This window comes from Bacillus cereus group sp. MYBK108-1 (genome assembly GCF_051917185.1).
In the GTDB taxonomy this organism is placed as follows: Bacteria; Bacillota; Bacilli; order Bacillales; family Bacillaceae_G; genus Bacillus_A; species Bacillus_A cereus.
In genome coordinates this window covers 57,672-109,851 of the sequence record NZ_JBQAHZ010000019.1, presented here as the reverse complement: position 1 = coordinate 109,851, position 52,180 = coordinate 57,672, and the positions used below count along the sequence as shown (strand labels likewise).

Below are 52,180 nucleotides of genomic sequence, written 5' to 3'. Positions count from 1 at the left end.
TACAATTGTGTGCGAATTCAAGAAAAATTAAACCACCTATCCCCTAAAGAATTTAGGGAACAAGTGGTTTAGGTGTTTTGATTGGTGTCCCGTTTTCGGGGTTCACTTCATTTCAGAGAGTTTTTTTCCTTATCCATCTTTTCTAAATATGTTAACGCATCATCCAGCGTATCCACTGGTACAATTTTCATTTTTGTTTTAATATCCTTTGCAGTCTCAAGTGCATCTTTATAGTTCGATTTCTCCGCACCTTTTTCATTTGGCGCAAAGAACACTTCAGCCCCAGCATCGCTAGCAGCCACCACTTTTTGATTTATACCACCAATCGGGCCCACTTCTCCTTTTTCATTAATTGTACCTGTTCCAGCTATTTCATGTCCTTTCGTTAAGTCTTCTTCCACAAGTTGATTATATATTTCTAATGTGAACATTAAACCTGCGGATGGTCCACCAATTTCATTAGAATTAATTTTCACTTTCGGATCGACCACTAGTTCTCTTTCCGTAACAATAGAAACACCTATACCGACACGTCCATTCCCATTAGGAATCGTCTTTACATTTAAATTCTCTTTCAATTGTTTTCCATTTCTCATGTACTCAATACTTACAGCATCATTTTCTTTTTTCCCTGTCATATATTCAATAAATTGCTCCGTCTTTTCAAATGTTTTTCCGTCAACAGCTATAATAACATCACCAAGCTTAAGCTTTCCTTCTGACGGCATTCCTTTTGCCACACCAGCAACTAATACACCTTTATTTTCAAAAGATACTGAGCGATTTGCACGTTTATATGCATTATAAATCGCTGCATTTTGTGAATCTTTCATCGCATAATTTTGGCGAAATTGATATTCTTCATCACTCTCACCTTTTTGCAATATTTCTTCCGCTTTCGAAATATGTGTATATTTATTAAACTGTGCCGCTATTAAATTCACCACATTTGCTGGTCCCATTGAAACCGTAACAAGCATAAAATCACCAGATTCTTTCGTTCCACCCTCAACTTGAACATAAGGCTCTAATTTGGCAGCCATTCCTGGTTTTGTTATATAATACGGTAAACGTACGTAAACAAGTAACATCGCCAATATAACCCCTATTAAGATTGCATATATAAACCGAAAACGCTTAAACATTATGTTTCTCCTTCCACTGCTCAATTAATAAATAAATATTTGAAATATGTTTTTCTGCTTCTACTTCTCCAACTCGAATAATGTCTTCAATGTTTGTAAAAGCACGTGAACTAAATTGCTCTACAGCTGGTCGCATCATTAAATCCGATGCAATTTGCCGATTCATTACAAGCTCATGCTGCATAATTTCAATACTTTGCATGATTACGTCATAAATGGACGTAACATCGCCATTTACCTTAATTGGAGATACATCAACAGCGATAACAATATCGGCCCCTAACTCTTTCACAACCGATACTGGGATGCGATCAATGACTCCACCATCCACTAATAATCTTCCATCTATTTTTTCTGGTACAAACACTCCAGGAACAGATATGCTAGCCCTCACCGCATCTGCAACTGGCCCACTTGTAAAAACCACTTTTTCCCCCTTCAATATGTCAGTAGCCACAACAGCCGTCGGGATATCTAACTCTTCTAAATTTTTATTATATGTAAACATTTTAATCATATCTTTGACACGTTTTCCAGCAATAAATCCCATTTTCGGTACCGTGAAATCTAAATAATACTTCCGCTTAAAAACAGATGCCAATTTATACAATCTTTCAACGTTACTACTTGCCGCATAAAACGTACCTATTAGCGCCCCCATACTACTTCCTGCAATCATGTGAATAGGGATACCCGCTTCCCTTAATACCTTTATTACACCAATATGAGCAAACCCTTTCGCTCCTCCAGACCCAAGTGCTAAACCAATCTTTGGTTCTTTCATTTTTCTCACCCTTTAATTTTTTTCATTCCTTTTTCATACTTATGGTCTAAATTCACTACGTATCCACGTATACTGAAATGAACGTTTTTTGGGACAAAGGGGGATTTACTTACATGTATGAAAAATGGAAAACCGCTTTCCTTACCATATCAACGCTATTTTTAACCTTTTCTCTTGTACTCCACCCCCAAGCCGCTTTGCAAGCTTCTATTCGCGGGTTAAATATATGGTGGGAAGTTGTATTCCCTTCACTACTACCGTTTTTCATCATTGCGGAACTTCTAATTAGTATCGGTGTTGTAAAATTTATTGGCGTTATATTAGAACCACTCATGCGCCCACTTTTTCGCGTTCCAGGGATAGGCGGATTTGTTTGGGCGATGGGAATGGCTTCTGGTTTCCCTGCAGGCGCCAAATTAAGCGCTAGACTACGAAAAAGCAATCTTTTAACTCAGATTGAAGCGGAGCGCCTCGTTTCTTTCACAAATTCTTCTAATCCACTTTTTATTTTCGGTGCTGTGTCTATCGGTTTTTTTAATAATCCGAAATTAGGAATTATATTAGCCGCTGCCCATTATTTCAGTAACTTTGCTGTCGGATTAATTATGCGTTTTTACGGCGATAATACCGCTTACAAAATTAATACACACACTACAAAAAAACGTCGCTTTCAAAACCCTTTTTTAATCCTTCACGAGACACGCTTACAAGAAAAAAGACCAATTGGTAAATTACTTGGGGATGCCATTGTTTCTTCTATTCAAACATTACTTATGATTGGCGGATTTATTATTTTATTCTCTGTGTTAAATAAAATGATTACTGTATTTCACATTACAGCAGCTCTTTCTTTTATTATGCAACATATTTTATCATTCTTCCAACTAAGTACAGATTTTAGTATACCTATATTATCAGGTATTTTCGAAATGACACTCGGAAGCCAAATGATTAGTCAAATAAATGAAACACCGCTCTTACAACAAGCTATGGTAACAAGCTTCATTTTAGCATTTAGTGGTCTTTCTATTCAGGCACAAGTTGCTAGCATATTAGCTGAAACAGATATCCGATTTAAACCCTATTTTTTCGCACGAATTATTCAAAGTATTCTTGCCCCTATTTTTACATTTGTATTTTGGACACCATTTTATGAGAAAGTGAGTTCTTTCTCGCCTATGCCAAAAGATATTCCTGTATTTTTATCCGAACATCCTTCTATACTACATGAAATTTGGACATCTTTTATACATTATGGACCAATTTTCACATTATTTTGTCTATACTTATATGTTATTTTATTATTTTTGCGCACATATAAAGAAAAACCCCGTTCACTTTAACGGGGTTTGAAACTTTTCTTTTAAAGCACGTTCTACAATAGGAGGTACAAGATCTACTACACTTCCTCCATACCTCGCAACTTCTTTTACAATACTCGAGCTTAAAAATGAATATTGATTGTTTGTCATAATAAAAAATGTTTCAATATTTTCATCTAATTTTCGATTCATAGAAGTAATTTGCATCTCATATTCAAAATCAGAAACTGCTCGTAAACCACGTAATATTGCATTTGCATTACGCATTTTTGCATACTCTACTAATAGCCCACTATGTGAATCTACTTTTACATTCGGGATATCCTTTGTCGCTTCTCGAATTAATTCTAATCGCTCTTCAACTGAAAAGAATGGTTTTTTTGATGAATTGTTTAAAACGACTACGTACACCTCATCAAATACTTTTGCTCCCCTTTTAATAATATCCAGATGCCCAAGGGTAATTGGATCAAAACTTCCTGAAGAAATAGCTATACTTGTCATTCTGTCCCCTCACCTTCATACTTATAAATCGATATTGCAGTAATCCCATAATTCTCAGCTCGTACTTTTACAAGCCTTCCTATTGAATTAGGTAAAACTACATCATTACCATGCTCTGCCATAATTAATCCATCACTATGTAGCAATCCATGTTGATCCATTATACTAATTAAAGATACAATTTTTTGCTCTTTATATGGAGGATCTATCAATATAAGATCGAATGACATTTCACGTTTTATTAGCGCCTTTACTGCACGTTCAGCATCATTTCGATATACTTCAGCTTGTTCCTGTACTCTACAACTTTCTAAATTTTGATGAATTACTTTTATCGCTTTACTATCCCGATCAACAAAAATTGCTTTATCAATCCCTCTGCTCAAAGCCTCAATTCCAAGACCACCACTACCACCAAATAAATCAAGGGCGATACCACCATCAAAATAAGGACCTATCATATTAAAAATAGATTCTTTTACTTTATCTGTCGTTGGACGTGTTGTATTACCAGGAACCGCTTTAAGTGGGTGTCCTTTACATTTTCCTGAAACTACTCTCATCTGTTGTCACTACCTTTATTTCAATCTATCGAGCGATTATAGAAAGCCATTCCCACTTCGGTAACCGTTAACAAACCACATTCACCTAACTATAGGAAAACTCTGCCTCAAATAACCTCTCGTTATTTTTATGTATTCATCTCATCATTCACTAATATGAACCCAATATGTATATTAGTTCCACTTTATCTTTTTTATCCTATCACAAAATAAAAAAAAGAAAAATAAAAAGCCCAACATAAAATTTAATTTCATTATGTATATCTTCATTTAGATTGGACATAAATAATTATAACAACATCACCTTCGATGTTGTTGCCAACCGCGGAGAAGACTTACGTTTCCCCATAAGTTCTTCCTCCGGTTTCTCCTCTCCCTTTGCCTTCTTACTAGTACATGCTAGTATAAGAAGGGCCCTGCTATGCAGGGTTTTTTTTCTTTGTGTGCTTTTCATTTAAAAAGTGAAATGGTACAGTAAAAGAAAGAGGAGGAAAAGATATGATTCAACGCTTTATAGAACTTGGAGAAGGCTACTCTGATTTATATGAATTACTTGAAATTGCCAAAACAAATCAAGAACGTATAGCACATATGTTACAATTTGAAACGATAAAAAACGATAAAAAAGTATGTTCGCTTGTTGTAATATTAAAACCAACTACTACTGGTGATTTCCAACCATTATACATATGTCGTGAAGGCATTCCTGTATTTGAAAATAAAAAAAGTAAACGTGTCATTTTATTTGAAGAAACGGCAGAACAACTCGGAAAAAAAGTGGCTACCTTTACTGTAAAACCATCTACAACTTTCCCAGAAAAAGAACTATTTTTTAATCATTTAATTGGTATTTTACGAATGAACAATTTCATTCCTCCGATGAAATAACACGTTATTTCAAGTGAAAAATCCCCGGCTAAATTTAGCCGGGGATTTTTTCTATTAGCTATAATCGTATTCTTTTGCTCGATCAGGACGGGAATTTTCAAATTCCGTTTTTAAATACGGGCGATACGACTGTTCTATCTTTTTCACAAAAGGAAGTTTGTTCAACTTATGCATCATATGCTCAATTTGTTCCATATCACAATATACTACAGCATATTTTAATCGTTTTGATATGTAATGTATGTTACCATATTTCCTTAAAATCTTGGCATGTTTCAATGAATGTAAATAAACAATCATACTTTGTCGTTGCCCGAACATAATCTTCTCCATCTTCTCCTTTTAAAAACATATATTTTATATTCTATGAAAACCAATCAGAAATTTATAACATTACAGGACAAACTCTGTATACGTTTTCTTCCAACTTCTAAAAAACGGGGTACATCACCCCGTTTTTTTACAACCACAACCTCCGCCAGTACCACAACCTCCACCACAGCCACCAGCATCAAAGAATGGATTTCCTGTTGGCACTTTAATGGAAGAAGACACTTCCGAACCGATTGCTACACTAACTTCGTCTAATAACTTCTGCAAAGCAGTTTCTGCTCTTTTAAAAGCTGCAACCTTATCATGTAAGTCCACAGAACGCTTTAATTCTCTCATTTTCATTGACACGGTAGTATAGTCAGGATGGTATTTTCCAAAACGCTGTACTTCCTCATACCGTTCTTTCATCGCTGTAAATTGCTGAATGAGCGTCTGAAGTTCCATATCTTCATGTAATTCTCTATAATACTCACGATAATCTTCTGCTATATCTGAACAGATAATCGCTTTTGCAAGCTGCTCTGCCTTATCTAATATTAATACGCTTTCTAGCGTCGCTACAATCATGAGAGACACCTCCGAGTATCCATCATACCACATTTAGATTAGAACTACTAATTGAAGTGACTTACTCAAAAGAAAGATATAATGAAACTATTTTTACACTATATCCGTACACACTTATACATTAATATGTTCCGCTATATTATATTTAAGAACATCCCACTTTCCACTATTTTGTTTCACATAACTAATACACGCATTTTTTAATGGTGTCTTAAATGTAATTTCATCTGGTTCAATGGCATGTAAAATCGCTTTTATCGCGTGTGAGTGAGCAACAATAATAATACGTTTGCCAAAATGAGTTGTCGCAACATCTTCTAAAGCAGCAAAGCAACGAGCTACAATCTCTTCATCTCGCTCCATACCTTCTACTTTACCTTCAGCAATCAACTCTCTAACAGCCGCAACCGGCTTCCCTGAAGCTTCTCCAAAATTCCGTTCAACAAATCGCTCATCTAATAAAATCGATTGTAATCCAACTGTCTTTGCAATTTCATTAGCCGTTTCTTGCGCTCTAATTAACGGGCTACTTATAATGATATCCCACGTTTCTTCTTGTAAAGCAGCTGCACTCTGACTCGCTTGCTTCTTACCAACTTCATTAAGCGGAATATCTTCTCGCCCCTGAATAATTTCTTGAAAATTCCAATCAGTTTGTCCATGTCGTACTAAACAAATTTCCGTCATGCTGCAACTCCTTTTTAAATAATCAACCTCTATTGTAACAAAAGTTCTGCATGACGGACATATTTTTCACTTCCAATTAGGTTGCATTTTGTTGCTTCATATACTGAAACATATCAATCATGATCGAAGCAACGGCCAATTGATTTTGAAACTTTTCCACTTTATCTGGTATTGTTTTTTTGAAATGTTGCATCGCCGCTAACTCAAAAGCCTCTTTTTCTTCAGGATTTCGTGTTAATTTTCTATACCAGTACGGTTGCTCTCTAATATAGCGAGATAAATCCTCATCAGCCTTTATAAACTCCATAATTTCTGCTCTCATCATCTTTCCCCCTAATCCTTTTGAAAGAAAAATGGGTTATTTTCTGAAGTACTTTGCTCTTGCTGCGTACGGTTACCTTGAAATTGCTGAATAACTTGTTGCACGCTCCCGATTGCACTCGTCACATTGGCTAAATGGTTCTGCATTTGTTCCACGTCCAACTTTTTAAAAAAAGAAAGCATTTGCCCCATCACATCAGCAGTTTTTTCCTCTTCAGTTCGATTATCTTTTTCTTTTTTATTTTCTTTTACCGAAGAAAACGCAGGCGCTCCATCCGGTCTATAAGTTGCCCATATTGGATCTTCTTCACCAAGTAAGTACCATTCTTCATAAAATTGTTGCCATGTTTTATGACCACTTCTAACCTCATGAACCATTTTAGGGTGATGGTTTACAAATTCTTTAAACTGTTGAACCGATGGATGTAACGGTCCTTTTGTTGTTGGCATAATCCTCACCTCTCCATGTATATCTACTATATAGTAAGAAAAAAAAGGCGCATGGTTCGCCTATTTTTAGACGATTCATGCACCTTTTTTTCTGCTATTTGCATACGGTCAGATTCCCACCTACAATTCAGTGAATACGAAGTAACTAATTTGGTGATGTTAACACCCCACCGCTTACAATTTCACTTTATTTTCGAATAAAGTTTTGTGTATAAAATTTATCGTATACACCAACACCTAATCCTGTAAATTGTTCATTTAATAAATTCTTTCTATGCCCCTCACTATTTAACCAACCTTGCACTGCCGCAATTCCATCACTATGTTGCGCCGCTATGTTCTCACCAGCAAGTTGAAATCCTACTTTCCCGCGCTGCAAACGATCTCCTAGTGTACCTAATGTAGGTGAGTCATGAGAAAAATAATTATTGTCTTTCATATCTTTACTGTGACCAACAGCAACATCTGCTGTTTCCTGATCCCATGTTAATAATGGTAATTTATGACGACTTCGAATGATATTTGTTAAATCAAAAATTTGTTGCATATTCCCATTTTCTACTTGTTTTATTTTTTCTGGAGTCAATGGTTGTTCTGCTATTAATTCACCTGAATAAACGAGCTGATACGGTCTTTGGCGTAATAAAGTTTCATCATCCATATAACGAACACCAATAAGCTCATGTGTAAATTGATCAAAATACAATTGCGCCCATCCATCTTCTACAGGTATTAACGGTTGTTCCATGACTTCGGTATCAGATAGCTCAAATTGATAACTATTTTTCCCTCTTTTTAATGAAATTTCATGCGAAAGCGGACTTTTTTTATATACTTCTTCATATTTTTCATTTATATAATAAGGTGGAACCTTAACTTGTTCACCAGCTGCGTATGCCGTTACAACTTTACGTTCAGAAACTCCAAATTGAACATACTGAGTTAAATCCTGGTTGTATACCCACCATTCATATCCGTATGCAGATGGCTCTATTCGAGAGGGTTCTCCCCACTTCGCTAATAAGTTTTCAGAGTCTTCACCAATCATATTTAAAACAGTGTCTGAGGAGTCTTCCTTAATTTGCTTTTTCTTTTTCACAATTTTATTTTCTTGCTTTGATTGAGATGGGGTTAATATATATTGTGAAACGAGTAATTTCCCGTATAAATCAACAGCTAAAATTAAAAATGTAATCATTACGATACGCAATAATTTCTTCAAACGATATACCTCCTGAACAAAACATAAAATTGAGATATACACAAATCCTTTTCTTTCTTTTTGTGTGTACCGTACTCTTTTCACTATATCATATTTTTGTGAAAAAAGTCTGGATTATCCCTTTTCTCTCAATATGAATTGCACTTTCTTATTATTCATACTATTATAAAAATAATGGTGTAACATTAAAAAAGGAGGTATTATATGCAATTTACAAATACGCAATTTAATGGAGCCGTCGTTGAATTAACTCTTTTAACTGAAATCATGGAAAACAACCACTTCGTACTTGCCGGACAGTGGGATTATGAGCGAGTTACATACGATTATAAATTTGAAATATTAAAGGATGTTTATTATTTACGAGTGCAAGGAGTTGCTGTTGAAGGTGACATTGGCAGTAGACACGCTGAAGTAAAACTACTTCCCCCCTTATTAGGAAAACATTATTATCCTCACGGCGTTGAATATGGTGATGATGAGACTTTCCCAACGAATGTACTTCAAAAAAGCGAACAACTCCTACAAAATGTCGAAAAAGAGTTAAAAGAATTTCAAATTATTGATTAACAAAAACAAGCGCATCAATATGATGCGCTTGTTTTATTTCCCTTCCCTAAGAATGAATCGTTTTTTTACTGGATATCCATAAATAGATCCATCTTTTACTTTAATCTCATCTTCCCAAGGAACCTTATATTTACCTTCAGCTAAATCTTTTACAAACGTATATGGATTTTCTTTCACCCCACCAGGAGTTGCTACATATCCTCTTGAACCTAGATTATATATATTATTTTCCAATCCCCATCCTAATCTAGCCTGATCTGCTAGTTCTGGATATACTTCAGCAGTAACAATCTCCCAAGGATTTCGATGTCCCTGTACTAAAGTAGTCCCATCAAAATTACATACTTGTCCTTCACCAAAGTAATAAAATACGCCATCATAACCCGCTAAGTTTACCGACAATGTATACATTAAATTCTGCCATGCATTTGAACGATTGGTTAGCATCCATTGTTCACTAACTTGTGTACTATATCCAGAAATACGAATTAAGACATTTGCACCTTTATAGGCCGCTTCACGAGCTACTTCAGGGAACATGCCATCATGACAAATACAAACAGCTAATTTACTTCCTCCAGGTCCATCACAAACAGGTAAGCCTAAATCTCCAGCTTTCCAAGGCTCGACTGGCACCCAAGGATTTAGCTTACGATACTTCAAAATCATTTCACCTTGTGGATCAATAATAACTGCTGTATTATATGGCTCTCCACCATCAGGATTTTTCTCCATTATTGAAAAAACACCATATACTTTAGATTCTTTACATGCCTCAGCAAATAAGTCTGTTTCTGGCCCAGGCACTGTGCATAAAAATTCTTCTGTAGTCCATTTTTTTGTATTGAGCCCTTGTGTACTATATTCAGGAAATACTATCAATTCTAAACCAGGGTAACCTGATTTGGTCGAATGAATTGTTTTTATGATTTGTTGAATTTGTTTATCAATGTCTGCACGCGATTCTACTACTGGTACTGGATATTGAATTAGTGCTGTCAAAAAACCACTAATCGGCTTTACCATACTTCCACTACTACCCATTTAAACTCCCCCTTAAAATAGTTCGTGTTTATTAAAGATAACAATATATATTTGTAACTCTCTAAAAAACTTGCACTACATATGGAATTATTACGCATGAAAGCTAGTAGTAAATTTTATCTCCACTTTTAGTACACGCCTACACTAACTTAACATAAAAAATTAGAAAATTCAATCTTTTTAAGGTAGCTAAAACTAAAAAGAAAAAGCGCATGGAATCCCATACACTTTTTTTACTTAGTCTGTAAATACGGCGGCAATTGTTGCAACTGCTCCTTATCCTTTTCACGTTCTCTACGTGCCCATCTAAAGAATACATAGCCTATAATTGTACCGTACACTATTTCCTGGACAATTTTCATTATGATACCACCAGTTTGCTGGTCTTGTACGACTGGCATCCAGTGCAAAAATTCTGGTCCCGTTATATTTAAATCTGATAAAGTGCCCGCTGGTACACATAGTTCCATCGCTTTCATCCAAGCAGCCGGATCCGTATACGTTGCAAATAACGGGGCTGTCGCAAAAATGATTAACGCACAAGCAGGCGTTAATAATATGCCATTAGCAAACATATAACCAAGTTTCTTTATATCACTTAATGTTTGATATTCTGGTAATGGATTTAACATCGGCCACCACATCATGATTGCTGTAAAAAACAATATAGCGAGACAAATAGGATGAGCTATTTGACTTTGTTTTACCGTATCAAAAACAACTGGTAAATGATAAAAAGAAAACAGGCCGTTAAATACAAATAACGCAATAAGTGGTTTAGCAAATGCCTTTAATATAATTTGAACAAACTTAAAAGAAGTAATGTAACGATATAACCAAATTGGTATACCAAGCAACAGTAACGGTGGAACTGCAATATACATGACTGCCATTTCAAACATATGAGCACTAAATATAATATGGCCAATTAAATCAATAGGCCCTCCCTTTACAAAATACAAAAGAACAATACCAGTCGTAAAATAAAAAATTTGCTTCTTACTTACCTTCGTCGCATTTTCAAATCGCATTCTATATGGCCCAATAATTAAGAAGTACCCAATAAGAATCGAAAGCATAAATAATAAAAAGATTGGACTCCATAAAGCCTGAAAACCAAATATCCACAAGTTACTCATTTTCACACCTACCTTCGTAAGGTTATCTCATAATATGAAGAGGGAGCTGTGACAACACAAGCTCCCTTATTTTTCACTTTTCAAATCCACACGATTGTCATAAAAGCTAAAATTGTAATTAACCCTATTAGCAGACCAGAGTAAAGAAAGAAACTTGCTGCTTCATGTCCTTTATGACTCATATGCATAAAATAATACAATTGAAAAATTACTTGTACCACTGCTAATAGTAAAATAAACGGTACAGAGAAAATCGGACTAAAAGTTTTTGGATACGCCACCGCTACAAATGCAACTAATGTTAAAAAAATCATTAATGCAAACGTAATAACTTGATGCCTCATTTCCTCCGCACTTTTTCTCTTCCGATAAACAAGATCAACTTTAGGATTATTCGTTTGCTTTATCGCCATTGTTTATCCCACCATTCCCATTAAATATACTACAGTGAAAATAAACACCCAAACTACGTCAATAAAGTGCCAATAAATCGATGCAACATAAAACTTCGGTGCATTGTATAAATTTAGACCTCTCTTCGCATTTCTAAAGATTAATGTTAGAATCCAACATAACCCAAACAATACGTGGAGTCCATGTGTACCAACAAGAGCATAAAACGCAGAGCCAAACGCACTACTTCTCATAGTATGCTTAAATTCATGTGTATAATGATAAAACTCATATATCTCAAACCCTAAAAACCCTAAACCTAGCAATACTGTTACTAGTAACCAAAGCTGCATTTTCTTAAAGTTAAAGTTTTTCATGTGATACATCGCATATACACTCGTTAAGCTACTCGTTAATAAAAGCATCGTCATAATGAAAACGAGTGGCATTTGGAACATCTCTTGAGATGTTGGTCCACCATTTGTAGAATTCTTTAACGCTAAATATGTTCCGAATAAGGAAGCGAACAACACTGTTTCGCCTCCAAGAAATAACCAAAAACCGACAAACTTATTTTTCCCTTCAAGGGTTGCTTTTTCAGGCTCTGCTGGAAATGTTTCATTCGTTAATTTTTCATCTACATGCATTATGCCTTGCCCCCCTTATCCTCTAAATCTTCTTTATGAATATGATACCCATGATCATCAATTACTGAACGTAGGAACATTGCGCCAAATGTAATGATTAAACCAATAATTGCTACTAATAACCAGAACTTATCTTTTCCGCCCTGCATATACATCGCACCAAATGCCGCTATAAACAATCCGAAAGAAATGACAAATGGTGAAAACGAAGGATTTGGCATATGAATATCACCAACTGGTTCCGCTGCTGTCATCTCTTTATTACCTTCACGTTTTTCAATCCAAAACGGATCTAATCCGCGAACAAATGGTAATTGTTTAAAGTTATATTCTGGTGTCGGTGCTGGCATTGTCCATTCTAATGTACGTGCATCCCACGGATCACGACCAGCTTTTTCTTTTGATACTGTCGTTTTAATTACATTGAATAGAAGAACAATCGTTCCAAGAGCCATAAACACCGCTCCGATGGAACTAATCATATTCCCCATTTCCAACCCTTGCCCTTCAAGATATGTGTAGTAACGGCGTGGCATACCAATCAAGCCAAGGAAATGCTGAATAAAGAACGTTAAATGGAAGCCGATAAAGAATAGCCAGAACGTTATCTTTCCTAATGTTTCATTTAATACTTTATTAAACATCAGTGGCCAATAATAATGAGCTCCTGCAAGTAAACCAAATACAACACCGCCAACGATTACATAATGAAAATGCGCTACTACGAAATAGTTATCATGAAATTGATAATCAGCTGGTGCAGATGCTAGCATAACCCCTGTAACTCCACCCATTACGAATGATGGAATGAAAGCTACTGCCCACATCATTGGTGTCGTAAAACGAATACTTCCGCCCCACATTGTAAAGAGCCAGTTGAATATTTTGATACCAGTTGGAACCGCAATCGCCATTGTTGCGACCGAGAAAATAGCATTAGCAACTGGACCAAGTCCAACAGTAAACATATGGTGCGCCCATACCATAAATCCTAAAAATCCAATTAATACAGTCGCAAACACCATCGATGAATAACCAAACAATCGTTTTTTCGAAAATGTCGCGAAGATTTCTGAGAATATTCCGAAAGCTGGGAGTATAAGAATGTATACTTCTGGATGACCGAAAATCCAGAATAAATGCTCCCATATAATTGTATTCCCGCCCAATGCCGGATTAAAGAAACTTGTTCCAAATAAACGATCTAACATTAAAAGTCCTAATCCTACAGTTAACGGCGGAAAAGCGAATAATATAAGCGAAGATGTTACAAATGTCGTCCATGTAAACATCGGCATACGCATGTACGTCATTCCTGGCGCCCGCATATTAATAATGGTTACAAGGAAGTTAATACCTCCAATTAATGTACCAATACCTGAGATTTGCAAGCCGAGTACATAGAAATCAACACCATGACCTTTAGAGGCTAAAGCTAAAGATGCATAAGATGTCCATCCTGCATCAGGTGCTCCACCTAAAAACCAACTTAAATTTAAAAATACTCCACCAAAGAAAAATAACCAAAATCCGAGTGAATTCAAAAACGGGAACGCTACATCACGTGCACCAATTTGAAGTGGTACAGCGGCGTTCATAAATGCAAACACGAGTGGCATAGCTGCGAGGAAAATCATTGTTGTACCGTGCATCGTTAATACTTGATTATAAGCATCCCCAACAAGAAAAGCGTTGTTAGGAATCGCTAATTGAAGGCGAATAAATAGAGCTTCTATTCCGCCTATTACAAAAAACAATCCACCTGCAATTAAATAGAGAATGGCAATCTTTTTATGGTCTACTGTCGTTAAATAATCCCATATGACAGCACCCATCCCCTGTTTTTTTGCTACAGAACTCACGTTTTCAACCTCCCCTTCGCGAATAATCCCTCTTTACTTTTCAACTTTTAACGTTTGTAAGTATGCATTTAATGCATCAATTTGATCATCCGTTAAGTTGCCATATTTGCCAGTCATTTTGTTTCCTGGCTTCATATTTTCAGGATCTTTCAGCCATTTTTTTAAGTTTTCTTCATTGTTTTCGGCAATACCGGCAACCATATCGCGATCCGCAAAGTTTGCTAAGTTTGGTGCGATACGAGCGGAAGGTGGTCTACTATCATTAGATCCAACTGCATGACAACCAATACAGCTTTTATTAAATATTTCTTGGCCCTCTTGCGCCTTTGTTGAAGCTACTTCTTTCTTCCCATCAATCTTCTTCATATCAGCAAGCCATTTTTTGTACTCGCTTTCATCTAAAGCTTTCACTTTAAATTGCATTAAAGAATGTGATGGGCCGCAAAATTCTGTACAAAAACCATTATAAGTGCCCGATTTATCTGCCTTTAACCACATTTTGTTCACATTGTCTGTATTTGTATCCATTTTCCCTGCTAAAGATGGAACCCAAAATGAGTGTTTAATATCGGCACCCTTCAAATTTAAATACACTTTCTTACCTGTGGGGATGACCAAATCTTGCGAAGTTACTATCTTTTCTGATTTATAAGAAAATTCCCACCAATAAAGATTCGCTGTTACATCAACAACGATAGTATCTTTATCAATATTCTTTTTCTCCATCGCACTTACATCAGCAAGTTTGAATGTATATGTAACTGTTGGAACAGCTAAGATTAGTAAAAGAATAATCGGAATAACTGTCCATATAATTTCTAGCTTGTGATTCCCTTCAACTTGCTCTGGAATATAATCTTCCTGACCTTTCTTTTGTCGGAAACGCACAATTACATATAAGAAAATAATAGTAACTACTAGTACTACTCCTACCATGATTGCACTCGCCAGTAGAAGTAAATCATATTGCATTTTTGCTACTTCTCCTTGCGGAATTAAAGTAGATTGAAAGGCTTTACCGCATCCCCCTAACAGTAAAGCCAGCAGTGAAACGAACGAAAGCAGTCGCCACTGTTTCTTCATACAAACAACCCCCACTTTCCTTGTGAATTAGATTGTACTTTATAGTTAAGTAAAGTAAATCTCAACGTAAAGAAATCCAATTATGTCGTTGTCTTAGAAGAATGTAACTACAATCATTGATACAAATAAGATTGTTAAATAATTTAGGGAATAAACAAACATTTGCACGGACCATTTGATGTCATCTTTCTTACGGAAGCCATAAAATCCTAAAACGATCCATCCGATGTTAAGCAGTGTTGCAATTACCATAAATGTTATCCCTAGTCCACTCATATAAAATGGTAGTGGTAATAAACATACTGTCCAAATCATAATTTGGCGTTTCGTAATTTCAAATCCATGAACTACAGGAAGCATTGGAATTCCTGCATTTCGATATTCATCAACACGTTTCATTGCTAATGCAAGGAAATGTGGGATTTGCCAAATAAACATAATTAAAAATAACATCCAAGCAATTGGATGGCCTAAAGATGGATCGATTGCTGCCCATCCAATTAAAGGAGGAACTGCACCAGATATACTACCTACAACAGTATTTAGTGTATACTTTCTCTTTGTCCATAAACTATATAGAACAACATATGTGAAAGCACCAATAAATCCCATTAAGACTGCCATTGGTGTTGTTAATAATAAAAATACAAAACCAAGAAGTAATATGACTAGTCCAAATGTAAGTGCAAATCCTGGTTTATACTTTCCAGTAACCGTTGGACGGGTCTTTGTTCTTTCCATTAATGGATCGATGTCTCGATCAATGTAGTTGTTTAAACAACATACCCCTGCCATAACTAATCCAGAACCAACGATTGTAAAGAATAACTTATCCAGATTGTCCATTACACTTAATCCATTAAAGTGTAATGCCAACCAAAATCCTGTAAATACAGTAAGTGTATTTGAGTTTACAATTCCCATTTTAACGAGTGCTTTTAAATCTTGTAACCGAGTTGTTTCCGGTACACTTGTAACAGCGGACTCATCATGCAGCTCACTTGTTGCATGGTTCATCACTCTAACCCCCTCTTAAAACTTTCATCTTTCTTTTTGCGCATATTTCAAATGAAATAATTCGCTTCTATATAGCAATATTATTACAGTAGAAACATTGTTAACCCATTCTACTACTAATCTACGCCCATACTCCAATATATTAAATCATATTTCCCGAACATTTTGTGAAGAAAACATGAACTTTTTGTGTCGAATATAAAAAACTTCATTCTGACTTGTCCTTATCATAACATGATGTTACCTTCTATAATAAACTATTTTGTCTTATTTAACACGTATTCTCCCCATTTCTTTTCAAAATAGCCTATTTTCCACCCAAAATTTTCCTTAGGAACCCTGTTTTTACACCTATTTTCTCCCCCTTTCCTTCCCCCTCCATTTCTTTGCTATTTTATTATTTTTTATATATCATAGGAACTAGCGCGTTTTATTCTATACATAATGGAATGAAAATATTTCGCAATAACTTCATAGCAGAAAGATGGTGAAAGAGATTGCAACGCTTTATTAAATGGTTAGCAGTCATTACAAGCCTTGATTTATTAATAGTTTTATTAGGAGGCGCTTTAGTTACAAAAACAGGTTCTGGTCAAGGTTGTGGTAAATCATGGCCACTTTGTAACGGTGAATTTGTTCCATCTAATTTATCAATGGAAACTATTATTGAACTTAGCCACCGATTAACATCAGGATCAGCTGGAATTCTTGTCACTCTCCTTTGTATTTTGTCCTGGAAATATTATAAACATGTGCGTGAAACAAAAACGTTAGCAATTTTATCCTTCGTATTTTTAGTTGCACAAGCATTAATGGGAGCAGCAGCAGTTGTTTGGGGCCAAATGCCAGCTGTACTTGCTATCCACTTCGGTATTTCCTTAATTTCATTTGCTTCTGTCATTTTATTAACGTGTCTTATCTTTGAAATTGACCAAAAATTTGATGCACGTTCACTTATTATGGACAAAAAAATGAAATTTCATATTTATGGTGTAACAATTTACAGTTATATCGTCGTCTACACAGGTGCTTTAGTACGTCACGAACGAGCTAGCTTAGCCTGTCCAGACTTTCCTTTATGTAGCAAAAACAGACCTATGCCAACTCAACTACATGAATGGGTTCAAATGGGCCATAGAGTTGCAGCGATGTTAATTTTCGCTTGGATACTATACGCGATGATTCTCGCTATTCGCCATTACAAACAGCAACCTGTCGTATATTGGGGATGGATCATTTCATTTATCCTTGTTACACTTCAAGCTGTAGTAGGAGTTTTAGTTGTATTTACAAACGCTAGTTTAGCAATGGCATTGTTACATTCTCTATTCATTTCTTGCTTGTTTGCCGTACTATGCTATTTAGTTATGTTAGGAACAAGAAGTAAAGTGAATGCAAAAGAAGCCGAATTAACTTCTAAACAAACAAAATAATTTAAAACTAAAATCCCTTGCCAATTCGGCAAGGGATTTTTTGCAATAAAAAAAGAGCTGTATTTTACACAGCTCTTTTTTTATTTTAGTGATCTAATTCAATAAGTAAATCACCCGTTTGAATCGCATCACCATCGTTAACATATACTTTCTTCACTTTACCATTGAACGGCGCTTGAACTGTCGTTTCCATTTTCATCGCTTCTGTAATTGCCATAGAATCGCCTTTTTTCACTTCATCGCCTTCTTTTACAACTACTTTAATTACCGTTCCTGGCATCGTTGCACTAATATGATTTGGATTCTCACGGTTTCCTTTCACACGTTGTGCAACTGTTGCTTTTACACTCTCGTCTTTCACGATAATTTCACGTGGTTGACCGTTAAATTCCAAGTAAAGGACACGATTTCCATCCGGCTGAGGTTCTCCAATTGATACTAGTTTAACCATCAATGTTTTACCCTGTTCAATTTCTACATCAATTTCTTCACCTAGTCTCATACCATAGAAGAACGTCGGTGTATCAAGTACAGATACATTTCCATAAAGCTCAGCAACTTTTTCATAATCCATAAATACTTTTGGATATAAAGCATATGCAACTACATCAAAAATCGTTACTTCGCGTCCAAGTTTATGGAATAATTCTTCTTTTAACGCTTCGAAATCTACTGGCTCTAGTAATTCACCTGGTCTTACTGTTAATGGCTCTTTCCCTTTTAAAATAATCTTTTGTAATTCTTTCGGGAAACCACCGTACGGTTGACCTAAATCACCAGAGAACATTTCAACAACAGATCCTGGGAAGTCCATAGCATGTCCACGCTCTAAAACATCTTGTTCTGTCAGATGGTTTTGAACCATAAATAATGCCATATCACCAACAACTTTTGATGATGGCGTTACTTTTACAATATCTCCAAACATGTCATTCACACGGCGGTACATTACTTTCACTTCATCGAAGCGATCTCCTAAACCAACCGCCTTCGCTTGTTGCTGAAGATTACTATACTGCCCACCCGGCATTTCATGCATATATACCTCTGTATGAGGCGCATTCATACCACTTTCAAACGGTGCATAGTATTTGCGTACATCTTCCCAATAATGAGATAGTTTTTCTAAAGAATCTATATTAACATCTGGTTGTCTTTCGTTTCCACCTAATGCATAGTATAGCGTGTTCGCACTTGGTTGTGACGTTTGACCAGCCATAGAACTCACTGCTACATCGACGATATCAACACCCGCTTCAATTGCCTTCGTATACGTTAATATACCATTTCCACTCGTATCGTGCGTATGCAGGTGAATCGGAATCGACACTGTCTCTTTTAATGCAGAAACTAAATCATATGCTGCATTTGGTTTTAATAAGCCCGCCATATCTTTAATACCTAAAATGTGAGCTCCTGATGCTTCTAACTCTTTTGCTAAATTTTTATAGTAATTTAAATCATATTTACTACGCAGTGGATCATGGATATCCCCTGTGTAGCACATTGTTGCTTCTGCAATTTTACCAGTGTCTCGTACAGCGTCAATTGCAACTCTCATGCCTTCCACCCAGTTTAAGCTATCAAAAATACGGAATACATCAATGCCTGCTTGAGCAGAACATTCCACAAATTTTTGAATTAAATTATCTGGATAGTTTTTGTATCCAACTGCGTTTGAAGAACGAAGTAACATTTGGAATAAAACGTTCGGCATTTTTTCACGAAGATCTAGTAATCGTTCCCATGGATCTTCTTTTAAGAAACGATACGCAACATCAAACGTTGCACCGCCCCACATTTCCGCTGAGAATAGGTTCGGTAACATTCTCGCTGTTGGCTCCGCAATTTGATGTAAATCTTTTGTACGAATACGAGTTGCAAGTAATGACTGGTGTGCATCACGGAATGTTGTATCCGTTAAAAGTACACGTTTTTGATCCTGTACCCATTTTACTAATCCGTCCGCTCCACGCTCGTCCAAAATTTGTTTCGTTCCATTTTGGATTGGCTCTGAATGTTTTAAACATGGAATACGAGCATCTGGGAATATTGGTTTTTCTTTTTTACCTACTCCTGGGAAACCATTTACTGTTACTGTACCAATGTAATTTAACATTTTCGTTCCACGGTCTTTACGTTTCGGGAACAAGAACAATTCAGGTGACGCATCGATAAATGAAGTATCATATTCTCCTGATAAGAAGTTTTTATGTTTTACTACATTCTCTAGGAATGGAATATTTGTTTTAATACCACGAATACGGAATTCTTTTAAGTTACGTTCCATTTTTGCAGCAGCTTGCTCAAAAGTAAGTGCCCAAGTTGTAACTTTTACAAGTAAAGAATCGTAGTACGGTGTAATAACTGCACCTTGGAAGCTATTTCCTGTATCAAGACGTACACCAAAACCACCGCCTGATCGATACGCCATAATTTTTCCTGTATCCGGCATAAAATTATTTAGCGGATCTTCAGTTGTTACACGAGATTGAATTGCAAATCCATGTACAACTACTTCCTCTTGCTTCGGAACACCTACCATTTTGCTATGTAATGAATGTCCATCAGCTATTAAAATTTGTGATTGAACAATATCTACTCCCGTAATCATTTCTGTAATCGTATGTTCTACTTGAACACGTGGATTTACTTCAATAAAGTAAAACTCATCATCTTTTACAAGGAATTCTACTGTTCCTGCATTTAAATAATTTACATTTTTCGTTAACTTCACAGCAGCATCACAAATACGCTGACGCAGATCATCTGAAAGTGATACACTCGGTGCAATTTCTACAACTTTTTGATGACGACGTTGTACAGAACAGTCACGCTCGTATAAATGAACAACATTGCCTTCTTCATCTGCTAAAATTTGTACTTCTATATGTTTAGGTTTTTCAACGAATTTTTCGACGTAAACTTCATCATTACCAAAGGCTGCTTTCGCTTCTGATTTCGCTCGATTATATGATTCTCCTAATTCCTCACTAGTACGCACAATACGCATACCACGACCGCCACCCCCAAGGGATGCTTTAATAATAATCGGGTAATCATACTTTTCAGCAAATTTTTCGACTTCTTCTAATGAATTTACTGGACCATCACTACCAGGTATAACTGGAATTTGTGCTAGCTGCGCTTGTGTTCTTGCTTTCACTTTATCTCCAAACATATCTAAATGCTTACTTTTCGGACCGATAAAGATAATTCCTTCTTCTTCACAACGTTTAGCGAATTGAATATTTTCTGACAAGAAACCATATCCAGGGTGGATTGCATCTACATGATTACTTTTTGCAATCTCAATAATGCCTTCAATATCTAGATAAGCATCAATTGGTTTTTTTCCTTCCCCAACTAAATAGGACTCATCGGCTTTATAGCGATGATAAGAACCACTATCCTCTTTAGAATAGATTGCAACTGTTTTTAATCCAAGTTCCGAACAAGCTCGAAACACACGAATTGCAATCTCTCCACGGTTAGCTACCAATACTTTTTGAATACGTTGCAGCTTTGTCATGATTTTCCCCCTCTACTTTCCTACCACTCTAGAGATAAAATATATACACACCTTAAAAAGCGTGAAGTTCTTCACTTTCCACATTATATTATACTTAGAAAGCTTCACTTTATTTTTATCCATCATACCTTATTTTTTAACAAATGATAAGTTTTCTGTGCAATTTGTTTCACAAAAATAGTATAGCATACCTCTTCCTTTTCTAACAACTTAATTGTATATCACATTAAACTAAATGTGATATATTGTTTAACCGGAAGATACATTAATACATCACATTTAAAACTACTTAAAAATAAAAACACATCATGCTCTAAAGCACAATGTGTTTTTATTTTACAACTACAAGATGTGGTCCATTTTGTTCTTTTTCTTTCATTAATCCATTCTGTTGTTTCTCTTGTCGTTTCACGTGACTAGCAATATTGAGTAGTATCCCCATCGCAAGTAGATTAGCTAATAAAGAACTACCACCGTAACTGACAAACGGTAATGGTACTCCGGTAAGTGGTATTACTCCAGACATACCACCAACATTAATAAACGTTTGAACTCCAAACAAGCTTGCAATTCCGATAGCTATTAAACTTCCAAATGGATCTGTACACTTTTGTGCGACTCTAAATGATCGAATAATTATAAGCAATAAACAAATCAAAATGATTGCTACGCCTATAAAACCAAGTTCTTCCGATATAATTGCCATAATAAAATCCGTTTGTGGTTCTGGTAAATAACCATACTTTTGCACACTATTTCCTAATCCCCTACCATTAAGCCCTCCAGAAGCAATTCCAATAAATGAATTCACCAATTGGAATCCATCCTTTTGAGGATCATTAAACGGATCAAGGAAAACAGAAAAACGTGCCTTTTGATATGGATTTAATGCATAATTGCCAAGAAGATATAGTGCCGGAATCCATACTATAGAAGTTAAAGCAATTCGTTTAATCCATAAGTTAACCTGTACTCCCGAACAAAGGAACATAATTCCTACTGTTCCTGCAATTAACAAATCAGTACCTAAATCATTTTGCTTTAATATTAAAAACATGATTATACCAACACCAATGAGTACTGGACCTGACCCTTTGAAAACAGGTGTATTCGTTTCTTGTCTTTTCGCAAAAAAATGAGCTAATATGAGTATAACCGTTATCTTTACAAATTCCGCAGGCTGTATTCCAAATATCCATCCGTTTGCACCGTTTACTGACTTAGTGAAAAAGGCAGCTGCAGCTAATAAAGCAACACTAGCACCGTAACTCCCCAACAAAAAAATTCGTTTTCTCCAAACTTTATATGGGATAGTAGCAATAATTATTAATACTATTGTCCCAACAACTAAAGTAATTAATTGTCTTTTAAAAAAGAAATTTGCTGGTTTATCAAATCGCGAAATCGCAACAATGGAACTAGAACTATATACCATTATTACTCCCAGCACACATAAGATAACAAGAGGAAGTAACAATGAATAATCCATTGATTTCCATACTTTTTTCATTTCATTTCCTCTTTCTGTTTCAATTTAATTATTGTTGTATTCCATATGTACATTGATTCTTCCTGCTTTATTATACAAATAAAAAGCTCAAACTAATTTAGTTTGAGCCCCCTTATTTGAACCCGTTATTGTTGTTTGTTTGTAAATGCTTCATGAAGTGCAGATAACTCACGTTCGAGCTCACCTAACATTGCTTTCCCTTGTTCTTCTGCAATAAGACCAAGGCGAACTGCAAAATCGACCTCGCGGGATAGTCCAAACATTTGTGTGTCTAACACTTCTTCATATAATGGACATTGCGGCATTGTAAGATGGTCCATTTGCACCTTAATAAGTCTTAAAATCTTCTCTGCATCCGCTTGTAGAAGGGCTAGTGCCTTTTCCTGATGATTTGCTACTGTCTCAGACGCCAAATTGATTCCCTCCGTTTCCGTCCTACTCTCCTCTATCCTATCTATTAATATTAGCGATAGTTTTAATAAATTGCAATAGAAACATTTTTTGTGACAACAGTGTCTAATACTATTATACTGAAAAGTGGGAGTATAACACAAATGGGGGAACAACAATGAGCGAAATTTTATTTATTAACGGAAAAGTACGTTTTCCAATCACTATTGATCCAACTGTTTGGATCTTTGATGATCGAAAAGTAGATTTGACAACTTACTTTGATGAAACTAGAGAAAACACGTCTGAACTAGAAACTTATTTAAAAAACACTTCAGAACATTGGGATCGCGAAATCCGTGATGGTGCCGCTTTTCCTCCAATACAACAAAGTGTGAAGAAATATAAAAAAGAACAGCTGATTACTGGAACATTTGGTATACCATTTCATCCATTCCTTGCTAACGCTGAAATTTTAGAGGACGCTACGCAAGTTGAAATTGAAACGGTAGATCATACAATGACACTTCCATTAGAAACTGTCAAAAATGCTATACTAGGCTTTTCAAAAGAAGGAAAACCATTAAAAGAAGACGGGCCTGTTCATCTCTATTTCAACGATGGATCTAATCAACAAAATCCAATCCGTAACATCCGTAAATTTACAATTATTTAAAGAAAAGGAGTGAGCTTAAGCTCACTCCTTTTTACAATAAATCTGCTGCTAGTTGAGCTAAATTAGATCGCTCCCCTTTAACAAACTTCACATGACCACTAATACGCTGTTCTTTAAACTTCTCTACAACATACGTTAAGCCATTATTATATTCATCTAAATATGGGTGATCAATTTGCTGAGGATCTCCCATCAATACAATCTTACTCTTTTCCCCTACCCTAGTTAATATCGTCTTCACTTCATGCTTTGTTAAATTTTGTGCTTCGTCAATGATAATGAACTGATCTGGAATACTTCTCCCGCGTATATAAGTAAGGGCTTCTACTTCAATCGAACCCATTCCAGCTAAAATAGCATCTAACTCTCCTGGCTTTTTCGTATTAAATAAATACTCTAGGTTATCAAAAATTGGCTGCATCCATGGTCTTAATTTTTCTTCTTTTTCTCCTGGTAAATAACCGATATCTTTTCCGACTGGAACAATTGGTCTTGCCACAAGTAATTTTTTATATAACCCTAAGTCTTCTGTTTGCATAAGTCCCGAAGCTAACGCAAGTAACGTTTTTCCTGTGCCGGCTTTCCCCGTTAACGTTACAAGCGGAATATCTTCACGAAGCAACAATTCTAATCCCATAATTTGCTGCACGTTTCTTGGTCGTATCCCCCACACTTGTTCATTGTGAAAAATAAGTTTCTTTACCTTCTTCCCTAAGTGATCCACAATGCCAAGCGCAGAACTAGAGCCCCCTAATGCATCTTTCATTACTACAAATTGATTTGGGTAAAAAGGATGATTCGCAATTTCAGATAGAGGCAATTCACCTTTCTCATAAAAATAATCCAATTGTTCTTTTGATATATATCCTTCTAAAAAACCAGAATATATATTTTCTACTTCAATTACGCGATCACTTAAATAATCTTCAGCCTTCAAACCAATTGCATCAGCTTTTACCCTTACGAGTACATCTTTACTTACTAAAATAACAGACTTCCCGTCCTCTTTTTCCTGTTCTTCTAAAGATAGATTTTTTGCTACAGCTAAAATTCGATTATCATTTGTTTTTTCTACAAAAATATCTTGTAGTTGCACAAATGAACGATGGTTCAATTCAATACGAAATGTTCCGCCGTTTTCTAGCGGGATACTTTCATGCAGCTTTCCTATTTCACGAAATTTATCTATTAACTTAGATACATAACGAGCGTTTCTTCCTACTTCATCCATATAACGTTTTTTCGAATCAACCTCTTCTAATACAACTGCTGGAATCACTACTTCATTGGTTTCAAATGAAAAAATAGATAAAGGATCCTGCAAAAGTACATTCGTATCTAACACATAAATTTTATCCAACCTGTTACCCCCTGACTCCACTTTTAAATTTGTAGAACAAGGGTTTCATCCATAAAATATGGACGAACCATTGTTATAATTATATGTACCGTGTAAACGAGGTAGAATCGAAAATCATAGTCATTAAACCTTTTATTTATTCTTTATTCATTTCTATTCAATATATTACTTTTTATTATAATTATTAACGTTAAATCACAATAACCGACTACAAAAGTGAATAAACGAATTTCTTATTTAGCATCTTTATAATTCTCTTATCCCTACTAACACTTCGTTATCCAGCTTTTTCGCTGCCCGAAGATCATATGTTTTTTCATATGTTGGTTCAATTGCAAGTTTCGCTCCATAAAACATAACATCACGCACTTCTTGCACCTTTACTTCTATTACAGTTAATTTTAGAGAAATACCTTCCATTCTATCTGTCAAAATTTCACCTGCACCACTTATAGAAAATACGGATTCATTCGCCATTATAGTCAATACCACACCTGTATTATGACGTATATTTTCCACAATACGTGAACGTTGATCTACTGCAAATCGAATACTAGTTTCACTCACTGCATACACCCAAGAAATAGCACTTACGTTAGGAACTTGTTTTTCGAAATCTGTCGTTGCTATCATAACAATACACTCTTTACGCAACGTTTGTACTAAATCCTCTGTTAAGGTAGGCTCTACTACATTCGCCATATTTTCACCTCCAAATATACTTGGTATATCCTTATCATAACTTATTTTTTGAATTGCGAAAATATTATTTTTTCCCACTATTATTCAAAAACATTATACTTCCATGATATACTTATACTGATAGAATTCGTATTGAGGTGACGAAATGAGAGTCAAATGTATGATTTGTGATAAAAAAGATATGTTAGATGATGAAAATCCTATGGCAAAAAAACTGCGTAATCGCCCTATTCATACATATATGTGCATGGAATGTTCGGAACGAATTGCAGAGCGTACAATGGAACGTCATGCAAGTGGTAATTTCCGATTATATCGTGATAAAAAAATCGAAGATGATTGGTAAAATGTAAATAAGTCCTTACTCATATAGATAAGGACTTATTTATATTTTTCTGGTTCACGATTCATCTGATCCAAAAAACAATCAATGGCTTCTAACGGAAACCTTGCAGATTTCCGTTCTCCATTTATTTCATATGTAATTAAATACATTTCCTCGTTCTTTTCGACTTCCACATTTCTTAATTTATGTTCTTCATATACCATATTTTGAAATAACAAATATGTTTCTTTTGCAGCACTATCATCTGGACGTGCTTCCGCAACTGTTTTAATTGTTAACCAATTATATAGTGCATCTTGTACTGAACGCATGAAAACTCCCCTTTCTTATCCTGCTTTTTGTTGTTTCGCTTGACGCAAACGCAGTCTATAAATTCCAAGTACAATTGCCGCTACAACAAGTCCTTCTCCAACAGGTAAAAACACAGCAAAAAAGGTTAATACTGTGCATCCAATTGCTAATGATATGTATATCACAATATTTTTTAGCACAGACAACTTTCTAGCAAACCCTAAATTATAAACGAGAGCACTTAATATAATAATCGTCCCATAAAGTAACCACATTCCTAACTCTGGATTTTCATCTACCTTACACAATTTTGCAAAAAAAGACATCCTTTCTAACACACTCTTCCCCCCCTAGCAGTAAAATGCAATTTTCTTTATACACTTAATACAAGAGTAACTCGCAAAAAAAATACTGTCCACAAAAAAAGTAAATATTCTAAAAAATAAACAAAATAAAAAAACAACGCCCTTTATAAAGGGCGTTGTTTTTTTATTTTTACGCTTCAACAGATTTCTTTTTCTTAGCAGCTCTTTCGCGCTCACTCTTATCAAGAATCTTTTTACGTAGACGAATTGATTCTGGAGTTACTTCACAGAACTCGTCATCGTTTAAGTACTCTAATGATTCTTCTAAAGTCATTAGGCGTGGTTTCTTCATTGTTGAAGTTTGATCTTTCGTCGCAGAACGAATGTTAGTTTGTTGTTTCATTTTCACAACGTTAACTGTTAAGTCGTTCTCACGAGTGTGTTCTCCGACAATCATACCAGCATATACTTCTGTACCTGGTTCAACGAAGATTACACCACGGTCTTCAACTTGCATAATACCGTATTGCGATGCTTTTCCTGTTTCAAGTGAAACTAGAACACCTTGGCGACGTCCACCAACTTGTCCAGCGTGTACTGGTTGGTAGCAATCGAATGTATGGTTTAAAATACCGTAACCACGAGTTAATGTTAAGAATTCTGTTGTGTAACCAATTAAACCACGTGCTGGAACCATGAAAGTAAGGCGAACTTGACCGTTTCCGTTATTCACCATATCTAACATTTCACCTTTACGTGCACCCATAGACTCCATAATAGAACCAGTGTATTCTTCAGGTACATCGATTTGTACGCGCTCTACAGGCTCACATCTTACGCCATCAACTTCTTTAATGATTACTTCTGGCTTAGATACTTGTAATTCATAACCTTCACGACGCATGTTTTCAATTAAGATAGATAAATGTAGTTCCCCACGTCCAGATACGATCCACGCATCAGGAGAATCTGTATTATCTACACGTAAACTTACATCTGTTTCTAATTGTGAACGAAGACGCTCTTCAATTTTACGAGATGTAATGTATTTACCTTCACGACCTGCAAATGGGCTGTTATTTACAAGGAACGTCATTTGTAGTGTTGGCTCATCAATACGTAATAATGGTAACGCATCTTGATGTTCAACTGGACATACTGTTTCACCTACGTTAATGTCTTCCATACCAGAAACGGCTACTAAGTCCCCTGCTTTTGCTTCTTCAATTTCTTGACGTTTTAATCCCATGTAACCGAATAATTTCGTTACGCGGAATTGCTTCACGCTTCCGTCTACTTTCATTAAAGCAACTTGTTGTCCAACCTTCATTGTACCGCGGAATACGCGACCAACTCCAATACGTCCAACGTAGTCGTTGTAATCAAGAAGTGCTACTTGGAATTGAAGTGGCTCTTCGCTGTTATCAATTGGTGCTGGAATATGTTCGATAATTGTATCGAATAATGATTTCATATTCTCTTCTTGATTTGCTGGATTTGAATCTAAGCTTGCTGTTCCGTTCATTGCTGATGCAAATACAACTGGGAACTCTAATTGATCTTCGTTTGCACCAAGCTCAATGAATAAGTCGATTACTTCATCAACTACTTCATCTGGACGAGCGAAGTCACGGTCAATTTTGTTTACAACTACGATTGGAGTTAAGTTTTGCTCAAGAGCTTTCTTTAAAACAAATCGTGTTTGTGGCATACAACCTTCATATGCATCAACAACAAGTAAAACACCATCGACCATTTTCATGATACGTTCTACTTCTCCACCGAAGTCAGCGTGACCAGGTGTATCTAAAATGTTAATTCTTTTATCTTCATAGTGAATCGCTGTATTTTTCGCTAAAATTGTAATACCGCGTTCTCTTTCTAGATCATTTGAATCCATTGCGCGTTCTTCAACGTGTTCGTTCGCACGGAAAGTCCCCGCTTGACGTAATAACTGGTCAACAAGTGTTGTTTTACCATGGTCAACGTGGGCAATAATTGCTATATTACGTAAATCTTGTCGTTTTTTCAACATGTCCAACTCCTAATGTCTTTTTAATCCTTCTCTATTATAAGAGCGAAGGGGATACAATAGCAATTAAAATAAAAGCAAGAATGAAAATATAGTTGTATTCTTACTTTTGTGAAAGTAAAATGAGATTGGAGGGTGAAGAAATGGAACACATTCAATATCGCTTTTTATTAACTGCAATTATCGGTGTTATTTTCTTAATCGGTATCGGCATTATGATTGCTGAAAATAGTCCAATCGGTATTATTATTTGCATTATCGGCACATTTGTTACAGTTGGATACGGTTTTGTAACAAAAAGAAAAATGCGCAAATCACAATAACGCTAAAAAGTAAGAAGCTTATACACAGCCTCTTACTTTTTTTGTTGCTCTCATATAAACGATAACACTTCTTCATACACTCCTGGTTTTGCAACTAACACACTGCTCTTCTCTATGATAGAAAGTGGCGCTCCAGAGAATGTCGTCACCTTACCTCCAACTTCTTCTACAATTATCTGCCCTCCGCCAAAATCCCATGGTGATAATCTCGGCGTTACATATGCATCTATTCTTCCTGTTGCAACGTATACCATCTCTAATGCTGCACAGCCATATGACCTTGTGCCCCTTGCTTTCTTAACAAGTGCCATCATACTTTCCATATTAAGCAATGGATTATCTGTAAGCCATATCGCATTTAAAGCTACAATACCTTGCTCTACAGTTCCTTTTTCCAATGGAGGAATTGATATATCATTACAAAAAGCTCCAGATCCCTTGACTGCATGATATAGTTCATCATGCACTGGATCATATATAAGTCCAATCTTTCCGATACCGTTCTCATAAATCCCAATTGAAATCGCAAAATTTCTTTTTTGATGAACAAAGTTCATCGTGCCGTCAATTGGATCAATTAACCAAACAACCCCGTCAGAAGACGTTATCTCGTCTCCATAACCCTCTTCTCCTAAAATATTATGATTCGGGAATGTTTCTTTAATTTTCCCAATTAAAAACTGTTCTATCTCTCGGTCCATATTTGTAACTAAGTCAGCTGCATTTGATTTTGTTTCTATAATAAGTGCTTTTTTCATTGATGCCATTAAATGCTCTCCTGCATCCCGAATCCACCGTTTGGCGTGTGCATCGATGTCTTTCCATACTTCTTGCATGTTTAAACACTCCGATCTATACTGTTCACAGAAAAAACGAACCCTTTATAAGGTTCGCACCAACTAATTTTTTATACATATACTATTATTACGCTTCTAAACGAATCATTTCAAGTCTTAACACTTCTAACTTTTGTACACACTCTTCTTTTTTCTGGTTATCATCTTCCATCATCGCATCATATAAAGTTGCTAATTCATAATCTAGCTCCAAACGTAGCACCGGTATTCTCTTTTCAGCATCTGTTCTCTTTAACGCATTAATCACCTGTCTCATATTATTTGCCTCCTCCCAATATTCGTCTGCCCTCGGACTAGAATTAATTCAATTTTCTGATTTTTTGTTTTATACTATACTATGTTGGATAAATCATCTATGCAACAAAATTATATTTTTTTATTTAAATTTTTTTGTGCTGTTTTTTTTATGAATAGTACAAGCTATGCTAAAATAAAAGCAAAATAGGAGTTGGAGGAACAATCATGACAATACAAACATTCAAGTCAACTGATTTTGATGTCTTTACAGTTGATGGTCTCGAAGAACGAATGAGTGCAATTAAAACGAACATTCATCCTAAGCTAGAAGCTTTAGGGGAACAATTTGCAGAATACTTATCCAAACAAACTGATGAGAACTTTTTTTATCATGTTGCAAAACACGCACGCCGCAAAGTCAATCCACCAAACGATACTTGGGTTGCTTTTTCAACAAATAAACGAGGATATAAAATGCTACCGCATTTCCAAATCGGCTTATGGGGTACTCATGCCTTCATATACTTTGGTTTAATCTATGAGTGTCCACAAAAAGTTGAGACGGCTCATGCCTTCTTAGAACATTTAAATGATTTAAAAACAAATATTCCAAATGACTTCGTTTGGTCCATTGACCATACTAAACCAAGTGTGAAATTACATAAAACACTTGAAACCGAAGACTTACAAAAGATGATTGAACGATTAGCTACTGTAAAAAAAGCAGAATTATTAGTTGGTATTCATATATCACCAGAGGAGTTTTCAGCAATGACCAACGAACAATTCCTTGCTAAGATTGAATCTACGATGCAATCACTCCTTCCTTTATATGCACTTTGTAATCGATAGTAGAAAACGGACAATTTATATTGTCCGTTTTTAGTTGTTATCACATTATATCACTTCAGTTTTTATTTTTCAAAATATTTTTTACATTTTTACAAGCTTTTGTTCTTCGACTTCTTTTGCCCTTTGAATAGCACGATATATAGAGTATCCACTTACCTCTTGAAATTCTTTATCAATTTTCTTTTCTTCTGCTTTCGATGGAACAATCTCTTTAAAACGACGATATAAACCCATTAACTCTTCTCTTATAATTCCTTTTTCATAAGCTTTCTCAATCGCTTCATAAAACTTCACCATTGTAACCATTTCCTCATTTGACCAATCATAATCTAACGGATATTGATATTCCATTTTGCACCTCATTTATCATTTCTTCTTGTTTCATTATGCTATCTTAAAGAGAATATTTTATTCTTCATTATAGCCACTCTGCATTATACACTATTTATTCATTTTAATGGAATTGTCTTCCTCTATTCATTAGTTGAGGCTAACTATTAAACATACTCACCTTAAAAAGATTTTTTTCTATACATCTATAATTATTGGTGATATAATGCTTTTGTTTTATAGAAAATAAAGTGAAGCTACCATCTCAAAAACGATTTTTTGAATGGCAGAAAAACAAGCCTTATTCTAAAAAGGGCTACACTTTTTTAGAGCAGGATTATATAAAACAAATTACACTAAATATTATGAAGAAGAAGGGGTGTATAGATTGTCCCAATACGAAACACCATTGTTTACCGCTTTAGTTGAGCACAGTAAGCGAAATCCAATTCAATTCCATATTCCTGGTCATAAAAAAGGACAGGGCATGGATCCTACATTTCGCGAATTTATTGGGCATAATGCATTAGCAATTGATTTAATTAATATTGCGCCACTCGATGATTTACATCATCCAAAAGGTATGATTAAAGAAGCACAAGATTTAGCAGCAGCCGCATTCGGTGCAGATCATACTTTCTTTTCTATTCAAGGTACAAGTGGCGCTATTATGACAATGGTGATGAGCGTTTGCGGTCCTGGTGACAAAATCCTAGTACCACGAAACGTGCATAAATCAGTAATGTCAGCTATTATTTTCTCAGGTGCAAAACCGATTTTCATGCATCCTGAAATCGATCCGAAGCTCGGTATTTCTCATGGAATCACAATTCAATCTGTCAAAAAAGCACTTGAAGAGCACTCAGATGCAAAGGGCTTACTTGTTATTAACCCAACGTACTTTGGGTTTGCTGCAGACTTAGAACAGATTGTACAATTAGCACATTCTTATGACATCCCTGTACTAGTCGACGAAGCTCATGGTGTTCATATTCATTTTCACGATGAATTACCTATGTCAGCGATGCAAGCTGGTGCGGATATGGCAGCAACAAGTGTTCACAAATTAGGAGGCTCTTTAACTCAAAGTTCTATTCTTAATGTGAAAGAAGGCTTAGTGAATGTAAAGCATGTCCAATCTATTATTAGCATGCTTACAACCACATCAACTTCTTACATCTTGTTAGCATCCCTTGATGTTGCGAGAAAACGTCTTGCTACAGAAGGAACAGCACTCATAGAACAAACAATACAATTAGCTGAGCATGTTCGTGATGCTATAAATTCTATTGAGCATCTTTACTGTCCTGGAAAAGAAATGTTAGGTACAGATGCTACCTTTAACTATGATCCTACAAAGATAATTGTATCTGTAAAAGATTTAGGTATTACCGGCCACCAAGCTGAAGTATGGCTTAGAGAGCAATATAACATTGAAGTAGAACTCTCAGATCTATACAACATACTATGTCTTATCACTTTGGGAGATACAGAAAGTGATACAAATACACTTATTGCAGCATTACAAGATTTAGCAGCAACATTTAGAAATAGGGCAGATAAAGGTGTTCAAGTACAAGTAGAGATTCCAGAAATTCCAGTGCTAGCACTTTCTCCTCGAGATGCTTTTTATTCGGAAACAGAAGTCATTCCATTTGAAAATGCAGCGGGTCGTATTATAGCTGATTTTGTTATGGTTTATCCGCCAGGGATTCCAATCTTTACTCCGGGGGAAATTATTACACAAGAAAACTTAGAGTATATTCGTAAAAACTTAGAAGCAGGTTTACCTGTACAAGGTCCTGAAGATATGACATTACAAACATTACGTGTTATTAAAGAGTACAAGCCTATCAGTTGATAGGCTTTTTTTTCACCTTTTTTCCTTTTCTTCATACGATACTTAAGAATGTAACGTATAGGTGGGGATACTATTATGATTGTAATAGGCCGTTCTATTGTACATCCTTATATTACAAATGAATACGAGCCATTTGCAGCAGAGAAACAACAAATTTTATCAATAATGGCAGGAAATCAAGAAGTTTATTCCTTCCGAACAGCTGATGAACTCAGCTTTGATCTCAATTTACGAGTTAATATTATTATCTCTGCACTAGAGCTTTTTCAAAGTGGATTTCAGTTTCGTACATTTCAACAATCCTTTTGCAACCCCCAGTATTGGAAAAGAACGTCTCTTGGAGGATTCGAGCTTCTTCCAAACATACCACCTTCTATTGCCATACAGGATATTTTCAAAAACGGAAAACTATATGGAACTGAATGCGCAACCGCTATGATCATTATTTTTTATAAAGCTTTACTATCATTGTATGAGGAAGAAACTTTCAATCGTCTATTTGCAAACCTTTTACTTTATACATGGGACTACGACCAAGATCTAAGGCTCATAACAAAAAACGGTGGCGATCTTGTTCCAGGTGACCTCGTTTACTTTAAAAACCCACAAGTAAATCCAGCTACGATTGAATGGCAAGGAGAAAATACAATCTATTTAGGAAATTTCTTTTTTTACGGGCATGGCGTAGGTGTAAAAACAAAAGAAGAAATTATTTATTCATTAAATGAACGACGAGTCCCTTACGCTTTTATTTCAGCTTTCTTGACCGATACTATTACCCGTATCGATAGTCGTATAATGAGCCAATACGCTTCTTCTAGTACACCACAGACCTCCATAAGCTTTATTCCGATTAGGGACGATGCAATCGTTGCAACAGTTGGTCATACAACTACAATTTATTAAAAAAGCGCCTACACATGTAGGCGCTTTTTCTTATTATTAAGCTTTTGTATGTTCTTTATGGTCACATTCACAATGAGATCCACATTTCCCGTATAGTACTGTTGATTTTTCATCTTCAAAATGTCCAATTGTTCCTTCACATACTTGGCATACGATTGTTCCCATTTTCATTTCCCCCTGAGTTTCAATAGTAATCTATTTATTTATCATTAAGCTTTCGCATTATCTTTTCTAGCACAGTCACAATTTGTTCCGCATTTTCCGTAAAGTACCGTCGTTTTCTCATCTTCAAAATGTCCGATTGTTCCTTCACATACTTGGCATACGATTGTTCCCATTTTTCATTTCCCCCTAAGTTTATGGTCCTAAAAACTTTTAGCTGTCCATTTCCTATCAATTATTGGGCTTTTGTATGCTCTGTGTGATCACATCCGCAAGATCCACATTTCCCGTAAAGTACCGTTACTTTCTCATCTTCGAAGTGTGCAATTGTACCTTCACAATCTTGACATACGATTGTTCCCATTTTTCATTTCCCCCTAAGTTTATAATCCCAAAAACTTTTTTGTAACCGCTTAACTTTCTGTCTTTATTTTAATATGTTATACTTTTTACGTCAATAGGTTTTTAGTATAACACATTAAATATTTTAAATTTAAATTAGTATGCGATATTCAAATAAAAAACAGCCATATTTATAAGTACGACTGTTTCACATTAATTATTCTTCATATTCCGCATGTAAAGAAGTTGACGGAACTAGAAATTTGAAAAACTGAGCTAACTCCTTTGCTTCCTCTTCTGATCCTAATTTAAAAATCTCCTGTATATATTGAACATTCTCTACATCATCTCGTCCGAGTAAAGTAGACCTTCCTGTTTGCATACAAACAATGAGCGGCTTTCCAAAAAACATATTTGTATAAATAACACCAAAATCATAACGTGTATCATGTGTCATAAACCCTAAAAATCGTACCTTCACACTTTCATGCTCATCATACAATTTTTCAAACATTGGTTTCCACCTTTCTACATCACGTTTCATTAATAGTATATTAAACAAAACATGTAATACTCCTTTTAATTGTCAAAAAATTCAGTAGGATGTAGAATGATAGTATTCTACTAAGTTAGGGGGAACTTATATGCAACACGCCTTTATTACGCTTGTACCGAAATCCAACCAACAATCAGTTTCAATAGATGATATAAAACAACTTTTTCATTATTATAAAACAGTTACTTCTAAAACTGGTGCCCAAATTAATTACACGTATACAAATACCGCTTTTCCTTATGAAATTTTAGATACATCTACAACAACATTAAAACTTCAATCCAATCACGACCGGTATGACTCAATTTATATTGGTGTTGGTATAGAAAATGAACAATCTTTCATCCAAGTTTCTTTACCACCTAATGCAACATTTGGTGACAAAGGGAAAGCAAATGAATTTTGCCGTTTTTTAGCGAAGAAATTAGAAGGAGAGTTACAATTATTTAATGGAAGAACAATGTATTTTTATAAACGCTAATTTAAAAAATAGATAATATGATTAAAAATAATATACAATTCGAACATGTAAGAAATAAAGCTTGCTTTCTTACGTGCAATACAAAATATGCTATTACATAGGCTAAATATAGAAATACGAAAAAAAGAATAACTTTATAATGAAACTTATCACCATTCGATAATGTTAATACAGTGGAAAAGCCACTCCATAGTAGTAAATGATAAAATATAACATGTAATATTTTCATGGAACCTTCTCCTTTGACATGCTCTATTTTATTAATATATGGGGGTACGTTTGAATCAATTACATATTATAGGATGATATATATTACCTTTGAAGTAAGTTAAGCCGGAATCATTTGTTAAAGTATTATATATTCATTCGACAAGTACGTTTAAAGACCTTGCAAGTCATTTGATGAAGATAAAAATAGCCCCTCTCTTACAATAAGAGAAGGGCTATTTACATTACTTAAATTATTTTACAATGTGAATTGGCATTCCAAGAGCAACTTCAGCTGCTTCCATTGTGATTTCACCTAATGTTGGGTGAGCATGGATTGTTTGAGCGATATCTTCAGCTGTCATTCCAGCTTCGATAGCTAAACCAATCTCAGAGATAATATCAGAAGCACCTGCACCTGCAACTTGAGCACCTACAAGAAGACCATCTTCTTTACGTGTTACAAGTTGTAAGAAACCGTCAGTGCTGTTTAATGATAATGCACGACCGTTAGCAGCGAATGGGAACTTAGATACAGTTACAGTCATTCCAGCTTCTTCAGCTTGTTTTTTAGTGTAACCAACAGATGCTAATTCTGGATCAGTGAAGCATACTGCAGGAATTCCGATGTAATCGATAGCTGATGCATGGCCACTAATTGCTTCTACAGCTACTTTACCTTCGTAAGAAGCTTTGTGAGCTAATGGTGGTCCAGGAACGATATCACCGATTGCATAGATGTTTGGTACATTTGTACGACATTGCTCATCGATTTCGATGATGCCGCGGTCAGTCATTTTAACTCCAACTTGCTCAAGACCGATTTCTTGAGTGTTTGGACGACGACCTACAGTTACTAATACGTAATCTGCTTCTACAGTTTGGATTTCACCTTTAACTTCAAAGCTAACTTTTACGCCAGTTTCTGTTTCTTCAACGCCTTTAGCCATAGCTTTTGTATGGATATTTACGTTACCTTTTTTCTGTAGAGCACGTTTAACAACAGAGCTCATAGCTTTTTCGAAACCAGCTAAGATTTCGTCGCCAGCTTCTACTACAGTAACTTCTGTACCGAAGTTAGCATATGCAGTACCTAATTCCATACCGATGTAACCGCCGCCGATTACAACAAGTTTTTTAGGAATTTCAGGTAAGCTTAAAGCACCTGTAGAGTTGATAACACGTTTAGAGTATTTGAATCCTGGAATTTCGATTGGTGTAGAACCAGTTGCAAGAACAGCATTTTTAAACGTATAAGTTTGAGCTGCATCTTCAGTCATAACGCGTAATGTATTAGCATCTACGAAGTAAGCTTCACCGCGAATGATTTCAACTTTGTTACCTTTAAGAAGGCCTTCAACACCGCCAGTTAATTTCTTAACTACGCCGTTTTTCCATTCTTGAACTTTTGTAAAGTCAACTTTTACGTTTTCTGCAGTAATACCCATGTCATCAGAATGCATTGCATTCTCATAACGATGACCTGCATTGATTAACGCTTTTGAAGGAATACATCCAACGTTTAAGCATACGCCACCAAGGTTAGCTTTTTCAATGATTGCTACCTTTTGACCTAATTGTGCTGCACGAATTGCCGCAACGTATCCACCAGGACCTGCACCAACAACGACTGTATCTAATTCAATTGGGAAATCTCCTACTACCATTGTTATTACGCCTCCATTACTAATAATTGTGGGTCATTCAATAGACGTTTAATTTGGTTTAACGCTTTTTGAGCAGTTGCACCGTCAATTAAACGATGGTCAAAGCTTAGAGATAATGCTAATACTGGAGCTGCAACGATCTCACCGTTTTTCACAACTGGTTTTTCAGCGATACGGCCGATACCAAGGATTGCTACTTCTGGGTGGTTGATAACTGGAGTGAACCATTGTCCACCTGCAGAACCAATGTTTGTAATTGTGCAAGAAGCACCTTTCATTTCAGCTGGAGCTAGACGACCTTCACGTGCTTTACCAGCAAGATCATTGATCTCGTTAGAGATTGTGAAGATAGACTTACGATCTGTATCTTTAACAACTGGTACTAATAGACCTTTGTCTGTATCAGCTGCGATACCGATATTGAAGTAATGTTTATGAACTACTTCTTGAGATGCATCGTCTAAAGAAGTGTTTAACATTGGGTATTCACGTAATGCAGATGTTAAAGCTTTAACAACGTACGGAAGGTAAGTTAATTTAATACCTTTGTCAGCTGCTACTGCTTTGAACTTCTTACGGTGAGCAACAAGTTCTGTTACATCTACTTCGTCCATTAATGTTACGTGAGGAGCTGTGTGTTTAGAGTTAACCATTGCTTTCGCAATCGCTTTACGGATACCACTCATTTTCTCACGAGTTTCTGGATATTCACCAGCTGGGATTGGTTGTGCTTTTGGTGCTTCTTCTTTCGCTGCTGCTGGAGTAGCTTCTACTGCTGCTGGAGCCTCAGTTGCTGCTACAGTTTGTCCACCATTTGCAAATGCATCGATGTCAGCTTTTACGATACGGCCATTCTTACCAGTACCAGCTACTTTATGAATGTCTACACCTTTTTCACGAGCGTATTTACGAACAGATGGCATAGCGATTACGCGCTCATTTACTACTTCTGCAGTTGCTGCTGGAGTAGCTTCCGCTGCTGGAGCTTCTACTGCTGCTTCTTCAGCTTTTGGAGCTTCATCATGATCGTCACCTTTAAATTTAAGGTTTTCGTATCCAGGAGCATCAAATTTAATTAATGTATCTCCTACGATTGCAACTGTTCCTTCTTCTACAAGTACTTCAAGTACTTTACCTTTAACAGGAGAAGGGATTTCTACTACTGCTTTATCATTTTGTACTTCAAGAAGTACATCGTCTTCGTTTACTTCATCGCCTGGTTTAATAAACCATTTTACGATTTCACCTTCGTGGATACCTTCACCGATATCTGGTAGTTTAAATTCAAATGCCACGGAATTCAGCCCCCTGATTCATTTCATTATTATGGAATATGTACAAAAGAAACCAGCATGTGCTGATTTCTTTTGCACATGAAAAGCTAAAAATTAGAAGTTCATTACTTTGTTTACAGCTTCAACAATATCTTTGTGGTTTGGTAACCATACGCTCTCTGCTTGAGAGAATGGGAATACTGTATCAGCAGCTGCAACACGTACAACTGGAGCTTCTAAGTTTAAGATTGCACGGTCGTTAATTTCCGCTACAACGTTAGCTGCAATACCAGCTTGTTTTTGAGCTTCTTGAACTACAACTACGCGACCTGTTTTTTCAACAGAAGCGATGATTGTTTCGATATCTAATGGTTGAACTGTACGTAAGTCAACAACCTCTAAAGAGATACCTTCTTTTTCAAGTTCTTCAGCAGCTTTTAATGAAGCGTGAACCATAGCACCGTAAGCGATAACAGATACATCTGTACCTTCACGTTTGATATCAGCTTTACCTAAATCAATTGTGTAATCACCTTCTGGTACCTCTTGACGGAATGAACGGTACAATTTCATATGCTCTAAGTAGATAACTGGATCGTTGTCACGAATCGCAGAGATTAAAAGACCTTTAGCATCGTATGGAGTAGATGGAATAACAACTTTTAGACCAGGTTGTTGAGCCACTAATCCTTCTAAGCTATCAGCATGAAGTTCAGGAGTATGAACACCACCACCGAATGGAGAACGAACTGTTACTGGAGCAGTCCAACGTCCACCAGAACGGTAACGCATACGAGCTAATTGACCAGAAATTGAATCCATTACTTCATAAACGAAACCGAAGAATTGGATTTCTGGAACTGGACGGAATCCTTCAAGTGCAAGACCAACTGCAAGTCCACCAATACCAGACTCTGCAAGTGGAGTATCCATTACACGATCTTCACCAAATTCAGCTTGTAAACCTTCAGTAGCACGGAATACACCGCCGTTTACACCAACGTCTTCACCAAATACAAGTACGTTAGGGTCATTTTTCATTTCAACGCGTAAAGCATCAGTGATTGCTTGAATCATTGTCATTTGAGCCATGGCTTACTTCGACTCCTTTTCTTTGTAGATTTCATATTGTTCAGCTAAGTTGTAAGGCATTTTTTCGTACATGATTTCCATTAAATCAGTTACTTTTTGTTTTGGAGCTTGGTCAGCCTTAGCAATTGCTTGTTTGATATCTTCTTTTGCTTCTTCGATTACTGTCTCTTCAACTTCTTGAGACCATAGGCCTTTAGCTTCTAAGAACTTACGGAAGCGTACGATTGGGTCTTTTTGTTCCCATTCGTTTTCGATATCTTTTGTACGGTAACGAGTTGGGTCATCACCAGCCATTGTATGTGGACCGTAACGGAATGTTAAAGTCTCGATTAAAGTAGGGCCTTCGCCATTTACTGCGCGCTCACGAGCGAAAGCAGTTGCTGCGTATACAGCTAATGGATCCATACCGTCTACTTGAATTCCGTAAATACCTGCTGCTACTGCTTTTTGTGCTACAGTTTTAGCTGCAGATTGCTTTTCTACTGGAGTAGAGATTGCATAACGGTTGTTTTGAACAACGAAGATTGCTGGAGCTTTGAATGCACCTGCAAAGTTCATACCTTCGTAGAAGTCACCTTGTGAAGCACCACCGTCACCAGTGTAAGTAATTGCAACAGATTTTTTACCACGTAGTTTCATACCTAACGCAACACCAGCAGTTTGGATGATTTGCGCACCGATAATGATCTGTGGAGCTAATGCATTTACATTCTCAGGCATTTGGTTACCCATGAAGTGTCCACGAGAGAATAAGAATGCTTGGTATAATGGTAATCCGTGCCATACTAATTGTGGTACATCACGGTATCCTGGTAAGATGAAGTCTTCTGCTTCAAGTGCGAAATGACTTGCTAATTGAGAAGCTTCTTGTCCAGCTGTAGGTGCGTAGAAACCTAAACGTCCTTGACGGTTTAAAGAAATAGAACGTTGATCTAATACGCGAGTATACACCATACGACGCATTAATTCTTTTAATTGATCATCAGATAATTCAGGCATAGCTGCTTCATTCACAACTTCACCGTTTTCATTTAAAATTTGTAATGTTTCAAATTGAGCTGCGATAGCTTTCATTTGCTCATCAACATTAAATAGGGTCTTTTTTGTTTTAGTACCCATTCCGTTCACCTCTTCCTCTCTTGAACCATATTCTGAAACGCTTTCACTGGCTATTTTCCAGTTTAAAAAGCGCAACGATGTAAACCAACATGTTTGTATGTCGGTTGAGAATAATTTTGTGTACCTAACAATCTGTACTAATGTTTTTTCAGAAACATATTAATACAATCTTGATCACGTTTTTTAGTTTACAACTATTCTAATTACGATGTCAATTACTTTGAATACGTTTTTTTATAAATAATATGCAGGTTTCTACTACACAAACGTGTTTTTATTTTTTACATCTGTATTAGTAAGCATTGACCTACTGTTATATTATTCCCTTTTTCACTTATTTTTTCTCTTAGAATAATATGTAAACGATTTAATTCTCTTTAGTTTTTCTCTCTTCGTAACAAAAATATACAAACTACTCTTCCTTTTTTAGGTAAATACCTATACATTTCTACCCTCTCTTCCATACATTATAGTAACCGCAGTATTAGCGGGAAATGATAAAGGAGGTCATCTCATGTACGGATACTCATATTGCTATCCAACTTGTTCATATCCTTCCTACGGTTATGGCGGTTCTTGTGGCGGGTCTGGACGCGGCTTCGCCTTAATCGTTGTGTTGTTTATTCTTTTAATTATCGTTGGTGCTGCTTGCATTCGCTAATTGTAAAACGAAACAACTATGGAAAGAAAAAGACGGCTTTGCCGTCTTTTTCTGTTTACCACATACATAACTACTCTATAATAGAACGATTTCCAAAATGCCTTCCCTTTCTTGCCGATGACTTTTTCCATCTCCTTTGGTAGACTAAAGAGGAAAGGAGAGATTACATATGCTTACAATGAAAGATGTTATTCGCGAAGGAGATCCTATTTTGCGCAACGTTGCAGAAGAGGTGTCCTTACCGGCAAGCGAAGAAGATACAACTACCTTAAAAGAAATGATTGAATTCGTAATAAATAGCCAAGATCCTGAAATGGCTGAAAAATATAGTTTACGCCCTGGAATCGGATTAGCGGCTCCGCAAATCGGTGTTTCAAAAAAAATGATTGCAGTTCATGTAACCGATGCGGATGGTACATTATATAGCCATGCATTATTCAATCCAAAAATCATTAGCCATTCTGTTGAACGTACATATTTACAGGGTGGTGAAGGCTGTCTATCTGTAGACCGCGAAGTACCTGGTTATGTTCCTCGTTATACAAGAATTACAGTAAAAGCAACTTCTATTAACGGAGAAGAAGTAAAATTACGTTTAAAAGGTTTACCAGCAATCGTATTTCAGCACGAGATTGACCATTTAAATGGCGTTATGTTCTATGACCATATCAATAAAGAAAATCCTTTTGCCGCTCCTGATGATTCCAAACCTCTAGAGCGATAATAATAAAAAGGCGGAAGTTAATCTTCCGCCTTTTTATTATGAAATGGGTTCCATATTCACTTATAGCAATCCAGCCCACTTTAGTCCATGATATATACCGTCTTCATTAACATCCTTTGTCACATGATTTGCAAGTTTTTTCAAGTCTTCATGGCCATTTCCCATCACAATACCTGTGCCAACGGCTTCGATCATTTCTAAATCATTTAAGCCATCTCCAAATGCATACACTTGATCACGATTAAAACCTAACTTTTCAATGTATTTCTCAATTCCTTTTGCCTTAGAACCACCATTCGGAATGATATCCATTGAATATGCATGCCAACGAATAAAATGAAAATCTGGATAATGATTAATAAACTTTTCCTCTTCATTTACTTCACAAAAAAGTAGTGTTTGATAAATATTACGTTCCTCATAAAAATTAGGCTCATATGCTGGATGCTCAAAGTTTAAGCTTCCAAAGCCTTCTTTCACATAATCATGATATTCCACTGATGCTCTCATATCTTGATGGTCAAGATATACAAGTGGATATCCTTCTTGTTTTGCAAACTGAGTAAACTTATGTAAAGCATCTGGATGTAACGGATTATTAAATATTACCTCATCTTCAAAGACAACATATTGTCCATTAAAACTAACATAATTATGTATATCAAGTTCCTTACGAATATCTTCGAACATAAATGGCGCGCGCCCTGTCGCAATTGCTACATGTACACCTTTTTCTTGTAACTGTTTTACTGCATCTCGTGTAGATTGCGGAATTTTTTTATCATGATCTAATAATGTTCCATCAATATCAAAAAAGACAATTTTATCATTCATTTGTCAAAATCCTTTCTGGCACTCTATATTCCTATTTTGAATATCACTTTTCAAATTCTAAAAAAAAGTATAACATATTAAACATCTGTGAAGAAAGCGTTCCCTTTCTGACCTTATTTGTAAACTTTGCATATATATATTAGTAAAACATGTGGATACTTGTTCGTATGAATTTTCTTTTCCATTCTTCCTCATACTATACCTATAACTAACGGCTACTAATCGTTACTATAGAATAACTTTCACTGTATGGGAAAGGACAAGATTCACCATTCACTTTTGTCCTATCTCTTATATCAGAGATAGAGTTTTCACTAGTAATAGGCATGTTTAAAATAAGGAAAGGAAGGAGTAATCATGCTGAAGAAGCTGAAGAAAAAGCTCAAGCGTTATTTAAATGGTCTAGTCCGTAAAAAGACAGTCGCTTAAATTGTGCCCATTTCGGGCTTTTTCTTCATTCTCATTCGAAAAAACATGAAAATCGTGACTGTTTGCTTTATAATAAGTAACAGATAATGCAAAACATAGACAAGGAGAGGTTTTCCAAATGATTTTTAAAGTATTTTATCAAGAAAAATTAACTGAGGTTCCAGTACGTGAAAATACAAAAGTTTTATATTTAGAGGCTACGTCTGAAAAGGATGTTCGTACAAAATTAAATAAGTTCGCATATAATATCGAGTTTGTTCAGTCTGTTACTGGCGCTCATCTTGAATATGAAAAAGAAAACGCTGATTTAACATTAGCGGAAATCGTATAGCGATATGAAATTTCTAAAAAACGACCAAGTTGCTGTATTTGCTCTCGGTGGGCTTGGTGAAATCGGTAAAAATACATACGCTGTTCAATTTCAAGATGAAATTATTATAATTGATGCTGGAATTAAATTTCCAGAGGACGAACTTCTCGGAATCGATTATGTAATACCAGACTACACTTATTTTGTGCGAAACGAAGATAAAATTAAAGGGTTATTCATTACACATGGTCACGAAGATCATATCGGCGGAATCCCTTACCTATTACGTCAAGTGAACATTCCAATTTACGGCGGAAAATTAGCAATTGCACTCATCAAAAACAAACTAGAAGAACACGGCTTACTTCGTAAAGCAAAACTTTACGAGATTCAAGAAGATGACGTTATTAAATTCAAAAAAACGTCTGTATCCTTCTTCCGTACAACTCACAGTATTCCAGATTCGTACGGCGTTGTTGTGAAAACACCTCAAGGTCAAGTCGTTCATACAGGTGACTTCAAATTTGACTTCACACCAGTTGGTGAACCAGCTGATTTAACAAAAATGGCTGAAATCGGTAAAGATGGCGTACTATGTCTATTATCTGATAGTACGAACAGTGAAGTTCCAAACTTTACTATGTCTGAGCGTCGCGTTGGTGATAGCATTCAAGACATTTTCCGTAAAGTAGAAGGACGGATTATATTCGCAACCTTTGCATCAAATATTCACCGCTTACAACAAGTTGTTGAAGCTGCTGTTGAAAACAACCGTAAAGTAGCTGTGTTTGGTCGAAGTATGGAAGCAGCGATTGAAATTGGACAAAACCTTGGTTATATTCGTTGCCCGAAAGATACATTCATAGATGCATCTCAACTAAACCGCTTACCAGCTAATAAAGTTGTTATTTTATGTACAGGTAGTCAAGGTGAACCGATGGCAGCACTTTCACGTATTGCAAACGGTACACACCGCCAAATTCAAATTATTCCTGGAGATACAGTTGTTTTCTCTTCTTCACCAATTCCAGGAAATACAATTAGCGTAAGTCGTACAATTAACATGTTGTACCGCGCTGGCGCTGATGTAATTCATGGGAAACTTTCAAATATCCATACAAGTGGACACGGTGGACAAGAAGAACAAAAGTTAATGTTACGTCTAATTAAACCGAAGTACTTCATGCCAATTCATGGTGAATATCGTATGCAGCGTATGCACATGAACATAGCAAATGATTGTGGCATCCCTGAAGAAAATTGCTTCATTATGGATAATGGCGATGTTCTTGCTTTACGTTCGGATGAAGCTAGCGTAGCTGGAAAAATCCCATCTGGTTCGGTCTACATTGATGGAAACGGTATTGGAGATATTGGCAATATCGTATTACGCGATCGTCGTATCCTTTCTGAAGAAGGACTTGTAATTGTAGTTGTAAGCATTGATATGAAAGAATTTAAAGTTGCAGCAGGACCTGATATCATCTCACGCGGTTTCGTTTACATGCGTGAAAGTAGCGATTTAATCAATGATGCACAAACATTAATTACAACTCATTTAGAAAAAGTAATGGAGCGTAAAACAACACAATGGTCTGAAATTAAAAATGAAATTACAGACACATTAGCTCCATTCCTATATGAGAAAACGAAACGCCGTCCAATGATTTTACCAATCATTATGGAAATATAAGAAAAAGGACAATGCCATGAAGGCATTGTCCTTTTCTTTTCTCTTATCTTAAAAAGTGTTTAAATCGATCCACTTCATCGTCATGACCAATGACAATTAATATATCTCCTGCTTGAATATTCTCCGTAGCTCGAGGGGATACGATAACTTCTTTGCCTCGTTTAATTGCTACAATATTCAATCCAAACTTCGCACGAATATCTAATTCAATTAAAGAGTGCCCATCAATTTTTTTATTCGCAATAATCTCTACAATACTATGCTCATCTGAAAGCTCAAGGTAGTCTAGCACATTGCTTGATGCAATATTATTAGCAATCCTTTTTCCCATATCACGTTCTGGATGCACAATATGATCTGCACCTATTTTACTTAACACTTTTTCATGATAATCATTTTGAGCTTTTACAGTAATATTTTTTACACCCAACTCTTTCAAAATCAAAGTCGTTAAAATACTTGAATTTAAATTATCTCCAATAGCAACGACTACGTGATCAAAATTTCGAATACCAAGGCTTTTTAATACCATCTCATCTGTTGAATCTGCAATTACAGCATGCGAAGCTATATTTGCAAATTCATTAATTTTATCCTCATCTGAATCGATTGCCATTACTTCCATTCCTAATTGAGCTAGTTCTCGGCAAATACTTCCACCAAAGCGACCAAGTCCAATGACAGCAAATTCTTTTTCTTTCTCACCCACGGGAATTCCTCCAATAACTTCAAGTACTATTTATTTTCAGTGTAACACACTTTATATGCGTCACAAAAACTGTAATTAGCTCTTATTTTTGTTTTTGTATATAAAAATATTGTTGCAAGTAAAAAGCGATACCAACAAGTAGCATAGCAAATACAAATATATTTCCAAAAGAACTAAATGTTTCAAAAACGAATAATAATGTTTCTTGACCAAAAAAGGCAAATAGAAGCTGTGTGAATGCAAATAACAACGCCCATATGTAATGATGTTGATGGAATAAATAATGCGTTGCACCTAAAAAAGCAATAAACGAAAAGATAAAGATCCACCAATTTTCTAAAAATAGTTGCCAATTAGAAAATTGATATCCATTTACTAATATCGCAATAAGCGCGATAACTACCATCGTCGGCACACTCCAAAATAATGCCCGTCCTCTAAAGAAACGAGTGCCTTTAACATCTCCTTTTTCATGTGCAATATATGTTAGTACTACTGTGCTTATATACAAAACAGAAAGAATTGTTAAAACGATAATAAGCCAAAAATGTAATTGATAATATTCATGCTCTATATTTGTCACGATTGCAGCTAACATGCACGGAATTAACATTCCCGTCCAACCATCTACTTTTCTTTCATTCCAAAAGACCGTATTACCAATCCTTATTCCTAACAACATAAAAATAATGATACCCAATACAAATAACGTAGTTTTATTCCCTACTAAACTCGTTGAAAAAGCAATTAATCCAATAAATAAAAAGAGCACAAACCCATTCATAATTTCTAGTACAGGTGATAAATATCTCTTCACCCATTTGTATGTTTCGTCATATTCATTATTATCTACTAGACGATAGGCATAAAAACTTATCCCAAAATAAACCGCCGCAATAATAACGTACGCATATAAGACGAAACATAAAATCGCACTGCTAATTTGCACGTAATTCCCCACCCTTTTTTCTATGTTTCACATTGATTTTACACACTTTTCATACTAAAAGTAAACATATATAAGTTAGTCAAATAATTAATAATGAGCAGTGGCTAACCCCCCTGCTCATTATTAAAACAGTACAATTAACTTTAATTCTTCCATTTGTATGTCAATGTCTAAAATCAATCTATACGAGCGTTACTTACACCTCAGAACAAAAAGTTTTTTGGAACCTTCAAGAAAGTGGAAGTTTTATTTTCTATTCCCTTTCCACTTTACATATTGGCTTAAAAATGTAATTGCCTTTTCAATCACTTCTTCGTCTGGTTTTAATTTTGCATGATGTAAACCATATTCTGAATTTACTCCAAGCCAAAACATAAATCCAGGGATTTCTCGAAGCATATAACCAAAATCTTCACCCGTCATTGCCTCAGTACATGTAATAACATTCATATCAGTTTGTTTATGTACAAATTCCATAAACTCTCTCGTTAACTCTTCATGGTTATATACTTGATGATACATTGCTCCGTAATCTATAATCGCCTCACACTGGAAAGAAGCTTCGATACCTGCAACAATTGACTCAATTCTGCTTTTCACACGCTTCATTGATTCCACTGATAATGTTCGAATCGTTCCTTCTAAACGAGATTTTTCTGCAATAATATTTTGAACCGTACCACCAGTAATTTTCCCGATTGTAATTACTGCACTATCAAGAGGATTTACATTGCGACTAATAACGGATTGTAGCTGTGTAACAAGATGACTCGCTGCAACAATCATGTCATTTGCAGTATGTGGATAGGCAGCATGGCCACCTTTCCCTTTTAAATCAATATATAATTCTGAAGTATTGGCAAATAACAGTCCTTCTTTCGTTGCAATTGTCCCCACAGCGTATTCTGGTGCAATATGAAGACCAAGAATTATATTTGGTTTCCATTCTTTTAACTCTTCACTTTCTAACATAGGAAGAGCACCGCCTGGTCCTTCTTCTGCTGGCTGGAATAGAAATACAAGGTCATCATCTATTCTTTCGCTCACAGCTTTCGTTAGAAGGCCTAAACCGATTGTTGTATGTACATCATGGCCACATGCATGCATCATTCCTTCATGAATAGAAGCAAACTCGTATCCAGTTTCCTCTGTAATTGGTAAACCGTCTATATCTGCACGATAACCTATTATTTTTTCGGGATTTTTTCCATTTACTTTAACGATTACACCCGTTTTCCATGTCTTCACTTCCACAAATTCATGAGAAAGTGTTCCTATATAATCTAAAATATACTGTTGTGTTTTCCATTCCTTAAATCCGATTTCTGGAATTCTATGTAGATCTCTACGAATTTGGACAAATTTGCTTACTGTCATTTTTGCACCTCTATCTATAAAAAGCGTAAGAGCCCATTTACGCTCTTACGCTTTTTTTACTTTTTATTTCTCTGGGTTTAATTGACGAAGCTCTTGTTTAATTTCTGTTTTTGCTTTTGTCTTCTCATCAATTTCTTTAATTACACGTGCTGGAGTACCTGCAACAACTGTGTATGGAGGCACATCTTCTGTTACAACAGCTCCCGCTGCTACAACTGCACCTTTACCTACTGTAACACCCTCTAAAACAACTACATTTGCACCGATTACTACATCATCTTCAACGATAACTGGTTTTGCAGAAGGTGGCTCAATAACACCTGCAAGTACAGCACCTGCACCTACGTGACAGTTTTTACCGACTGTTGCACGTCCACCAAGTACTGCGTTCATGTCGATCATAGAACCTTCACCAATTACAGCACCAATGTTAATTGTTGCATTCATCATAATTACAGCGTTGTCACCAATTTCAACATGGTCACGAATAATAGCACCTGGCTCGATGCGAGCTTTAATACCTTTTAAATCAAGCATTGGGATTGCAGAATTACGACGATCGTTTTCTACAACGTAGTCAACGATGTGCTTATTATTCTCATCAAGAATTGTCTTAATTTCAGACCATTCTCCGAATAATACACCTGATTTTTTATTCACAAATGCTTGTACTGTTTCAGGGAATGTTACTTCTTTTAAATCCCCTTTTATGTATACCTTTACAGGAGTTTTCTTTTCACTTTTTTGAATAAACGAAATAATTTCGTTAGCGTCCATCATTTTCATTCTTGTTGCCTCCTAAATCCATTTATAATGTTACTCTACCAAACGAAAGAGCGAGTAGCAAGATAATAATCTTATTTTCCCCTTTGAATTTCTTCTATAATTTCTAAAAATGCTTGTACTTGCTTCAACTGCCTTGCCGAGTCACTTGTTAACAACCATGTTTCTCTCGTCAGTTGAACAGGTGTTTTATACATATTTTCCTGTACTTCCTTTAAAACAGTAGAAGGTAAAAGGGCATAACCTATACCATTTAAAACAAGTTGTTTACATGTTTCAATTTGGTCAACTACAATCGTTCGCTTAGGCGGATTAGAAAATAAACCATACCACCAATTTTGTATTTGTCCATAATAAGTCGAGTCACTTTTAAATTGAATGAACGGCCTATTTGTTTCTTTTAACATCGAAATATCTTTTATTTCTTTATCAACTAAATACAGTTCATCTTCAAATAATTGTTGCTTCTGACCTTTATATTCTTGTGTTCCCCTCAGTATAGCAACATGCACGTCTCCTTCATAAAACTGCTTTTGCACTTCACTACTCCATCCAGTAAACAGCGATATCTTTACAGAAGGATATTTATGCACAAACTTTTTCAAAACAGGAGGGAGCCAATATTGACCAATAACTGATGCAACAGCTATTTTTAACGTTCCATGAGTTTCCGTTCTGAAAACAGCCAGCTCACTTTTTATATCTTCTTCCCTTTGCAACATTTCTTTGGCATAATTTGCAACTTTTTCCCCTTCAGGTGTAATTGTCAATCCTTTTTGTGAGCGAATAAAAAACTTCATTCCCCATTGTTTCTCCATAGATTGTAATCGTTGACTCAGCGCAGGTTGGGAAACAAATAAACGTTCCGCCGCTTTTCTCATATTTGATTCCTGAGCTAACACAACCATCATTTGAAAATCATCAATTTGCAACTTTCTCCCTCTTTCCTTAGCTTCCATACACCTTATTTCAATAAGCTTTTCATCCTTAATTTACCCGAATGCTTTCATTCAGAAAATACAATTGTCCAGCACAAACTTTCCTTATGTTTTATGTCTTTTTAAATATAATACATACACAAGTGATATGCACGAAAAAAAAGTGACTTCTTCGTTTCTATGAAGTCACTTTTTTCACTTTATCGATTATGTTGCCTTACTTTCTTATTCAACAATTTTAAAATAGCCCGACGTGTTAAAATCCCCTCAAAATAGCCTTCTTCATTAACAGCGCAAATAAAAGGATGATCAATTGTCATTTCTAAAGCTTTTGCAAATGAATCGTCTAATTTAAGAACAGGTATATCTTCTTTCATCACCTGCTCTACTTTCATATCATCGAGCCTTTCAAACTCAATACGTTCTAATCCTAACATACCATCTAATATCATGGCAGTACTAATCAAACCATGTAGTTTATACATTGGATCTAAGACAGGTATCGCTGAATATCCAGATTTTACAAGAACGAGTAAAGCATGTTCTAAACTATTTCCAATTTGGACATGAGCTACTTTTTCCGATGAAATCATTAAATCCTTCACAAGAATTTGTTGAAATTCGTCTTTCGGAATACTAATCATATTACATCCCCCATTTTCCCTTTTTCCTGCTTATGTTCACAACTCTATTCACATTTTATGACAGCGTTTTCATATTATTATTTTGTCCTAAATTTATTTCAATAAAAATACAATCACACAGCTATTTTAGCATACCGCACAAAAAAAAGACTACCATTCCGGTAGCGCTTAATACCCTTTATTTTTTAATCTGTAAAATAACCTTGTGATTTTTTTATATTGCATCACATCTGTCTGTTTCAAACCATTCTCAATATCTGTAAGTTCCACAGCTAAAATTTCACTTGCGTAATTTTGCTGAAATAAAATATCTAGTAGTAAACTTTCTTCTTCCTTCGTTAAAACAACTTCCCTTTGCATATACCCCTCTCCTTACACTCGCATCGTTACTCTTATTATATAAAAAATTCAACCTATTTAATAGATGTAATATTCAGTTTTTATTTAAAGATATGTAACAATCGTACACATACAAAAAAATCATTTCGTATATCGATTTGCATAGCTAAACGCCGCATAAGCATCCGGCTTAATTTTTGCAGTTAATCCCATCGCTCGAATTTTTTCTGTCATATCTAAAATAAATTCTTTTGTTAAGCCATCATTCCCAATGTCTAAATGAATTTCCATTATGAATCCAGCCCCATCTTGAGCATAAGGATGCAATAACTCCCATATTGTTTGTATATGAGTAGGCGTAAATAGACATGCGATTTCTTGACTAAACTGCGTTTCTAAATATATT

General features: G+C 35.7%; 62 protein-coding genes (1 of these 62 running past the window's edge). 16 read left to right on the top strand and 46 right to left on the bottom strand.

Annotation, left to right across the window (positions count from 1 at the left end):
- A partial coding sequence (locus ACTFSL_RS22240) for an IS3 family transposase (RefSeq protein ID WP_326245104.1) occupies window positions 1-72 on the top strand: 72 nt, incomplete at its 5' end.
- Between the two features lie 35 nt (window positions 73-107).
- Here ACTFSL_RS22240 and ACTFSL_RS22235 read toward each other — a convergent pair.
- Both ACTFSL_RS22235 and ACTFSL_RS22230 read right to left on the bottom strand, forming a co-directional pair.
- Complete coding sequence (locus ACTFSL_RS22235) at window positions 108-1,145, bottom strand: SepM family pheromone-processing serine protease (RefSeq protein ID WP_440042408.1); 1,038 nt, start codon at window positions 1,143-1,145, stop codon at window positions 108-110.
- Entirely contained in the window at window positions 1,138-1,929 is a 792-nt protein-coding gene (locus ACTFSL_RS22230) for a patatin-like phospholipase family protein (protein WP_000662588.1), read from the bottom strand. The genes ACTFSL_RS22235 and ACTFSL_RS22230 overlap by 8 nt, the downstream gene beginning before the upstream one ends.
- Window positions 1,930-2,042: 113 nt before the next feature.
- Here ACTFSL_RS22230 and ylbJ point away from each other — a divergent pair, with 113 nt between their 5' ends.
- A complete protein-coding gene (gene ylbJ / locus ACTFSL_RS22225) occupies window positions 2,043-3,272 on the top strand; it encodes a sporulation integral membrane protein YlbJ (RefSeq protein WP_000273082.1) in 1,230 nt (409 codons plus the stop codon).
- Here the strand turns inward: ylbJ and coaD are convergent.
- Together coaD and rsmD are read right to left on the bottom strand one after the other, a co-directional pair.
- A complete protein-coding gene (coaD, locus tag ACTFSL_RS22220; RefSeq protein ID WP_000200601.1) occupies window positions 3,264-3,755 on the bottom strand; it encodes a pantetheine-phosphate adenylyltransferase in 492 nt (163 codons plus the stop codon). The genes ylbJ and coaD overlap by 9 nt on opposite strands.
- On the bottom strand, window positions 3,752-4,318 hold the full coding sequence (rsmD, locus tag ACTFSL_RS22215; protein ID WP_001266978.1) for a 16S rRNA (guanine(966)-N(2))-methyltransferase RsmD: 567 nt from the start codon (window positions 4,316-4,318) through the stop codon (window positions 3,752-3,754). The genes coaD and rsmD overlap by 4 nt, the downstream gene beginning before the upstream one ends.
- Before the next feature lie 498 nt (window positions 4,319-4,816).
- On the opposite strand from rsmD, the gene ACTFSL_RS22210 reads away from it, so the two are divergent.
- Window positions 4,817-5,206: a DUF7147 family protein gene (locus ACTFSL_RS22210; protein ID WP_000616017.1), complete on the top strand. Its 390-nt coding sequence runs from the start codon at window positions 4,817-4,819 to the stop codon at window positions 5,204-5,206.
- A 54-nt stretch (window positions 5,207-5,260) separates the two neighbouring features.
- On the opposite strand, the gene ACTFSL_RS22205 is transcribed toward ACTFSL_RS22210, so the two are convergent.
- The 6 genes from ACTFSL_RS22205 to ACTFSL_RS22180 all read right to left on the bottom strand — a co-directional run bounded on the left by ACTFSL_RS22205 (window position 5,261) and on the right by ACTFSL_RS22180 (window position 8,786).
- Window positions 5,261-5,527 (bottom strand): YlbG family protein, encoded by a 267-nt coding sequence (locus ACTFSL_RS22205; protein WP_002082261.1) that lies wholly within the window; start codon window positions 5,525-5,527, stop codon window positions 5,261-5,263.
- A gap of 126 nt (window positions 5,528-5,653) precedes the next feature.
- Entirely contained in the window at window positions 5,654-6,106 is a 453-nt protein-coding gene (locus ACTFSL_RS22200; RefSeq protein WP_440042406.1) for a YlbF family regulator, read from the bottom strand.
- A 114-nt stretch (window positions 6,107-6,220) separates the two neighbouring features.
- Entirely contained in the window at window positions 6,221-6,793 is a 573-nt protein-coding gene (locus ACTFSL_RS22195; RefSeq protein ID WP_000134946.1) for a histidine phosphatase family protein, read from the bottom strand.
- A 76-nt stretch (window positions 6,794-6,869) separates the two neighbouring features.
- Window positions 6,870-7,115, bottom strand: coding sequence for a YlbE-like family protein (locus ACTFSL_RS22190; protein WP_001200990.1), 246 nt, complete (start codon window positions 7,113-7,115; stop codon window positions 6,870-6,872).
- 11 nt (window positions 7,116-7,126) lie between these two features.
- Entirely contained in the window at window positions 7,127-7,564 is a 438-nt protein-coding gene (locus tag ACTFSL_RS22185) for a YlbD family protein (RefSeq protein ID WP_001143346.1), read from the bottom strand.
- 187 nt (window positions 7,565-7,751) lie between these two features.
- Window positions 7,752-8,786, bottom strand: coding sequence for a CAP domain-containing protein (locus tag ACTFSL_RS22180; protein ID WP_000735375.1), 1,035 nt, complete (start codon window positions 8,784-8,786; stop codon window positions 7,752-7,754).
- A gap of 204 nt (window positions 8,787-8,990) precedes the next feature.
- Here ACTFSL_RS22180 and ACTFSL_RS22175 point away from each other — a divergent pair, with 204 nt between their 5' ends.
- On the top strand, window positions 8,991-9,356 hold the full coding sequence (locus ACTFSL_RS22175; RefSeq protein ID WP_001160952.1) for a YugN family protein: 366 nt from the start codon (window positions 8,991-8,993) through the stop codon (window positions 9,354-9,356).
- A gap of 33 nt (window positions 9,357-9,389) precedes the next feature.
- Here ACTFSL_RS22175 and ACTFSL_RS22170 read toward each other — a convergent pair whose 3' ends face one another.
- The 7 genes from ACTFSL_RS22170 to ctaB all read right to left on the bottom strand — a co-directional run bounded on the left by ACTFSL_RS22170 (window position 9,390) and on the right by ctaB (window position 16,541).
- The gene (locus tag ACTFSL_RS22170) at window positions 9,390-10,400 is read right to left on the bottom strand and encodes a formamidase (protein ID WP_086692348.1); all 1,011 of its coding nucleotides are present in this window, start codon (window positions 10,398-10,400) and stop codon (window positions 9,390-9,392) included.
- A gap of 233 nt (window positions 10,401-10,633) precedes the next feature.
- A complete protein-coding gene (gene ctaG / locus ACTFSL_RS22165; protein WP_000069023.1) occupies window positions 10,634-11,539 on the bottom strand; it encodes a cytochrome c oxidase assembly factor CtaG in 906 nt (301 codons plus the stop codon).
- Window positions 11,540-11,619: 80 nt separating this feature from the next.
- The gene (gene ctaF, locus ACTFSL_RS22160) at window positions 11,620-11,952 is read right to left on the bottom strand and encodes a cytochrome c oxidase subunit IVB (RefSeq protein WP_000985706.1); all 333 of its coding nucleotides are present in this window, start codon (window positions 11,950-11,952) and stop codon (window positions 11,620-11,622) included.
- 3 nt (window positions 11,953-11,955) lie between these two features.
- Entirely contained in the window at window positions 11,956-12,579 is a 624-nt protein-coding gene (gene ctaE / locus ACTFSL_RS22155; protein ID WP_000557861.1) for a cytochrome c oxidase subunit III, read from the bottom strand.
- On the bottom strand, window positions 12,579-14,414 hold the full coding sequence (ctaD, locus tag ACTFSL_RS22150) for a cytochrome c oxidase subunit I (protein WP_153579316.1): 1,836 nt from the start codon (window positions 14,412-14,414) through the stop codon (window positions 12,579-12,581). Before ctaD ends, ctaE begins: the two co-directional genes overlap by 1 nt.
- A gap of 60 nt (window positions 14,415-14,474) precedes the next feature.
- Window positions 14,475-15,524 (bottom strand): cytochrome c oxidase subunit II, encoded by a 1,050-nt coding sequence (gene coxB, locus ACTFSL_RS22145; protein WP_000745268.1) that lies wholly within the window; start codon window positions 15,522-15,524, stop codon window positions 14,475-14,477.
- Between the two features lie 93 nt (window positions 15,525-15,617).
- Window positions 15,618-16,541 (bottom strand): protoheme IX farnesyltransferase, encoded by a 924-nt coding sequence (gene ctaB / locus ACTFSL_RS22140; RefSeq protein ID WP_001015058.1) that lies wholly within the window; start codon window positions 16,539-16,541, stop codon window positions 15,618-15,620.
- 497 nt (window positions 16,542-17,038) lie between these two features.
- Here ctaB and ctaA point away from each other — a divergent pair, with 497 nt between their 5' ends.
- Window positions 17,039-17,974, top strand: coding sequence for a heme A synthase (gene ctaA / locus ACTFSL_RS22135; protein WP_001188743.1), 936 nt, complete (start codon window positions 17,039-17,041; stop codon window positions 17,972-17,974).
- Window positions 17,975-18,059: 85 nt separating this feature from the next.
- Here ctaA and pyc read toward each other — a convergent pair whose 3' ends face one another.
- The 3 genes from pyc to ACTFSL_RS22120 all read right to left on the bottom strand — a co-directional run bounded on the left by pyc (window position 18,060) and on the right by ACTFSL_RS22120 (window position 23,429).
- A complete protein-coding gene (gene pyc / locus ACTFSL_RS22130) occupies window positions 18,060-21,506 on the bottom strand; it encodes a pyruvate carboxylase (protein WP_000164087.1) in 3,447 nt (1,148 codons plus the stop codon).
- Between the two features lie 331 nt (window positions 21,507-21,837).
- A complete protein-coding gene (locus ACTFSL_RS22125; protein WP_000758402.1) occupies window positions 21,838-23,016 on the bottom strand; it encodes an FtsW/RodA/SpoVE family cell cycle protein in 1,179 nt (392 codons plus the stop codon).
- A gap of 125 nt (window positions 23,017-23,141) precedes the next feature.
- Window positions 23,142-23,429 (bottom strand): YlaN family protein, encoded by a 288-nt coding sequence (locus ACTFSL_RS22120; RefSeq protein ID WP_000135694.1) that lies wholly within the window; start codon window positions 23,427-23,429, stop codon window positions 23,142-23,144.
- 155 nt (window positions 23,430-23,584) lie between these two features.
- Here ACTFSL_RS22120 and ACTFSL_RS22115 point away from each other — a divergent pair, with 155 nt between their 5' ends.
- Complete coding sequence (locus ACTFSL_RS22115; protein WP_001289809.1) at window positions 23,585-24,082, top strand: hypothetical protein; 498 nt, start codon at window positions 23,585-23,587, stop codon at window positions 24,080-24,082.
- A gap of 31 nt (window positions 24,083-24,113) precedes the next feature.
- Here ACTFSL_RS22115 and ACTFSL_RS22110 read toward each other — a convergent pair whose 3' ends face one another.
- Window positions 24,114-25,442 carry a PhoH family protein gene (locus ACTFSL_RS22110; RefSeq protein ID WP_000358083.1) on the bottom strand — a complete coding sequence of 443 codons (1,329 nt, stop codon included), beginning with the start codon at window positions 25,440-25,442 and terminating at the stop codon, window positions 24,114-24,116.
- Between the two features lie 246 nt (window positions 25,443-25,688).
- Window positions 25,689-26,144 (bottom strand): pyridoxamine 5'-phosphate oxidase family protein, encoded by a 456-nt coding sequence (locus ACTFSL_RS22105; RefSeq protein WP_000024593.1) that lies wholly within the window; start codon window positions 26,142-26,144, stop codon window positions 25,689-25,691.
- 145 nt (window positions 26,145-26,289) lie between these two features.
- On the opposite strand from ACTFSL_RS22105, the gene ACTFSL_RS22100 reads away from it, so the two are divergent.
- Complete coding sequence (locus ACTFSL_RS22100) at window positions 26,290-26,490, top strand: YlaI family protein (protein ID WP_002082250.1); 201 nt, start codon at window positions 26,290-26,292, stop codon at window positions 26,488-26,490.
- Window positions 26,491-26,525: 35 nt separating this feature from the next.
- Here the strand turns inward: ACTFSL_RS22100 and ACTFSL_RS22095 are convergent, their stop codons facing one another.
- The 3 genes from ACTFSL_RS22095 to typA all read right to left on the bottom strand — a co-directional run bounded on the left by ACTFSL_RS22095 (window position 26,526) and on the right by typA (window position 29,121).
- A complete protein-coding gene (locus tag ACTFSL_RS22095) occupies window positions 26,526-26,801 on the bottom strand; it encodes a hypothetical protein (RefSeq protein ID WP_001258151.1) in 276 nt (91 codons plus the stop codon).
- Between the two features lie 15 nt (window positions 26,802-26,816).
- Window positions 26,817-27,119: a YlaH-like family protein gene (locus ACTFSL_RS22090; protein ID WP_000893662.1), complete on the bottom strand. Its 303-nt coding sequence runs from the start codon at window positions 27,117-27,119 to the stop codon at window positions 26,817-26,819.
- 157 nt (window positions 27,120-27,276) lie between these two features.
- On the bottom strand, window positions 27,277-29,121 hold the full coding sequence (gene typA, locus ACTFSL_RS22085) for a translational GTPase TypA (protein ID WP_000914762.1): 1,845 nt from the start codon (window positions 29,119-29,121) through the stop codon (window positions 27,277-27,279).
- A 140-nt stretch (window positions 29,122-29,261) separates the two neighbouring features.
- Between typA and ACTFSL_RS22080 the strand changes: the two genes are divergently transcribed.
- A complete protein-coding gene (locus ACTFSL_RS22080; protein ID WP_000400127.1) occupies window positions 29,262-29,441 on the top strand; it encodes a DUF5325 family protein in 180 nt (59 codons plus the stop codon).
- Window positions 29,442-29,491: 50 nt separating this feature from the next.
- On the opposite strand, the gene ACTFSL_RS22075 is transcribed toward ACTFSL_RS22080, so the two are convergent.
- On the bottom strand, window positions 29,492-30,277 hold the full coding sequence (locus ACTFSL_RS22075) for an inositol monophosphatase family protein (protein ID WP_001158701.1): 786 nt from the start codon (window positions 30,275-30,277) through the stop codon (window positions 29,492-29,494).
- A gap of 88 nt (window positions 30,278-30,365) precedes the next feature.
- Window positions 30,366-30,554, bottom strand: a complete 189-nt coding sequence (locus tag ACTFSL_RS22070; RefSeq protein WP_001250165.1) for a hypothetical protein — start codon at window positions 30,552-30,554, stop codon at window positions 30,366-30,368.
- 206 nt (window positions 30,555-30,760) lie between these two features.
- On the opposite strand from ACTFSL_RS22070, the gene ACTFSL_RS22065 reads away from it, so the two are divergent.
- Window positions 30,761-31,387: a YktB family protein gene (locus ACTFSL_RS22065; protein ID WP_000155317.1), complete on the top strand. Its 627-nt coding sequence runs from the start codon at window positions 30,761-30,763 to the stop codon at window positions 31,385-31,387.
- 81 nt (window positions 31,388-31,468) lie between these two features.
- Here the strand turns inward: ACTFSL_RS22065 and ACTFSL_RS22060 are convergent, their stop codons facing one another.
- A complete protein-coding gene (locus ACTFSL_RS22060; protein ID WP_000456562.1) occupies window positions 31,469-31,738 on the bottom strand; it encodes a UPF0223 family protein in 270 nt (89 codons plus the stop codon).
- A gap of 367 nt (window positions 31,739-32,105) precedes the next feature.
- On the opposite strand from ACTFSL_RS22060, the gene speA reads away from it, so the two are divergent.
- Together speA and ACTFSL_RS22050 are read left to right on the top strand one after the other, a co-directional pair.
- Window positions 32,106-33,578 (top strand): arginine decarboxylase, encoded by a 1,473-nt coding sequence (gene speA, locus ACTFSL_RS22055; protein ID WP_000084899.1) that lies wholly within the window; start codon window positions 32,106-32,108, stop codon window positions 33,576-33,578.
- A 75-nt stretch (window positions 33,579-33,653) separates the two neighbouring features.
- Window positions 33,654-34,484 (top strand): protein-glutamine gamma-glutamyltransferase, encoded by an 831-nt coding sequence (locus ACTFSL_RS22050; protein WP_000635337.1) that lies wholly within the window; start codon window positions 33,654-33,656, stop codon window positions 34,482-34,484.
- A gap of 36 nt (window positions 34,485-34,520) precedes the next feature.
- On the opposite strand, the gene ACTFSL_RS22045 is transcribed toward ACTFSL_RS22050, so the two are convergent.
- From ACTFSL_RS22045 to ACTFSL_RS22030, 4 genes are all read right to left on the bottom strand, one after another.
- Window positions 34,521-34,649, bottom strand: a complete 129-nt coding sequence (locus tag ACTFSL_RS22045) for a GapA-binding peptide SR1P (RefSeq protein WP_000536796.1) — start codon at window positions 34,647-34,649, stop codon at window positions 34,521-34,523.
- Window positions 34,650-34,693: 44 nt separating this feature from the next.
- Complete coding sequence (locus ACTFSL_RS22040) at window positions 34,694-34,822, bottom strand: GapA-binding peptide SR1P (RefSeq protein WP_000536803.1); 129 nt, start codon at window positions 34,820-34,822, stop codon at window positions 34,694-34,696.
- A gap of 59 nt (window positions 34,823-34,881) precedes the next feature.
- Complete coding sequence (locus ACTFSL_RS22035) at window positions 34,882-35,010, bottom strand: GapA-binding peptide SR1P (protein ID WP_000536778.1); 129 nt, start codon at window positions 35,008-35,010, stop codon at window positions 34,882-34,884.
- 195 nt (window positions 35,011-35,205) lie between these two features.
- A complete protein-coding gene (locus ACTFSL_RS22030) occupies window positions 35,206-35,502 on the bottom strand; it encodes a DUF3055 domain-containing protein (protein WP_000462038.1) in 297 nt (98 codons plus the stop codon).
- A gap of 130 nt (window positions 35,503-35,632) precedes the next feature.
- Between ACTFSL_RS22030 and ACTFSL_RS22025 the strand changes: the two genes are divergently transcribed.
- Window positions 35,633-36,025, top strand: coding sequence for a DUF1885 family protein (locus ACTFSL_RS22025; RefSeq protein WP_001163299.1), 393 nt, complete (start codon window positions 35,633-35,635; stop codon window positions 36,023-36,025).
- Between the two features lies 1 nt (window position 36,026).
- Here ACTFSL_RS22025 and ACTFSL_RS22020 read toward each other — a convergent pair whose 3' ends face one another.
- The 5 genes from ACTFSL_RS22020 to pdhA all read right to left on the bottom strand — a co-directional run bounded on the left by ACTFSL_RS22020 (window position 36,027) and on the right by pdhA (window position 41,384).
- Entirely contained in the window at window positions 36,027-36,254 is a 228-nt protein-coding gene (locus ACTFSL_RS22020; RefSeq protein WP_000697469.1) for a hypothetical protein, read from the bottom strand.
- Window positions 36,255-36,486: 232 nt separating this feature from the next.
- Complete coding sequence (lpdA, locus tag ACTFSL_RS22015; protein ID WP_000260104.1) at window positions 36,487-37,899, bottom strand: dihydrolipoyl dehydrogenase; 1,413 nt, start codon at window positions 37,897-37,899, stop codon at window positions 36,487-36,489.
- Window positions 37,900-37,904: 5 nt separating this feature from the next.
- Window positions 37,905-39,194 (bottom strand): pyruvate dehydrogenase complex dihydrolipoyllysine-residue acetyltransferase, encoded by a 1,290-nt coding sequence (gene pdhC / locus ACTFSL_RS22010; RefSeq protein ID WP_000863419.1) that lies wholly within the window; start codon window positions 39,192-39,194, stop codon window positions 37,905-37,907.
- Window positions 39,195-39,287: 93 nt separating this feature from the next.
- A complete protein-coding gene (gene pdhB / locus ACTFSL_RS22005) occupies window positions 39,288-40,265 on the bottom strand; it encodes a pyruvate dehydrogenase complex E1 component subunit beta (protein ID WP_440042404.1) in 978 nt (325 codons plus the stop codon).
- A 3-nt stretch (window positions 40,266-40,268) separates the two neighbouring features.
- Window positions 40,269-41,384, bottom strand: a complete 1,116-nt coding sequence (gene pdhA, locus ACTFSL_RS22000) for a pyruvate dehydrogenase E1 component subunit alpha (protein WP_000536895.1) — start codon at window positions 41,382-41,384, stop codon at window positions 40,269-40,271.
- Window positions 41,385-41,898: 514 nt separating this feature from the next.
- Between pdhA and ACTFSL_RS21995 the strand changes: the two genes are divergently transcribed.
- Both ACTFSL_RS21995 and def read left to right on the top strand, forming a co-directional pair.
- Window positions 41,899-42,045, top strand: coding sequence for a YjcZ family sporulation protein (locus ACTFSL_RS21995; protein ID WP_000274562.1), 147 nt, complete (start codon window positions 41,899-41,901; stop codon window positions 42,043-42,045).
- A gap of 169 nt (window positions 42,046-42,214) precedes the next feature.
- Complete coding sequence (def, locus tag ACTFSL_RS21990; protein WP_000957048.1) at window positions 42,215-42,769, top strand: peptide deformylase; 555 nt, start codon at window positions 42,215-42,217, stop codon at window positions 42,767-42,769.
- 60 nt (window positions 42,770-42,829) lie between these two features.
- Here def and ACTFSL_RS21985 read toward each other — a convergent pair whose 3' ends face one another.
- The gene (locus tag ACTFSL_RS21985) at window positions 42,830-43,603 is read right to left on the bottom strand and encodes a Cof-type HAD-IIB family hydrolase (protein ID WP_000998268.1); all 774 of its coding nucleotides are present in this window, start codon (window positions 43,601-43,603) and stop codon (window positions 42,830-42,832) included.
- A gap of 547 nt (window positions 43,604-44,150) precedes the next feature.
- Here ACTFSL_RS21985 and ACTFSL_RS21980 point away from each other — a divergent pair.
- Both ACTFSL_RS21980 and rnjA read left to right on the top strand, forming a co-directional pair.
- Entirely contained in the window at window positions 44,151-44,363 is a 213-nt protein-coding gene (locus tag ACTFSL_RS21980) for a DNA-dependent RNA polymerase subunit epsilon (protein ID WP_000576435.1), read from the top strand.
- 4 nt (window positions 44,364-44,367) lie between these two features.
- Window positions 44,368-46,035 (top strand): ribonuclease J1, encoded by a 1,668-nt coding sequence (rnjA, locus tag ACTFSL_RS21975; protein WP_000670377.1) that lies wholly within the window; start codon window positions 44,368-44,370, stop codon window positions 46,033-46,035.
- A 43-nt stretch (window positions 46,036-46,078) separates the two neighbouring features.
- On the opposite strand, the gene ACTFSL_RS21970 is transcribed toward rnjA, so the two are convergent.
- The 8 genes from ACTFSL_RS21970 to ACTFSL_RS21935 all read right to left on the bottom strand — a co-directional run.
- Window positions 46,079-46,744 (bottom strand): potassium channel family protein, encoded by a 666-nt coding sequence (locus ACTFSL_RS21970; protein ID WP_000504032.1) that lies wholly within the window; start codon window positions 46,742-46,744, stop codon window positions 46,079-46,081.
- An 82-nt stretch (window positions 46,745-46,826) separates the two neighbouring features.
- Window positions 46,827-47,693 (bottom strand): cytochrome c oxidase assembly protein, encoded by an 867-nt coding sequence (locus tag ACTFSL_RS21965; RefSeq protein ID WP_001167324.1) that lies wholly within the window; start codon window positions 47,691-47,693, stop codon window positions 46,827-46,829.
- 246 nt (window positions 47,694-47,939) lie between these two features.
- Window positions 47,940-49,070 (bottom strand): N-acetyldiaminopimelate deacetylase, encoded by a 1,131-nt coding sequence (locus tag ACTFSL_RS21960; RefSeq protein WP_000218672.1) that lies wholly within the window; start codon window positions 49,068-49,070, stop codon window positions 47,940-47,942.
- 63 nt (window positions 49,071-49,133) lie between these two features.
- Window positions 49,134-49,856 (bottom strand): 2,3,4,5-tetrahydropyridine-2,6-dicarboxylate N-acetyltransferase, encoded by a 723-nt coding sequence (dapD, locus tag ACTFSL_RS21955; RefSeq protein WP_000783241.1) that lies wholly within the window; start codon window positions 49,854-49,856, stop codon window positions 49,134-49,136.
- 71 nt (window positions 49,857-49,927) lie between these two features.
- Window positions 49,928-50,812, bottom strand: coding sequence for a LysR family transcriptional regulator (locus ACTFSL_RS21950; RefSeq protein ID WP_002026259.1), 885 nt, complete (start codon window positions 50,810-50,812; stop codon window positions 49,928-49,930).
- Window positions 50,813-50,991: 179 nt separating this feature from the next.
- The gene (gene cbpB / locus ACTFSL_RS21945; RefSeq protein WP_000623579.1) at window positions 50,992-51,435 is read right to left on the bottom strand and encodes a cyclic-di-AMP-binding protein CbpB; all 444 of its coding nucleotides are present in this window, start codon (window positions 51,433-51,435) and stop codon (window positions 50,992-50,994) included.
- Between the two features lie 168 nt (window positions 51,436-51,603).
- Window positions 51,604-51,795: an antirepressor AbbA gene (abbA, locus tag ACTFSL_RS21940; protein ID WP_001188692.1), complete on the bottom strand. Its 192-nt coding sequence runs from the start codon at window positions 51,793-51,795 to the stop codon at window positions 51,604-51,606.
- Between the two features lie 120 nt (window positions 51,796-51,915).
- On the bottom strand, window positions 51,916-52,180 hold the 3' portion of the coding sequence (locus tag ACTFSL_RS21935; protein WP_000348488.1) for a ribonuclease H-like YkuK family protein. It continues 254 nt past the right edge of the window; 265 of the gene's 519 nt are visible here — the last part of the coding sequence; its start codon lies off the right edge, out of view; it ends in the stop codon at window positions 51,916-51,918.

Excerpts from the sequence above, each read along its gene's own strand:
- ACTFSL_RS22170 (WP_086692348.1), bottom strand. The coding sequence starts at position 10,400 with ATGGGTAGTAGTGGAAGTATGGTAAAGCCGATTAGTGGTTTTTTGACA.
- ACTFSL_RS22020 (WP_000697469.1), bottom strand. The coding sequence starts at position 36,254 with ATGAAAATATTACATGTTATATTTTATCATTTACTACTATGGAGTGGC.
- ACTFSL_RS21995 (WP_000274562.1), top strand. The coding sequence starts at position 41,899 with ATGTACGGATACTCATATTGCTATCCAACTTGTTCATATCCTTCCTAC.
- ACTFSL_RS22065 (WP_000155317.1), top strand. The coding sequence starts at position 30,761 with ATGACAATACAAACATTCAAGTCAACTGATTTTGATGTCTTTACAGTT.
- ACTFSL_RS22100 (WP_002082250.1), top strand. The coding sequence starts at position 26,290 with ATGAGAGTCAAATGTATGATTTGTGATAAAAAAGATATGTTAGATGAT.
- ACTFSL_RS22185 (WP_001143346.1), bottom strand. The coding sequence starts at position 7,564 with ATGCCAACAACAAAAGGACCGTTACATCCATCGGTTCAACAGTTTAAA.
- ACTFSL_RS22045 (WP_000536796.1), bottom strand. The coding sequence starts at position 34,649 with ATGGGAACAATCGTATGCCAAGTATGTGAAGGAACAATTGGACATTTT.
- rnjA (WP_000670377.1), top strand. The coding sequence starts at position 44,368 with ATGAAATTTCTAAAAAACGACCAAGTTGCTGTATTTGCTCTCGGTGGG.
- ACTFSL_RS21960 (WP_000218672.1), bottom strand. The coding sequence starts at position 49,070 with ATGACAGTAAGCAAATTTGTCCAAATTCGTAGAGATCTACATAGAATT.
- ACTFSL_RS22060 (WP_000456562.1), bottom strand. The coding sequence starts at position 31,738 with ATGGAATATCAATATCCGTTAGATTATGATTGGTCAAATGAGGAAATG.
- ACTFSL_RS22200 (WP_440042406.1), bottom strand. The coding sequence starts at position 6,106 with ATGATTGTAGCGACGCTAGAAAGCGTATTAATATTAGATAAGGCAGAG.
- ylbJ (WP_000273082.1), top strand. The coding sequence starts at position 2,043 with ATGTATGAAAAATGGAAAACCGCTTTCCTTACCATATCAACGCTATTT.
- ACTFSL_RS22125 (WP_000758402.1), bottom strand. The coding sequence starts at position 23,016 with ATGAAAAAAGTATGGAAATCAATGGATTATTCATTGTTACTTCCTCTT.
- ACTFSL_RS22075 (WP_001158701.1), bottom strand. The coding sequence starts at position 30,277 with ATGCAAGAAGTATGGAAAGACATCGATGCACACGCCAAACGGTGGATT.
- ctaB (WP_001015058.1), bottom strand. The coding sequence starts at position 16,541 with ATGAACCATGCAACAAGTGAGCTGCATGATGAGTCCGCTGTTACAAGT.
- ACTFSL_RS22040 (WP_000536803.1), bottom strand. The coding sequence starts at position 34,822 with ATGGGAACAATCGTATGCCAAGTATGTGAAGGAACAATCGGACATTTT.
- ctaF (WP_000985706.1), bottom strand. The coding sequence starts at position 11,952 with ATGGCGATAAAGCAAACGAATAATCCTAAAGTTGATCTTGTTTATCGG.
- ACTFSL_RS22235 (WP_440042408.1), bottom strand. The coding sequence starts at position 1,145 with ATGTTTAAGCGTTTTCGGTTTATATATGCAATCTTAATAGGGGTTATA.
- ACTFSL_RS22070 (WP_001250165.1), bottom strand. The coding sequence starts at position 30,554 with ATGAGACAGGTGATTAATGCGTTAAAGAGAACAGATGCTGAAAAGAGA.
- ACTFSL_RS22035 (WP_000536778.1), bottom strand. The coding sequence starts at position 35,010 with ATGGGAACAATCGTATGTCAAGATTGTGAAGGTACAATTGCACACTTC.
- typA (WP_000914762.1), bottom strand. The coding sequence starts at position 29,121 with ATGTTGAAAAAACGACAAGATTTACGTAATATAGCAATTATTGCCCAC.
- ctaE (WP_000557861.1), bottom strand. The coding sequence starts at position 12,579 with ATGCATGTAGATGAAAAATTAACGAATGAAACATTTCCAGCAGAGCCT.
- ACTFSL_RS22050 (WP_000635337.1), top strand. The coding sequence starts at position 33,654 with ATGATTGTAATAGGCCGTTCTATTGTACATCCTTATATTACAAATGAA.
- ACTFSL_RS22030 (WP_000462038.1), bottom strand. The coding sequence starts at position 35,502 with ATGTTTGAAAAATTGTATGATGAGCATGAAAGTGTGAAGGTACGATTT.
- ACTFSL_RS22195 (WP_000134946.1), bottom strand. The coding sequence starts at position 6,793 with ATGACGGAAATTTGTTTAGTACGACATGGACAAACTGATTGGAATTTT.
- ctaG (WP_000069023.1), bottom strand. The coding sequence starts at position 11,539 with ATGAGTAACTTGTGGATATTTGGTTTTCAGGCTTTATGGAGTCCAATC.
- ACTFSL_RS22105 (WP_000024593.1), bottom strand. The coding sequence starts at position 26,144 with ATGGCGAATGTAGTAGAGCCTACCTTAACAGAGGATTTAGTACAAACG.
- ACTFSL_RS22230 (WP_000662588.1), bottom strand. The coding sequence starts at position 1,929 with ATGAAAGAACCAAAGATTGGTTTAGCACTTGGGTCTGGAGGAGCGAAA.
- ACTFSL_RS22190 (WP_001200990.1), bottom strand. The coding sequence starts at position 7,115 with ATGAGAGCAGAAATTATGGAGTTTATAAAGGCTGATGAGGATTTATCT.
- abbA (WP_001188692.1), bottom strand. The coding sequence starts at position 51,795 with ATGCAAAGGGAAGTTGTTTTAACGAAGGAAGAAGAAAGTTTACTACTA.
- ACTFSL_RS21985 (WP_000998268.1), bottom strand. The coding sequence starts at position 43,603 with ATGAATGATAAAATTGTCTTTTTTGATATTGATGGAACATTATTAGAT.
- ACTFSL_RS22175 (WP_001160952.1), top strand. The coding sequence starts at position 8,991 with ATGCAATTTACAAATACGCAATTTAATGGAGCCGTCGTTGAATTAACT.
- dapD (WP_000783241.1), bottom strand. The coding sequence starts at position 49,856 with ATGAAAATGATGGACGCTAACGAAATTATTTCGTTTATTCAAAAAAGT.
- pyc (WP_000164087.1), bottom strand. The coding sequence starts at position 21,506 with ATGACAAAGCTGCAACGTATTCAAAAAGTATTGGTAGCTAACCGTGGA.
- ACTFSL_RS22115 (WP_001289809.1), top strand. The coding sequence starts at position 23,585 with ATGAGCGAAATTTTATTTATTAACGGAAAAGTACGTTTTCCAATCACT.
- ACTFSL_RS22205 (WP_002082261.1), bottom strand. The coding sequence starts at position 5,527 with ATGTTCGGGCAACGACAAAGTATGATTGTTTATTTACATTCATTGAAA.
- coxB (WP_000745268.1), bottom strand. The coding sequence starts at position 15,524 with ATGAAGAAACAGTGGCGACTGCTTTCGTTCGTTTCACTGCTGGCTTTA.
- ACTFSL_RS22210 (WP_000616017.1), top strand. The coding sequence starts at position 4,817 with ATGATTCAACGCTTTATAGAACTTGGAGAAGGCTACTCTGATTTATAT.
- def (WP_000957048.1), top strand. The coding sequence starts at position 42,215 with ATGCTTACAATGAAAGATGTTATTCGCGAAGGAGATCCTATTTTGCGC.
- ACTFSL_RS22025 (WP_001163299.1), top strand. The coding sequence starts at position 35,633 with ATGCAACACGCCTTTATTACGCTTGTACCGAAATCCAACCAACAATCA.
- ACTFSL_RS22080 (WP_000400127.1), top strand. The coding sequence starts at position 29,262 with ATGGAACACATTCAATATCGCTTTTTATTAACTGCAATTATCGGTGTT.
- ACTFSL_RS21980 (WP_000576435.1), top strand. The coding sequence starts at position 44,151 with ATGATTTTTAAAGTATTTTATCAAGAAAAATTAACTGAGGTTCCAGTA.
- ACTFSL_RS22095 (WP_001258151.1), bottom strand. The coding sequence starts at position 26,801 with ATGCGTTCAGTACAAGATGCACTATATAATTGGTTAACAATTAAAACA.
- cbpB (WP_000623579.1), bottom strand. The coding sequence starts at position 51,435 with ATGATTAGTATTCCGAAAGACGAATTTCAACAAATTCTTGTGAAGGAT.
- rsmD (WP_001266978.1), bottom strand. The coding sequence starts at position 4,318 with ATGAGAGTAGTTTCAGGAAAATGTAAAGGACACCCACTTAAAGCGGTT.
- pdhB (WP_440042404.1), bottom strand. The coding sequence starts at position 40,265 with ATGGCTCAAATGACAATGATTCAAGCAATCACTGATGCTTTACGCGTT.
- ctaD (WP_153579316.1), bottom strand. The coding sequence starts at position 14,414 with ATGGGTGCTGTCATATGGGATTATTTAACGACAGTAGACCATAAAAAG.
- coaD (WP_000200601.1), bottom strand. The coding sequence starts at position 3,755 with ATGACAAGTATAGCTATTTCTTCAGGAAGTTTTGATCCAATTACCCTT.
- pdhA (WP_000536895.1), bottom strand. The coding sequence starts at position 41,384 with ATGGGTACTAAAACAAAAAAGACCCTATTTAATGTTGATGAGCAAATG.
- ACTFSL_RS21950 (WP_002026259.1), bottom strand. The coding sequence starts at position 50,812 with ATGGAAGCTAAGGAAAGAGGGAGAAAGTTGCAAATTGATGATTTTCAA.
- lpdA (WP_000260104.1), bottom strand. The coding sequence starts at position 37,899 with ATGGTAGTAGGAGATTTCCCAATTGAATTAGATACAGTCGTTGTTGGT.